The sequence below is a fragment of the Arenimonas sp. genome (assembly GCF_044353605.1).
Classification (GTDB): domain Bacteria; phylum Pseudomonadota; class Gammaproteobacteria; order Xanthomonadales; family Xanthomonadaceae; genus Arenimonas.
On the sequence record NZ_JBILBO010000007.1, the window covers coordinates 1 to 57,671 of the forward strand.

The 57,671-nt window shown below is 60.8% G+C and carries 44 protein-coding genes (1 of these 44 running past the window's edge); 23 read left to right on the forward strand and 21 right to left on the reverse strand.

Going from position 1 to position 57,671, the window contains the following annotated elements; translation table 11 throughout:
* Positions 1 to 30: 30 nt before the first annotated feature.
* Both edd and eda read left to right on the forward strand, forming a co-directional pair.
* Positions 31 to 1,854, forward strand: a complete 1,824-nt coding sequence (gene edd, locus ACIQ1A_RS05765) for a phosphogluconate dehydratase (RefSeq protein ID WP_395770117.1) — start codon at positions 31 to 33, stop codon at positions 1,852 to 1,854.
* The gene (eda, locus tag ACIQ1A_RS05770; protein WP_395770118.1) at positions 1,851 to 2,477 is read left to right on the forward strand and encodes a bifunctional 4-hydroxy-2-oxoglutarate aldolase/2-dehydro-3-deoxy-phosphogluconate aldolase; all 627 of its coding nucleotides are present in this window, start codon (positions 1,851 to 1,853) and stop codon (positions 2,475 to 2,477) included. The genes edd and eda overlap by 4 nt, the downstream gene beginning before the upstream one ends.
* Here eda and ACIQ1A_RS05775 read toward each other — a convergent pair.
* Positions 2,452 to 3,390, reverse strand: a complete 939-nt coding sequence (locus ACIQ1A_RS05775; protein WP_395770119.1) for a hypothetical protein — start codon at positions 3,388 to 3,390, stop codon at positions 2,452 to 2,454. The two genes, eda and ACIQ1A_RS05775, sit on opposite strands and share 26 nt — an antisense overlap.
* A gap of 77 nt (positions 3,391 to 3,467) precedes the next feature.
* Between ACIQ1A_RS05775 and glyQ the strand changes: the two genes are divergently transcribed.
* Together glyQ and glyS are read left to right on the forward strand one after the other, a co-directional pair.
* A complete protein-coding gene (gene glyQ, locus ACIQ1A_RS05780) occupies positions 3,468 to 4,367 on the forward strand; it encodes a glycine--tRNA ligase subunit alpha (protein ID WP_395770120.1) in 900 nt (299 codons plus the stop codon).
* A complete protein-coding gene (gene glyS, locus ACIQ1A_RS05785) occupies positions 4,364 to 6,529 on the forward strand; it encodes a glycine--tRNA ligase subunit beta (RefSeq protein WP_395770121.1) in 2,166 nt (721 codons plus the stop codon). Before glyQ ends, glyS begins: the two co-directional genes overlap by 4 nt.
* Before the next feature lie 195 nt (positions 6,530 to 6,724).
* On the opposite strand, the gene ACIQ1A_RS05790 is transcribed toward glyS, so the two are convergent.
* Together ACIQ1A_RS05790 and ACIQ1A_RS05795 are read right to left on the reverse strand one after the other, a co-directional pair.
* Entirely contained in the window at positions 6,725 to 7,966 is a 1,242-nt protein-coding gene (locus tag ACIQ1A_RS05790) for a cation:proton antiporter (protein WP_395770122.1), read from the reverse strand.
* A 16-nt stretch (positions 7,967 to 7,982) separates the two neighbouring features.
* The gene (locus tag ACIQ1A_RS05795) at positions 7,983 to 9,500 is read right to left on the reverse strand and encodes a tryptophan halogenase family protein (protein WP_395770123.1); all 1,518 of its coding nucleotides are present in this window, start codon (positions 9,498 to 9,500) and stop codon (positions 7,983 to 7,985) included.
* Between the two features lie 184 nt (positions 9,501 to 9,684).
* On the opposite strand from ACIQ1A_RS05795, the gene ACIQ1A_RS05800 reads away from it, so the two are divergent.
* On the forward strand, positions 9,685 to 10,638 hold the full coding sequence (locus ACIQ1A_RS05800; RefSeq protein ID WP_395770124.1) for an alpha/beta hydrolase: 954 nt from the start codon (positions 9,685 to 9,687) through the stop codon (positions 10,636 to 10,638).
* Positions 10,639 to 10,641: 3 nt separating this feature from the next.
* The gene (locus ACIQ1A_RS05805) at positions 10,642 to 11,343 is read left to right on the forward strand and encodes a DUF6445 family protein (RefSeq protein WP_395770125.1); all 702 of its coding nucleotides are present in this window, start codon (positions 10,642 to 10,644) and stop codon (positions 11,341 to 11,343) included.
* Here ACIQ1A_RS05805 and ACIQ1A_RS05810 read toward each other — a convergent pair whose 3' ends face one another.
* Positions 11,344 to 13,950, reverse strand: a complete 2,607-nt coding sequence (locus ACIQ1A_RS05810; protein WP_395770126.1) for an alpha-amylase family glycosyl hydrolase — start codon at positions 13,948 to 13,950, stop codon at positions 11,344 to 11,346.
* 229 nt (positions 13,951 to 14,179) lie between these two features.
* Between ACIQ1A_RS05810 and ACIQ1A_RS05815 the strand changes: the two genes are divergently transcribed.
* The 3 genes from ACIQ1A_RS05815 to ACIQ1A_RS05825 all read left to right on the forward strand — a co-directional run bounded on the left by ACIQ1A_RS05815 (position 14,180) and on the right by ACIQ1A_RS05825 (position 19,061).
* Positions 14,180 to 16,915 (forward strand): TonB-dependent receptor, encoded by a 2,736-nt coding sequence (locus tag ACIQ1A_RS05815; RefSeq protein WP_395770127.1) that lies wholly within the window; start codon positions 14,180 to 14,182, stop codon positions 16,913 to 16,915.
* A gap of 72 nt (positions 16,916 to 16,987) precedes the next feature.
* Positions 16,988 to 17,956, forward strand: coding sequence for a glucokinase (glk, locus tag ACIQ1A_RS05820; RefSeq protein ID WP_395770128.1), 969 nt, complete (start codon positions 16,988 to 16,990; stop codon positions 17,954 to 17,956).
* Positions 17,957 to 18,008: 52 nt separating this feature from the next.
* Positions 18,009 to 19,061 (forward strand): LacI family DNA-binding transcriptional regulator, encoded by a 1,053-nt coding sequence (locus ACIQ1A_RS05825; protein WP_395770129.1) that lies wholly within the window; start codon positions 18,009 to 18,011, stop codon positions 19,059 to 19,061.
* Here ACIQ1A_RS05825 and ACIQ1A_RS05830 read toward each other — a convergent pair.
* The 6 genes from ACIQ1A_RS05830 to ACIQ1A_RS05855 form a co-directional block, all read right to left on the reverse strand.
* Complete coding sequence (locus tag ACIQ1A_RS05830) at positions 19,006 to 20,682, reverse strand: alpha-amylase family glycosyl hydrolase (protein ID WP_395770130.1); 1,677 nt, start codon at positions 20,680 to 20,682, stop codon at positions 19,006 to 19,008. The two genes, ACIQ1A_RS05825 and ACIQ1A_RS05830, sit on opposite strands and share 56 nt — an antisense overlap.
* A gap of 1 nt (position 20,683) precedes the next feature.
* Positions 20,684 to 22,066 (reverse strand): MFS transporter, encoded by a 1,383-nt coding sequence (locus ACIQ1A_RS05835; protein ID WP_395770131.1) that lies wholly within the window; start codon positions 22,064 to 22,066, stop codon positions 20,684 to 20,686.
* Between the two features lie 193 nt (positions 22,067 to 22,259).
* Complete coding sequence (locus ACIQ1A_RS05840) at positions 22,260 to 24,146, reverse strand: autotransporter domain-containing protein (protein ID WP_395770132.1); 1,887 nt, start codon at positions 24,144 to 24,146, stop codon at positions 22,260 to 22,262.
* A 150-nt stretch (positions 24,147 to 24,296) separates the two neighbouring features.
* Complete coding sequence (locus ACIQ1A_RS05845; protein ID WP_395770133.1) at positions 24,297 to 24,833, reverse strand: DUF2062 domain-containing protein; 537 nt, start codon at positions 24,831 to 24,833, stop codon at positions 24,297 to 24,299.
* Complete coding sequence (gene mnmG, locus ACIQ1A_RS05850) at positions 24,833 to 26,713, reverse strand: tRNA uridine-5-carboxymethylaminomethyl(34) synthesis enzyme MnmG (protein ID WP_395770134.1); 1,881 nt, start codon at positions 26,711 to 26,713, stop codon at positions 24,833 to 24,835. Before mnmG ends, ACIQ1A_RS05845 begins: the two co-directional genes overlap by 1 nt.
* Before the next feature lie 57 nt (positions 26,714 to 26,770).
* A complete protein-coding gene (locus ACIQ1A_RS05855) occupies positions 26,771 to 27,541 on the reverse strand; it encodes a hypothetical protein (RefSeq protein WP_395770135.1) in 771 nt (256 codons plus the stop codon).
* 104 nt (positions 27,542 to 27,645) lie between these two features.
* Here ACIQ1A_RS05855 and ACIQ1A_RS05860 point away from each other — a divergent pair, with 104 nt between their 5' ends.
* The 6 genes from ACIQ1A_RS05860 to ACIQ1A_RS05885 all read left to right on the forward strand — a co-directional run bounded on the left by ACIQ1A_RS05860 (position 27,646) and on the right by ACIQ1A_RS05885 (position 32,825).
* Positions 27,646 to 28,581, forward strand: a complete 936-nt coding sequence (locus ACIQ1A_RS05860; protein ID WP_395770136.1) for a DMT family transporter — start codon at positions 27,646 to 27,648, stop codon at positions 28,579 to 28,581.
* On the forward strand, positions 28,578 to 29,489 hold the full coding sequence (locus tag ACIQ1A_RS05865; protein ID WP_395770137.1) for a threonine/serine dehydratase: 912 nt from the start codon (positions 28,578 to 28,580) through the stop codon (positions 29,487 to 29,489). Before ACIQ1A_RS05860 ends, ACIQ1A_RS05865 begins: the two co-directional genes overlap by 4 nt.
* A gap of 94 nt (positions 29,490 to 29,583) precedes the next feature.
* On the forward strand, positions 29,584 to 30,129 hold the full coding sequence (locus tag ACIQ1A_RS05870; protein ID WP_395770138.1) for a hypothetical protein: 546 nt from the start codon (positions 29,584 to 29,586) through the stop codon (positions 30,127 to 30,129).
* Between the two features lie 32 nt (positions 30,130 to 30,161).
* Positions 30,162 to 30,623 (forward strand): DUF2846 domain-containing protein, encoded by a 462-nt coding sequence (locus tag ACIQ1A_RS05875; protein WP_395770139.1) that lies wholly within the window; start codon positions 30,162 to 30,164, stop codon positions 30,621 to 30,623.
* A 150-nt stretch (positions 30,624 to 30,773) separates the two neighbouring features.
* Positions 30,774 to 31,976, forward strand: a complete 1,203-nt coding sequence (gene fabV, locus ACIQ1A_RS05880) for an enoyl-ACP reductase FabV (RefSeq protein ID WP_395770140.1) — start codon at positions 30,774 to 30,776, stop codon at positions 31,974 to 31,976.
* A 3-nt stretch (positions 31,977 to 31,979) separates the two neighbouring features.
* Positions 31,980 to 32,825 carry an alpha/beta fold hydrolase gene (locus ACIQ1A_RS05885; RefSeq protein WP_395770141.1) on the forward strand — a complete coding sequence of 282 codons (846 nt, stop codon included), beginning with the start codon at positions 31,980 to 31,982 and terminating at the stop codon, positions 32,823 to 32,825.
* A gap of 105 nt (positions 32,826 to 32,930) precedes the next feature.
* On the opposite strand, the gene ACIQ1A_RS05890 is transcribed toward ACIQ1A_RS05885, so the two are convergent.
* Together ACIQ1A_RS05890 and ACIQ1A_RS05895 are read right to left on the reverse strand one after the other, a co-directional pair.
* Complete coding sequence (locus tag ACIQ1A_RS05890) at positions 32,931 to 35,423, reverse strand: ABC transporter permease (protein WP_395770142.1); 2,493 nt, start codon at positions 35,421 to 35,423, stop codon at positions 32,931 to 32,933.
* Positions 35,420 to 36,109 carry an ABC transporter ATP-binding protein gene (locus ACIQ1A_RS05895; protein ID WP_395770143.1) on the reverse strand — a complete coding sequence of 230 codons (690 nt, stop codon included), beginning with the start codon at positions 36,107 to 36,109 and terminating at the stop codon, positions 35,420 to 35,422. The genes ACIQ1A_RS05890 and ACIQ1A_RS05895 overlap by 4 nt, the downstream gene beginning before the upstream one ends.
* Between ACIQ1A_RS05895 and ACIQ1A_RS05900 the strand changes: the two genes are divergently transcribed.
* Complete coding sequence (locus ACIQ1A_RS05900) at positions 36,108 to 36,761, forward strand: arylesterase (protein ID WP_395770144.1); 654 nt, start codon at positions 36,108 to 36,110, stop codon at positions 36,759 to 36,761. The genes ACIQ1A_RS05895 and ACIQ1A_RS05900 overlap by 2 nt on opposite strands.
* On the opposite strand, the gene ACIQ1A_RS05905 is transcribed toward ACIQ1A_RS05900, so the two are convergent.
* Genes ACIQ1A_RS05905 through bioB form a run of 6 tightly spaced genes read right to left on the reverse strand, consistent with a single transcriptional unit; the run spans position 36,756 to position 41,689 of the window.
* Positions 36,756 to 37,139 (reverse strand): GFA family protein, encoded by a 384-nt coding sequence (locus tag ACIQ1A_RS05905; RefSeq protein WP_395770145.1) that lies wholly within the window; start codon positions 37,137 to 37,139, stop codon positions 36,756 to 36,758. The two genes, ACIQ1A_RS05900 and ACIQ1A_RS05905, sit on opposite strands and share 6 nt — an antisense overlap.
* 1 nt (position 37,140) lies before the next feature.
* Positions 37,141 to 37,881, reverse strand: coding sequence for a hypothetical protein (locus ACIQ1A_RS05910; protein ID WP_395770146.1), 741 nt, complete (start codon positions 37,879 to 37,881; stop codon positions 37,141 to 37,143).
* On the reverse strand, positions 37,878 to 38,747 hold the full coding sequence (bioC, locus tag ACIQ1A_RS05915; protein ID WP_395770147.1) for a malonyl-ACP O-methyltransferase BioC: 870 nt from the start codon (positions 38,745 to 38,747) through the stop codon (positions 37,878 to 37,880). Before bioC ends, ACIQ1A_RS05910 begins: the two co-directional genes overlap by 4 nt.
* Positions 38,740 to 39,510: a pimeloyl-ACP methyl ester esterase BioH gene (gene bioH / locus ACIQ1A_RS05920; protein ID WP_395770148.1), complete on the reverse strand. Its 771-nt coding sequence runs from the start codon at positions 39,508 to 39,510 to the stop codon at positions 38,740 to 38,742. The genes bioC and bioH overlap by 8 nt, the downstream gene beginning before the upstream one ends.
* Positions 39,497 to 40,675, reverse strand: a complete 1,179-nt coding sequence (bioF, locus tag ACIQ1A_RS05925; protein ID WP_395770149.1) for an 8-amino-7-oxononanoate synthase — start codon at positions 40,673 to 40,675, stop codon at positions 39,497 to 39,499. Before bioF ends, bioH begins: the two co-directional genes overlap by 14 nt.
* Positions 40,676 to 40,678: 3 nt before the next feature.
* Positions 40,679 to 41,689 carry a biotin synthase BioB gene (gene bioB, locus ACIQ1A_RS05930; RefSeq protein WP_395770150.1) on the reverse strand — a complete coding sequence of 337 codons (1,011 nt, stop codon included), beginning with the start codon at positions 41,687 to 41,689 and terminating at the stop codon, positions 40,679 to 40,681.
* A 76-nt stretch (positions 41,690 to 41,765) separates the two neighbouring features.
* Between bioB and ACIQ1A_RS05935 the strand changes: the two genes are divergently transcribed.
* On the forward strand, positions 41,766 to 42,398 hold the full coding sequence (locus tag ACIQ1A_RS05935; RefSeq protein ID WP_395770151.1) for a ComF family protein: 633 nt from the start codon (positions 41,766 to 41,768) through the stop codon (positions 42,396 to 42,398).
* Here the strand turns inward: ACIQ1A_RS05935 and ubiA are convergent.
* On the reverse strand, positions 42,395 to 43,267 hold the full coding sequence (ubiA, locus tag ACIQ1A_RS05940) for a 4-hydroxybenzoate octaprenyltransferase (protein ID WP_395770152.1): 873 nt from the start codon (positions 43,265 to 43,267) through the stop codon (positions 42,395 to 42,397). The genes ACIQ1A_RS05935 and ubiA overlap by 4 nt on opposite strands.
* A gap of 68 nt (positions 43,268 to 43,335) precedes the next feature.
* Here ubiA and ACIQ1A_RS05945 point away from each other — a divergent pair, with 68 nt between their 5' ends.
* From ACIQ1A_RS05945 to ACIQ1A_RS05970, 6 genes are all read left to right on the forward strand, one after another.
* Positions 43,336 to 44,517, forward strand: coding sequence for a hypothetical protein (locus ACIQ1A_RS05945; RefSeq protein ID WP_395770153.1), 1,182 nt, complete (start codon positions 43,336 to 43,338; stop codon positions 44,515 to 44,517).
* Positions 44,514 to 45,695: a hypothetical protein gene (locus tag ACIQ1A_RS05950; RefSeq protein ID WP_395770154.1), complete on the forward strand. Its 1,182-nt coding sequence runs from the start codon at positions 44,514 to 44,516 to the stop codon at positions 45,693 to 45,695. The genes ACIQ1A_RS05945 and ACIQ1A_RS05950 overlap by 4 nt, the downstream gene beginning before the upstream one ends.
* Positions 45,692 to 46,561 (forward strand): class I SAM-dependent methyltransferase, encoded by an 870-nt coding sequence (locus ACIQ1A_RS05955; protein WP_395770155.1) that lies wholly within the window; start codon positions 45,692 to 45,694, stop codon positions 46,559 to 46,561. The genes ACIQ1A_RS05950 and ACIQ1A_RS05955 overlap by 4 nt, the downstream gene beginning before the upstream one ends.
* Before the next feature lie 364 nt (positions 46,562 to 46,925).
* Positions 46,926 to 54,083, forward strand: coding sequence for a hypothetical protein (locus ACIQ1A_RS05960; RefSeq protein WP_395770156.1), 7,158 nt, complete (start codon positions 46,926 to 46,928; stop codon positions 54,081 to 54,083).
* A 120-nt stretch (positions 54,084 to 54,203) separates the two neighbouring features.
* Positions 54,204 to 55,433 (forward strand): TIGR03032 family protein, encoded by a 1,230-nt coding sequence (locus ACIQ1A_RS05965; RefSeq protein ID WP_395770157.1) that lies wholly within the window; start codon positions 54,204 to 54,206, stop codon positions 55,431 to 55,433.
* Entirely contained in the window at positions 55,430 to 55,882 is a 453-nt protein-coding gene (locus ACIQ1A_RS05970; RefSeq protein ID WP_395770158.1) for an EF-hand domain-containing protein, read from the forward strand. Before ACIQ1A_RS05965 ends, ACIQ1A_RS05970 begins: the two co-directional genes overlap by 4 nt.
* A 56-nt stretch (positions 55,883 to 55,938) precedes the next feature.
* Here ACIQ1A_RS05970 and ACIQ1A_RS05975 read toward each other — a convergent pair whose 3' ends face one another.
* On the reverse strand, positions 55,939 to 56,505 hold the full coding sequence (locus tag ACIQ1A_RS05975) for a hypothetical protein (protein ID WP_395770159.1): 567 nt from the start codon (positions 56,503 to 56,505) through the stop codon (positions 55,939 to 55,941).
* Positions 56,506 to 56,580: 75 nt separating this feature from the next.
* Positions 56,581 to 57,671, reverse strand: partial view of a sialidase family protein gene (locus ACIQ1A_RS05980; RefSeq protein WP_395770160.1) — the 3' portion only. Its footprint extends 121 nt past the window's final position; the window shows 1,091 of its 1,212 coding nt (coding positions 122-1,212); its start codon lies off the right edge, out of view; it ends in the stop codon at positions 56,581 to 56,583.

The following is a 57,671-nucleotide window of genomic DNA, read 5'->3' on the forward strand; positions in this document are numbered from 1 at the left end:
TAGTCCGGTCGACATTTTCTGGAGTCCCGCATGAGCATCCATCCGGTCATCGCGCAGGTTACCGCGCGCATCGAACAGCGCAGCCGCGAACTGCGTGCCGATTACACCGCACGTATGCAGGCGCAGAAGCGTAGCACGCCGGCGCGCAGACGCCTGTCGTGCTCTAACCTCGCGCACGTGATGGCGGCCAGCGGCGATGACAAACCGGCGCTGGGTTTCGGCGGCTATCCGAACATCGGCATTGTCACCGCCTACAACGACATGCTGTCGGCGCACCAACCCTATGAAAGCTATCCGCCGAAGATCCGTGACTGGGCGCGTGCGTGCAAGGCCACGGCGCAGGTCGCCGGTGGCGTGCCGGCCATGTGCGACGGTGTCACCCAAGGCCAACCCGGCATGGAGCTGTCCCTGTTCAGCCGTGATGTGATCGCGCTGGCCACCGCCGTGGCGTTCAGCCACGATGCCTTCGATGCCGGCCTGATGCTTGGCGTGTGCGACAAAATCGTACCCGGCCTGTTCATGGGCGCCGCCGCCTTCGGTCATCTGCCGATCGTGTTCGTGCCGGCCGGACCAATGCCATCGGGCGTGGCCAATGCCGAGAAAGCGAAAGTGCGCCAACGTTATGCTGATGGCCTGGCCTCGCGCGAGGAACTGTTGGCAGTCGAAGCAGGTTCCTATCACGCGCCCGGCACCTGCACGTTCTACGGCACCGCCAATTCGAACCAGCTGTTGATGGAAATGATGGGTCTGCACATTCCCGGCAGCGCCTTCGTGCCGCCGAGTACCGGCCTTCGCGAGGTCCTCACCGAATATGCCGTGCAAACGGCCGCCGCCCACAGCGCGCTCGGCGAGGCGTATCTGCCCTTCCATGAAGTCATCGACGCGCGCTCGCTGGTCAACGGCGTGGTCGGCCTGATGGCTACCGGCGGCTCCACCAACCTGATGATCCATATTCTGGCCATGGCCCGTGCGGTCGGTTATGTGATGACGCTGGACGATCTGTCTGAAATATCCGCCGCCACGCCGCTGCTGGCACGCATCTATCCGAACGGGGCCGCCGACGTCAATCAATTCCACGCGGCCGGCGGCATGGCCTTCGTCATCCGCGAACTGCTGTCGGCCGGATTGCTGCATGCCGATGCCCGCAGCGTCATCGGCCAGCCGATCAGTGCCTACGCGCAGGAGCCGGTGCTGTCGCACGGTCATCTGCACTGGCAGGATCCGCCGGCGCAATCCGGCGATGACAGCATTCTGCGGCCGGCGGCCAATCCGTTTTCGGCTCAGGGCGGTCTGTGCAAACTGGTCGGCAATCTCGGTCAGGCGGTCATTAAAATTTCCGCGCTCGATGAATCCAAGTGGACGGTCACCGCGCCGGCACGGGTGTTCGACAGTCAGACGGCGATGGCACGTGCCCATAAGGCCGGTGAACTGACCGGTGATCTGGTGGCGGTCGTGCGTTACCAGGGCGCGCGTGCCAACGGCATGCCGGAGCTGCATCAACTCATGCCCTTGCTGGCGAATCTGCAGGACAAAGGTCACAAGGTGGCGCTGGTCACCGACGGCCGACTGTCCGGCGCGTCGGGCAAGGTGCCGGCCGCCATCCACCTCAGCCCCTCCGCTGATGACGGTGGACTGATTGCGAAAATACGCGATGGCGATATGATCCGCATCGATGCCGTGACCGGCGAACTGCAATTGTTGGTCGACAGCGATGAGCTGGACAAGCGTCCGGCCGTCGCCTGCACCGAATCCGGTCATCAGCATGGCCTTGGCCGTGAATACTTCCAGCTGTTCCGCGATCACGTTTCAAGCACCGGGACCGGCGCCAGCATTTTGTTCGGAGAAAAACCATGAGTGAGGCCATTCGGCGTTTCTTCGGCAATCCGGTGATTCCGGTGGTGGTCATTGATGACGCCGCGCAGGCCGTACCTTTGGCGGAAACCCTGCTCGATGCCGGCATCAGCGCCATCGAAATCACCCTGCGTACGCCGCAGGCGCTGGCGGCCATGGAAGCCATCGCCAAACAGGTTCCGGCCATGCAGCTGACCGCCGGCACTGCCTTGAACCGCCATCATCTGCAACAGGTCAAGGACGCTGGCGCGGAGCTGGTGGTGTCGCCGGGTATCAGTACGGAACTGCTCGAGGGTGCCCGCGAATTGGGTCTGGCGCTGTTGCCGGGCATCGCCACGGCGTCCGAGCTCATGCTCGGACTGAATGCCGGACTGACCCATTTCAAACTGTTTCCGGCCAGCGCCATCAACGGCATTGCCTTGGCCAAGGCCTTTGCCGGCCCGTTTCCCGAGGCCCGCTTCTGCTGCACCGGCGGCATTACCGAAGCCGAGCTGCCGGTGTATCTGGCCGAAGCCAACATCCCGAGCGTGGGGGTGTCCTGGCTGGCCGCGCGCCCGGCCATTGCGGCCGGACGCTGGGACGAAATCCGCGCCGCGGCGCTTAGATCAAAACTTCCGAATCGCTGACGGCTGCAGATTTGCCGCCGCCGCCGAGGACATCGCGCCAGAACAGATACTGGAACGAGAACATCAGCGGGTAGATGAACAGCAGCAACAGGAGGTACAGCACCACACCCAGTGCCAGAGCGATGTTGCTATTGAGCATGCTCAGGGCGGCGATGAGCAGCCCCGCGAGTAGACCGATGACCAGTACCGTTGCAAGCACGACCAACAGCATCGATAGCATGAACAGCACCAGGCTGCCGAGATTCTTCAGCGTCGCGGCAAAGCCGTCCTTCACCGCATCAACGGCGCCGGCATCGGTCAGCGCGGCTTGGCAGAAGCCGAGCATGAACGCGGTCTGCAGTACCGAGCCGATCAGGATGATGCCGCAATAAGCCATCCAGAAGCCGGCGGACAATCCGGCCATGGCTTCCGGATCATTGCTCAGCTGGGCCGTCATGAACTGGCCGATGTCGTCACTGCCGATCCCGAGGGCCATGCAGATCAGGATGTAACCACCCTGCACCGCGATGTTCAGTACGGCGCCGATGAAGCCGAAGGCGATCAGTTTCTTCCAGCGGGCAGCGTCACCGTATCCGGAGAACAGATCACCGACCGAGGCCGTTTGGCCATCGGCCAATTTGCCGGTGAGTACGAACCAGCCGGCGATGAACGGCGGCACCAGAATCAGAGCCACCAGCAGGATCGCGGCATAGATCAATGCGATTTTCTGCCAATCGATGCTGTTGACATCGCCCATGGCGGCACCGGCCGCACCCAGGCCAATGACCAGACCAGCAGCAAAAGCCAGCAGAAAGATGGCGGCCAGGCTGACCAGCGCGGCCAGCAGGAAGGTACCCCAGTGCTTGCCGACCAATTTGAAGCTACCGATAAGCCAGCCGAACATATCGGAAACGCTTGCCTTTCTGATTTCCATAAAACCTCTCTGTAAGTGCCTGACCGCGGCGAACAGCCTTTATAATAGCCACATTCACCGAAAAGAGCGAAACCGCCATGTCGGCTCCGAGTTTCCAAGACATCATCCTGCGCCTGAACCAGTACTGGGCCGCCCAGGGCTGTGTGCTGATCCAACCCTTCGACATCGAAGTCGGTGCCGGCACCTTCCATCCGGCCACCTTCCTGCGCGCGCTTGGCCCGGAGCCGTGGAACGCGGCCTATGTGCAGCCGAGCCGGCGCCCGACCGACGGCCGTTACGGCGACAATCCGAACCGCTTGCAACGCTACTACCAATATCAGGTGGTGTTGAAGCCGAACCCCGACAACATCCTCGAGCTGTATCTGGATTCGCTGAAGGCGCTCGGCATCGATCCGCTGGTACACGATCTGCGTTTCGTCGAAGACAACTGGGAGTCACCGACGCTCGGCGCCTGGGGTTTAGGCTGGGAAGTCTGGCTCAACGGCATGGAAGTCACCCAGTTCACTTACTTCCAACAGGCCGGCGGCCTCGAATGCAAGCCGGTGACCGGTGAAATCACCTATGGTCTCGAACGTCTGGCCATGTATCTGCAGAATGTCGACAACGTGTACGATCTGGTCTGGACCACCGGTCCGCAGGGCGTGGTCAAATACGGTGATGTCTACCATCAGAATGAAGTCGAGCAGAGTGCCTACAATTTCGAACATGCCGATGTCGCCGAATTGTTCCACCGTTTCGATGCCTGCGAGAAGGAAGCGCTGAAGCTGGTCGAACTCGGTCTGCCGCTGCCGGCCTATGAACAGGTCTGCAAGGCCTCGCACAGTTTCAATCTGCTCGACGCACGCCGCGCTATTTCGGTGACCGAACGCCAGCGTTACATCCTGCGCGTGCGCACCCTGTCGCGCGCGGTGGCCGAGGCCTATTACGCCCAGCGCGAAAAGCTGGGCTTCCCGAATCTGAAAACGGTGTCCGCATGAACACGCAAGCCCTGTTGATCGAGCTCGGCACCGAAGAGCTGCCGCCGAAAGCGCTGCCGGAGCTGGCCAAGGCCTTCGCCGACGGCATCGCGGACGGTCTGCTCAAACGCGGCCTGAGCATCGGCGAGGTACACACCCTGTATTCGCCACGCCGTCTTGCGGTACGTATCGACGACGTGCAGAGCGAGCAGCCGGCACAGCATTCGGAGGTGTTCGGCCCTTACGCCAATATCGCACTTGATGCCGCCGGCCAGCCGACACCGGCCTTGCAGGCCTTTGCGCAGAAAAACGGTCTATCCATCGACCAGCTCGGCCGCATCAGCGATGCCAAAGGCGAGCGCTTCGTCGCCCGGAGTTCGCGCGCAGGCAGCTTGACCCTCGAATTGTTGCCGGAGATCGTCAACGAAGCGGTGAAAGCCATGCCGATTCCGAAACCGATGCGTTGGGGCAGCCGCGACACCCAATTCGTGCGTCCGGTGCATTGGCTGGTGGCCTTGTACGGCAATGCCGTGGTGCCGATGTCGGTGCTGGGCCTGAAGGCCGGGCGTGCCTCGTGTGGCCATCGCTTCCACGCGCCGGAGGCGGTCGATATCGCCCATCCGGAAAACTATGTGGACACCCTGCGCGGGAAACAGGTGTTGGTGGATCCGGCTGAACGCCGTCAGCGCATTTCCGCGCAAATCGCCACCGCCGTGGCGAGCGTCGGCAAACAGGCGGATACTCCCGATGCGCTTCTAACGGAAGTGAATTGCCTGGTCGAGTGGCCGGTCGCCATTCTCTGCCAGTTCGAGCCGGCGTTTCTGCGCGTGCCGCACGAAGCGCTGGTGTCGACTATGCAGGCCAATCAGAAATTCTTCCCCCTGCGCGAAACCGATGGCGCGCTTTCCGAATACTTCATCGGCATCGCCAACATCGATTCGAAAGACCCGGCGCAGATCAAGCAGGGTTACGAGCGCGTCATCCGTCCGCGCTTCGCCGATGCCGCGTTCTTTTACGATGAAGACCTCAAGCAGGGCATCACCGCCATGGCTGAAGGCCTGGCTTCGGTCACCTACCAGCAGAAGCTCGGCAGCTATGCCGACAAGACCGGACGCATCGCGGCCTTGGCGGAAAGCATCGCCCGCGATGCCGGATTGAATTTCGCCCAGGCCCGACGCGCTGCCGAACTGTCCAAGGCCGATCTGCAGTCGCGCATGGTCGGCGAATTTCCGGAACTGCAGGGCATCGCCGGCCGTTACTACGCCAAAGCCGCCGGTGAACCCGAGGCCGTGGCCGATGCCATCGATGAAGCCTACCAGCCGCGTTTCGCCGGCGACGCCATCGCTGCTTCCAAGCTGGGCCAGGTGCTGGCCATGGCTGAACGGCTGGACACCCTAGCCGGTGGTTTCGCCGCCGGTCTGAAACCGACCGGCAACAAGGATCCGTTCGCCCTGCGCCGCAATGCGCTGGGTCTGGCGCGCACGCTGCTGGAAGGTGGCTTCGATCTGCGTTTGGATCAGCTGTTGGGCAAGGCCTATCTGAATGTCTACGAATACTGCATGACCTCGGCCGAACAGCAGACCGCTGCCGAAGTCGTTTCAGACAAGCCCGGCTTCTGGAAAAAATGGCTGACGGAACTGGAAGTGCTGAAAGGCGATGACCATGTTGACCGCTATCTGGAGATCCAGCAGTTCATCCTCGACCGCCTGCGCGGTTATTTCGCGGACAAAGGCTACAGCGAGCGCCATTTCGACGCCGTCAACGCCGTCGCATTGGAATCGCTGCCGGATTTCGCCAAGCGTCTGGCCGCGATTGCCGAGTTCGTCGGCATGCCCGAGGCCGAAGCGCTCGCCGCCGCCAACAAACGCGCCGCCAACATTCTGCGTAAATCCGCTGAAGAGGCCGCCGGGTCGGTGAATCCGGCATTGTTGCAGGAGCCCGCCGAGCAGGAACTGTGGCAGGCCCTGCAAACCGTCGAAGATGCGATTGCGCCGATGCTGAAATCACGTGATTACATCGGGGTGCTGCGCGCTCTGTCCGGTCTGCGCAAGCCGGTGGATGCGTTCTTCGAGGGCGTGATGGTGAATGCCGATGACCGCAATGTGCGCGGCAACCGCCTTGCCCTGTTGCAGGTGCTGACCGATCAGTTCAATGCGGTCGGCGATATTTCGCTGCTGGCCTGACCCCGACGCTTAAGGCACAATCATCCCTACCACCCACTCAGGAGATCGCCATGTCCAAAGGCATGAATCAGAAAAAAGAAACCAAAAAGAAACCGGAAAAAACGCTGAAAGAAAAGCGTGCCGAAAAAGCCGTCAAGAAAGGTAAATAAACCGGTTCCAGGGCGGCCTCTGCGGCCGCCCGCCATCGCGGCGGCATCAGGTGGTACGCAATTCCTTCTTGCCGTAGATGCGCTCGAAGATCGGTGTGGCCATCAAGGTGGTGATTACCGCCATCAATACCATGATGGTGAACAGCGTCGGCTCGATGATGCCGCGTTCCAGGCCGATGTTGAGGATGATCAGCTCCATCAGCCCGCGCGCGTTCATCAGCGTGCCGATGGCCATCGACTCTTTGTGCGATTCGCCGTTCAGGCGCGCCGCCAGATAGCAGGCCACGCCCTTGCCGGCAATCGCCACCAGCAGTACCAATGCGGTAAGCGCCCAAAGCGCCGGCGTGTTCACCAAACCGATTTTGGTGTTGAGGCCGGAATACACGAAGAACACCGGCAACAACAGGGCCACAGTCAAGGGGTACATGGTCCGATGCAGTTCGGTGGCGAACTTGCCGCGCGGCATGGCCACGCCCATGATGAAGGCGCCGAACACGGCGTAGATCTGGATGTAATCGGTGAACCAGGCGCCCAGCATCACCAGCATCAAGGTGAACACCAGCATGTCCGGGCTGATTGCGCCGCTTTTCTCAACGCGTTCGCCCATCGGCTGCAACAGCCGGCGGACCAGGGTCAAGCACACGACAGCGAAGAAAATCCCGCCGCCGATGGCAATGAGAGCGATGCTCCAGTCCGAATTAAAGCTGGCCAACACCACGGCCAGCACGCACCACGCGGCCATATCGTCAATGCTTCCGGCCGCCAAAGCCAGGGTGCCGAGCGAGGTTTTGGTCAGGCCCTGCTCGAAAATGATGCGGGCCAGCATCGGAAAGGCGGTAATGGCCATGGCCGCGCCCATGAACAAGACGGCTTCCAAGCTGGTGGTTTTTTCGGCGAATAATTGCGGATCGTCGGCGATGAAATAGGCCAGCGTGCCGCCCAATAAAAATGGCGCCACAATACCGGCGATGGAAATGCTGGCCGCGCTGCGCACGCGTTTGCGAATGAGGTCCACATCGAACTCGACGCCGATGAGGAACATGTACAGCACCAATCCGAGCTGCGCGACCGAGAACAGGATGGCCTTGGATTCGGCCGGAAACAGATAGGCCGAGAATTCCGGAAACATCCAGCCCATCAGCGAGGGACCCATCAGCACGCCGGCGATCATTTCGCTGACCACCCGCGACTGCCCGATTTTCATGAACGCCCAAGCGGTCGCCCGGCAGACGGCAAGAATGAATGCCATCTGCAGGAAGAACATCACGGAAAGTTCAAAAGGCGTCATCGGGCAATTCGCGACATCACATCGGCATTGGTGGGGCTTTGCAGTGCTTGGCGATGAACTCCTCGTGCGTCGGCATCAGCTCGACCACGCCGTGCATCACCTCTTTCACGTTCTTGATCATCTTCTCGATCAGCTCTTCCGATTTGGCATCGACCAGCGGGTGGTAGCTCTGCGGCGTGATGCCCTGGCCGAACATGACCTGGAACCAGCTGACTTCGGTGAACAGCTCGTTGTTGAGGCGGTAGATGCGGCCGTTGCTGCGGAACATGTCCATCTTCTGCTGGAGGCTGTCCGGTATCGGCATGTTGCGTACGTAGTTCCAGAATGGGGTGTCATCGCGCTTGGTGGCTTTGTAGTGCAGGATGATGAAATCGCGGATCTGCTCGAATTCGACCGTGGCCTGGCGGTTGAATTCATCGATATTGACCTGGTTGAAGCCGGTATCCGGAAAGAACGATACCAGGCGCGAAATGCCCTTCTGGATCAGATGGATGGAGGTCGACTCCAAGGGTTCCATGAAGCCGGACGAAAGGCCGATGGCGACCACGTTCTTGTTCCAGAACTTCTTGCGCTTGCCGGTCACGAAGCGTAGCGGGCGCGGGCTGCCCAGGGCTTTGCCGTCGAGGTTGGCCAGCAGCACCGAGGCCGCTTCATCGTCACTGATGTATTCGCTGCAGTACACGTGGCCGTTGCCGGTGCGGTGCTGCAGCGGAATCCGCCACTGCCAGCCGGCACCGTGCGCGGTCGAGCGCGTGTAGGGCGTCAGCGGCGATACCGACTCGCAGGGCACGGCCAGGGCACGGTTCATCGGCAGCCAGTGGCTCCAGTCGTCGTAGCCGGTTTTCAGGGTTTCCTCGATCAGCAGGCCGCGCCATCCCGAGCAGTCGATGAACAGATCGCCGGCGTGCACGGAGCCGCTTTCGAGCGTGACCGAGGTGATGAATCCGGTTTCCGGATGCTGCTGGACCGAAGCGATTTTGCCTTCGGTGCGCATCACGCCTTTGTTTTCGGCATAGCCGCGCAGGAATTTGGCGTACAGGCCGGCATCGAAGTGGAACGCGTGCCCGAGGTCTTTCAGCGGCGAATTCGGAATGTCGTGCTGGGCACGCAGGAACTTGTTGTGTTCGCAGGCCAGCAGGTTCAGCGAATAGTCCTCGATGCGGTCGGCCTTGCCGGCCTGATGCATCTTCAGCCAGTAATGGTGGAAGTCGATCATGCCGGTGCTCTGGCCCATACCGCCGAAGCCGTGGATATAACGTTCGCCCAGACCGCCCCAGTTGCGGAACTCGATGCCGAGCTTGAAGCTGGCCTGGGTGGCCTTGATGAAATCGGTTTCATCGATGCCCAGTGCCGAATTGAAATTGATGATCGGCGGAATGGTGGCTTCGCCGACGCCGACCGTGCCGATGTCGTCGGACTCGATCAGTTCGATGGCGAATTTGCCGTTCAGGGCCTGGGAGAGGAAGGAGGCGGCCATCCAGCCGGCGGTGCCGCCGCCGACGATGATGACTTTCCGGATGCCGGGGTGGCTCATGATGTGTTCCGTTGTTCGGTTGAAAAACGCTACCATCTTAGCATTGCCCTCGGCTGCCGATGTTGGGTCCGCCGTGAAATCCGCGGCTTTGTCATTGCCCTGCATTTATCCCGCCGACCTGGAAACGGATGTTGCCGGACTTCCGGTGTTGGGCGTACCCTGTGCATTCCAAGGAGCCATCACCATGACCATCCTGAAAGTCGCGGCCTATGCCCTGTCCGCGCTATTGTTGGCTGCGACAGGCCACGCCGGCGCCGAAGCGGCCGCTTCGCCGGTGCCCGTGGCCTCCACCGGCGGCATCCAGCGCTTGGCCGCGTTTCCTTCCAAAAACGTTCCGGCACGCGATGTCGATGTCTGGCTGCCGCCGGGCTATTCCGACAAAAAGAAATATGCCGTGCTGTACATGCAGGACGGCCAGATGCTGTTCGATGCCGGAATCACCTGGAACAAGCAGGAATGGCGGGCCGATGAAACCGCCGCCAGGCTGATGGCCGAAGGCAAAACCCGGCCCTTCCTCATCGTCGGCATCCACAATGGCGGCAAGCGCCGCCATGTCGAGTATTTCCCGCAAAAGCCGTTTGAGGCCTTGCCGGAAGATTTCCGCGGCCAACTGCTCGGCATGAACCGCAATCCGCAGCAGGTTTTGTTCGATGGCAGCGTGGACTCCGATGCTTATCTGAAGTTTGTGGTGGAAGAACTCAAACCCTATATCGACAGCCATTTCAGCGTCGCCACGGGTCCCGAGCACACCGCCGTAATGGGATCCAGCATGGGCGGTCTGATTTCCATGTACGCCATTTCCGAATATCCGCAGGTGTTCGGTGCGGCCGCATGTGTTTCCACGCACTGGCCCGGAATCTTCACGGTGGACAACAATCCCATTCCGCAGGTGTTCTTCGACTACATGCGCACGGCGTTGCCGGATCCGGCAAGGCATCGGATGTACTTCGACTACGGCACCGGCACCCTCGATGCCCTGTATCCGACGCTGCAGGCGCGGGCCGACGCCGTCATGCGCGAACGCGGGTATACCGACGCCGGCTGGCAGACACGCCGCTTCGAAGGCGCCGAGCACAGCGAGCAGGCCTGGGCGGCACGTCTGGATATTCCCCTGCAATTCCTGTTTCCGCCGGACTGAGCGATGTTCCGTCCCGATATCGTTCCGCAGGTATTGCCGATTCCCGGCGGCGGGGTGTGTCTGGTTTTCGATGACATCCTGTTGGAGCCCGATCGTTGGCGAAGCCGTGCCGCCGAGTTCGGAGAACAATTCGAACCGCCGAAGCACAACGCCTATCCCGGACGCGAGCTGAGGCTGCCCGATACGGTCACGGCGGCGCTGCTGGGCACGGTATCGCCCTGGCTACGTCGTCATTTCGGCATTGCCCGCATCGTCGACGGGTACACCCGCTTGTCCATGGTGACGCTGGCACCGGAGCAATTGACGCCGGCGCAATCGCTTTGCCATCGCGATCGTCTTCAGGCCAAGCCCGGCATGCTTCCCCTGGCTTCGGTGCTCTATCTTTTCGACGACCCGTCGCTCGGTGGGACCCATTTTTTCCGGCCGCTGGTGGATGATGCGAACCTGACTCGGCTACTCGTGGATTCCAACCGCACGGAGGCCGAGCCGTTTTTCCGGCAATATGGCATCGCGCGCGGCTACATGACCGATTCGAATGCCTATTTCGATAAAGTCCTCACCGTTCCCGCGCGTCGGAACCGGATGATTGTCTATCCGGGCATGAAGTTCCACAGCGGCGACATCGGCCGGCCCGAGGCGCTCACCGACGATCCGCTGACCGGACGCCTCACCTTCAATGGCTTTTTTACCGGTGCAATGGCCTGATCAAGGAAGCACCATCACCTCGGTTTCATCCAGCACCTTGATGCCGTCGGCGCGGTCGCCACCGAAGACCATGCCACTGCCTTCGGGTGACAGGGCGCGGTAGCCGCCATCGTAATCCCAGGTGTTCAGATACAGTTTGATGCCGGATAGTGAGGCGGGATTGCCCAGCGCTTTGGCCGGGATGGTAAAGCTCAGTGTGCGCGCTTGCGCATCGGCGACCATCTGCGCGCCCGGGCTGAGCACTGTGCCCTCATTATCCACCGTTGCGCCTTCGGCACCGAACCAGGCATTTGACCAGCCGTGGGTGCGTAGTCGGTAGTGCCAACGCATGCCGTCAGGCAGGTGGCCATTCTGCTGCGGCATCAGTGCACTTCCGCCATCACGCCCTGGGATTTGCAGGAACACGGTGACCGCGACATGATCGAAGCCGTTTGGCGGATTCCAGAACTGAGTCATGCCGCGCAGCCGCAGTACGATGCGCAGGGTGCTTCCTGCACGCTGAACGCTGACATTTTCGATATCGCCCTGATGGTGTTCACCCCAGCTGGTATCGCTGGGGTAGCGCAGATTGCCGCGGCGTCCGTGGTCGTCACCGCGCGGATCGGTCCGTTCCAGCAAGGCCTGCCAATTTCGCTGCACGATGAAAGAGTGCGGCGCGGAGGCACTGGCCGTGCTGTCCTGCCAGGCCAGAACCTGATGCGGTTCGCGGGATTCGGCGAGTGCGGCAATCGGCAGCTTCGCCTGCCAGCGGCCATCGGCCGAGGGTATCACCGTCACCGCCTCGGCCAGGTCCCCGTTCAATGCCAGACGGAACGGTTCGGTGTTGCTGTTGCGGCCACGCACATCCAAGGAGTCGCCATAAACCGTTGCGGGCAGGGCATCAATCTGCAAGGTGGCCGGCTGCTTCGCCGTTACCGACGCGCCGGTTTCGGGCAGCAGGACGATACCGGCACGGGGCGGCAGTACGATGGATACCCGGCCATTGGCGTCCGCACTGAGCATTGCCGGGAATGAGGTCAGTGAAAATGCGGTCCGCCAGCGGTGTGCATTCGGCCGGCCGGTATCGAGATTGTCGAGCACATGCGGGCTGTCCGCGGTGTTGAACAGCACCAGCGCATCGGCATCGCCATGGCGCATGCGGTAGGCGAATACCCCGGCCCCGGTGGCGTTGTCTTTGAGCACTGTCGGATTGCCGTGGGTGAACACCGGGTTTGATTTGCGCAAAGCCGTCATCGTCTGCAATGTCCGGTACAGCAGCGCGCTTTCATCGAAGCGGTCTTTGCCGCCTGAGCCGAAGCCGGCCTTGAACATGGCGCCGCGCTGCTCGGTGAAGCCCTGTTCGGTGCCGTAATAGATGACCGGAATACCGGGCAGGGTCATGATCAGCAGCAGGTTCTGCTGCAATGCCGATGCGCTGCCATTGGCCAGAAAGCGGTCAACGTCATGGTTGTCAACGAAGCTGGGCATCAGGTGCGGGCTTTCATGCACGCGCATCATGGTCTCGATGCGGTGGCGCATTTCCCGGGTCGGATGGCCTTTGGCGAAAATGTCGATACCGGTGCCATACAGCGGAAAGTTGATCATCGCCGGCATCAGTGGCTGGCCATGGGCGGTGCGTACGAAGGATTCGATCTTCCGGCTCTGTGTCTCTTCAAAGGGTTTGTCGATGCCGAAGCCTTCGCCGAACACATGGAAGTTGTTGCGTCCGGTGGCTTCGGCCACGCGCAGGATGCCCGGCTGCACCGGGTCGTCGGCATGCAGGAAATCGCGGAAGTACTCCGGCGGTACGTAAAACGCGGTATCGACCCGGAACGCATCCACGCCGGCTTCGCGGATCCAATGACCATAGCTGCGGCGCAGCGCTTCGCGCACCTGCGGATTCTCGGTATTGATATCGTCCAGTCCGGCCATCTGCCAGTCGTGTTCCTGCGCCGGATCGGTGAAATCGCGGATATCCGGCGTCCAGTGGTAAATGGCATCACGCGCCTGGTCCGGGTCGCGGGCATCGTTGCGGTTGAATGGCGCCTGAGAGGGCGTTTGCCCCTGCGCGGTGGCCGGTTCACGGCGGTAGCCCAAGGCCGGATTCTGCGCATTCCACTGTTTGGGGTCGTACGCGAAGAAATTGCCCATGTGGTTGACCACGATATCCTGGACCAGATACATGCCCTCGCCGTGCAGTCGGCGGCTCAGGTTCTGCATATCGCTCAGCTGGCCGTAGTGGCTGTCCACCGCCATCAGATTCTCGGCCCAGTAGCCGTGGTAACCGCCGTATCGCGCCGTTGGGCTCCACCACTGGTTCGCCACCGGCGGGGTTATCCAGACGGCCGTGGCCCCCAAGTTCTTGATGTAATTGACTTTATTGGTGAGCCCGGGCAAGTCGCCGCCGGAATAGTGGCTGTTCCGTCCGGGATCATATTCGCCCACGCCCTGATTATTGTTTGAGGTGTCGCCGTCATTGAAGCGGTCCAGCATGACGAAGTAGATGATTTGCTCGCGCCAATCCGGCGAGGGAACATGCAATTCGCCGGAAGTCTGCGCATTCACATTGCTGAGGTTGGCCGACAGGACAAGAGCGACGATTTTCGTGCGCAAAGAAACTCGCTTCATGAAGAATTCCGCTAATGATTCAAATAGTTAGATAGGAAAGAATGGCATGCAACGGCGGGCTAGCGAAGCTGAATATGCAATGAATACGTATGTATTTAGTGTTAATACTTTATAAAGTCTGCAATCATTTTAACCGTTCGTTAATAAAAAGCGGGTATGCCGTCCGGCGTTTACCGTAACGATTGCCGCAACACATTCAACCACATTAGCTGTTATATGGAGAGGGATAATGGTACTTAAGCGCAACATGCTCAGCGTTGCATTGATGTCGGCCACCATGCTGTTGGTGGGAACCGCGAATGCCCAGGATGCGACCGATGCTGAAAAAGCAGAAGCCGCCAAGAAAGCGGCCGATGCCGAAACCATCGACAAGGTGACCGTCAAAGGCATCCGCCGCGGTATCGAAGACGCCATCGACACCAAACAGACTGCAACGGGTATCGTTGAATCGATCTCGGCCGAAGACATCGGCAAGTTGCCGGATTCCTCGATTGCCGAATCGATTGCGCGTTTGCCCGGCCTGACCGCTCAACGCGAGCGTGGCCGCGCGACCCAAATCAACATCCGCGGTTTCGCAGGTGATTTCGCCGGCACCACCCTCAACGGCCGCGAACAGGTCAGCCTCGGCGATAACCGCGGCGTCGAGTTCGATCAATACCCGTCCGAGCTGCTCAGTGCCGTGACCGTGTATAAAACCCCGGATGCCTCCTTGGTCGGTCAGGGTCTGTCCGGCACCGTCGATCTGCAGACCGTCAAGCCCTTGAGCTTCGGTGAGCAGGTCGTGGCCTTGAACTACCGCTTTGATCAGAACAAAGTCGCTGGCCAGACCGAAAACGGCGGCCGCTACAGCTTCTCCTATATCGACCAGTTCATGGACAACACCCTCGGTATCGCGATCGGCTATGCCCATCTCGACAGCCCGAGCCCGGGTTACCAGAATGAAGCTTGGGGTTATGCCGATGGTCCGAACGGCACCAAAGTCATGGGCGGCGGTAAAATCTACAAATTCGACAACAACCTGAAACGCGATGGCCTGATGGCGACCGTGCAGTTCAAGCCGACCGAATTCTACGAAACTACCCTGGATCTGTTCTACTCCACGTTCGATAAGACCGAAGTCAAGACTGGTCTGGAATTCGGCACCGCCTGGGGTCAGGGCGTGCTGCAGCCGGGTTACACCGTCAACAGCAATGGCACCATCACCGAGAGCTCCTGGACCAATGTGAAGCCGGTGCTGCGCATGGACAGCAACCCGATTGAGGACACCCTGTTCTCGCTCGGCTGGAACAACAAATTCAAAATCAATGACAACTGGTCGGTTGCCGCCGATTTCTCGGTGTCGAGTGCGACCCGCAATTTCGATGTGCTGGAAACCTATGCCGGCCTGAAAGGCAATGGCACCACCACCCTCGATCTTTCGCTGGATTCCAGCGGTCTTTACAACAATCTGACTTTCGGCACCGATTTGAACGATCCGAACAATCTGCAGCTGATCGATGCCGGCAACTGGGGCCAGGACGGTTACTACAAGGCTTTCCAGATCAAGGATGATATCCAGGCCTTCCGTTTGGATGCCACCCGCACCTTCGATGAAGGCTTCCTGAGCAGCGTCGAATTCGGTTACAACTACGCCGATCGTACCAAGCAGAAGAGCGCGGATGAGTACAAACTCTGCATCAAGGACTGCACTTATCCGGGCGGCGTGAAAGATACTGCACCGTTCCCGGGCACGACCGGCAGCTTCAGCTTCGGCGGCATTGACGGTCTGGCCATCTTCGACGCCAGCGCTCTGCTGAACTCCGGTTTCTACAATCTGGTCCGCAAGGACGACAAGGACATCACCCGTAAGAACTGGGAAGTCAACGAGCAGGTGCAGACCTTCTTCGTGCAGGCCAACATCGACACCGATATCGGCGACAACATGAGTCTGCGCGGCAACGTCGGCTTCCAGTACGTCAGTGTTGACCAGAGCTCGACCGCCATCACCATCATCAACGGCGCCCCAACCGGCGAATTGGCCACCAACGGCGACAGCTACAGTGATTTCCTGCCGAGCCTGAACCTCAGTCTGGGTCTGCCTGCCGATCAGTATGTCCGTTTCGCCGCAGCCCGCCAGATGGCCCGTCCGCGTATGGACGACATGCGTGCCAGCCTCGATATCGGCATCTGTCAGACCAGCTGCAACACCCTCACCGGGCCGGTCTGGTCCGGCGGTGGCGGCAACCCAAAACTGAAGCCTTGGTTGGCCAATGCCTTCGATCTATCGTATGAAAAATACTTCACCACCGATGCCGGTAACAAAGGCTACGTCAGTGCTGCGTACTTCTACAAAGATCTGTTGTCCTACATCTACAATCAGCCGATTCTGTGGGATTACGCCGGCTATCCGCTGCCGCCTCCGGGCCCGGGTCAGACCGTCGGCGTCAATTATCCGAGCAGCACCAACGGCATCCTGAGCGCGCCCGCCAACGGCGAGGGCGGCACCCTGAAGGGACTTGAATTGGCCGTGTCGGTTCCGCTTGATGTGCTGTGGGCGCCGCTGGAAGGCTTCGGCATCCAGGCCAGCTACTCCGACACCAAGAGCGAAATCAGCCCGAACGGTCCGAACAGCTCCGAACCCCTGCCGGGCCTTTCGAAGTATGTGTCCAACGTGACCGCCTACTACGAAAACCACGGCTTCTCAATCCGGTTCAGCCAACGTCACCGTTCGGGGTTCCGTGCTGAAACCCGCGGCTTCGGCGCCGACCTGACCTACATCAACATCAATGCCGAAACCGTGCAGGATGCCCAGATCAACTACAGCTTCGGCGAAGGTGCTTTCGAGAACCTGACCCTGTTCCTGCAGATGAGCAACATCGGTGACGAACCGTTCACCACCTCCGATGGCGGTGATCCGGGTTCCCGTCCGGTGCAGTACTTCGAGTACGGCCGTACCACCCTGATTGGCTTCAGCTACAAGTTCTAAGCCCGAAACCTGTTGTACACTGCCTTTGCCGGTGCAAGCCGGCAGAGGCTTTTTTTTGCACGGAATCCCCGCATGACCGACCCCCGCAGCAACGCCCTTGTCGCCGATATCGGCGGCACCAACGCCCGCTTCGCCCTGGCTGATATCCGGGGTCCTCAACCTGTACTCCGCGACGCAAAAACGCTGCCTACCGTTGCTTATGCCACCCTGCAGCATGCAGTGGAGAGCTATCTGGCGGATGTCGGCGTTCAGCCCGAAATCGCTTCGTTCGCGGTGGCCTGTCCGGTGACCGGCGATGACATCCGGCTGACCAATCGGGCCTGGGCCTTCAGCCAATCCGAGCTGCAGTCGGTGCTCGGCTTCCGGGAGCAGGTGGTCATCAACGATTTTGGCGCCGCCGCGCTGGCCACTTTGGCCATGGCCGAGGATGACCGCGTCGTCCTGCACGGCAGCCCGGATCAGCAACGCCGTGGCCCCATGACCGTCATCGGTCCGGGCACCGGACTGGGTGTCGCACTGCTGGTAGGTGATGATGCCCGTGGCTGGCAGGTGGTTGAAACCGAAGGCGGCCATGTCAGCTTCGCACCGCAGGTGGAGGAAGAACAGCGCATTGCCGATTGGGTCGCCGCCCGTCACCATGGCCGCTGTTCCAATGAACGTCTGCTTTCGGGCACCGGCCTGTCCTACATCGATGCTGTGCTCGGCAACCGCGAGCATCTGCGGGATCCAGCGGATATCGTGGCGGCGGCGATGGAAGGCCATGACGTCATCGCGCGTCGCACCTTGGCGCGTTTCTGTTCCATTTTCGGCAGCGTGGTCGGCGACGCCGCCCTGATCCACGGCGCCAAAACCGTCGCCATCGCCGGCGGCATCATTCCACGCTTCATTCCCTATCTGCGTGCCAGCGCGTTCCGCGAACGCTTCCTGGCCAAGGGCCGCTTCGCGACCTATCTGGAATCCGTGGCCATGCACGTCATCACCCATGACGCGCCGGGACTGATCGGCGCGGCCACCGCCCTGCGCCAGCGCCTGGAAGACTGAACACGGACGGCGATGGGCTATACTGGAAACCGTTGACCGGGCCTTGTGCTGCATGAAATCCAAAACCACTTCCTTCGACATCGCCTACCGCGCCGGAGTCTCCCAATCCACGGTGTCGCGCGCTTTGCGCAACAGCCCGTTGGTCAACGAGGAAACCCGCAAGCGCATCCAGGCCATCGCCAAGGAAATGCACTATACGGTCGACAAGAACGCTTCCAACCTGCGCTCCCAGCATTCCGACACCCTGGCGGTGCTGCTGTTCGAGGATCCGACCTCCGACGATTCGCAGATCAATCCGTTCTTCCTGTCGATGATCGGTTCGATCACCCGCGCCTGTTCGCAATACGGCTACGACTTGCTGATTTCCTTCCAGCAGGCCTCCAACGACTGGCACGCCGATTTCGAGGACAGCCGCAAAGCCGACGGCATCATCCTGCTCGGTTACGGCGATTATCTGGATTACGCCCACCGGCTGAACAAGCTGGTCGAGCAGGGTACCCATTTCGTGCGCTGGGGGCCGGTGCTGCCGGTCCAGCCGGGCATCACCATCGGTTGCGACAACTACCTGGCCGGCCGCGAGATGACCGAGCATCTGCTGCTGCAGGGCCACCGCCGCATCGCCTTCCTCGGCCATGCGTCCGAGCGTTATCCGGAGTTCTTCGAGCGCTACCGCGGTTATGTGGCGGCGCTGACGCAGGCCGGCATCGTGCCCGATCCGGCATTGCAGATCGACGCCATCACCACCGAGCAGGCCGGCCATGCGGCCATGCAGGCATTGCTCGCGCAGGGCGGGGATGTGGATGCCGTATTCGGCGCCAGCGATCTGATCGCCATCGGTGCCATGCGCGCCATCCAGGAGCGCGGCCAGAAAGTGCCGGAGGACATCGCCGTGGCCGGCTTCGACAATATTCCGATGGCCAATTTCGTGTCACCGGGGCTGACTACCGTGCTGCAGGACACCAAGCAGGCCGGCGAGCTACTGGTGAAAACCTTGATTCATCAGATCAACAACGAACCGGTGACCAGCAGCATGCTGCCGGCCAAACTGGTCATCCGCCGGTCGTGCGGCGCGCTTTCCCAGCCTGAAGCCGGTCCAGCGCCGTAATCAGCTCCGGTGCCGTGATGGCGCCCTCGAAAAGCAGGACCTCCACGCCGTGTGCCGGCACTTCGGTTTTCAGCCGCGGCCTGCCGGCATCGATGCGCACGCTTTTGCCGTTGATGGCGGAACGCCATTCGCCGCCTTGCAGCTGGTGTTTGAGATCGAAGCGTGCGGGCTTGTCGCCTTTGTTCAACAGCACCAGCGCGGTCTGGGCGACCTCGCCGTGCTGGAAGACGCGCAGGAATGCGGCGCGGTCGTCTTTGAGCAGAAGATTGAGCTGCAATCCCTGTTGCAGTGCCGGTGATTCACGGCGGACCTGGGCGATGCGGCGCAGGCCTTGGTAGATTGGATGGCTCAGGCCCGCATCGATGCGCGCCTGCCCGTAGTAATTGCGGTTGCCTTCGTGCTCGGCTTTTCCGCGCATGAAACCGGTTTCCGATCCGTAGTAGATCACCGGAATGCCGCGGGCAGTGAACAGCCAGTTATGCGCATCGATGAAGCCGCTGTCCTTGGCATCCAGTCGCGGCATGTCATGGTTGTCATAGAAGGTCATCAACTCATACGGGTTCTGGTAAAGGCCGCTGTCCAGATGCAGCGCATCGGCCAGTGTCTCGAAGCCCGCCTGTCGGTGGCCGAATGCATCGGCCAGTTTCGCTTTCAGCGGAAAATCCAGCACGCTGATGCCGCCGTTCTCGGCCCAGGAGAACGGCGCGATCTTTCCGGCGTCGTAGTCGAAGGCTTCGGCGAACAGGAAGAAGTCCGGATGCTTGGCGCGGATGCGCCGGCTGAACTCGGCCCAGAACGACAGCGGCATGTGCTTGATGGTATCGATGCGGAAGGCGTCGGCGCCTTGATCGATCCATTGCAGATAGGCGCCAGTCAGATAATCCATGACCGCCGGATTGTTTTCATTCAGATCCGACAGCTGCACCATCTCGGTTTTGGTGTTGAAGAAGCGGTGCAGCGGATTGCCGGCGGGGTCGAGTTTCGCCGCCGGAAGGTTCTGGTGATCGGCAACCAGTGTGCCGTTCTTGTCGAAGATCTGCCCGTATTTCGGCTGCGGCGACGGCATGCTGAAAGCCGGTGAACCGTGATTGGCCACGATGTCGAGCACGGTATGGATGCCGCGTTCGGACAGTTCGTGGTTGAGCGTGCCGAAATCGAGATCTTCGCTCGGCAGGTGTTCATCGACGGTATAGAAATTGCTGCCCCAGTAACCGTGGTAACCGGTCTTGCCTTTGTCCTGGAACATGCCTTTCCACTGCACGGTATCGCCGCCGGTGAAGGCTTCGTCGGGGTTGTCGACGATCGGCGTCAGCCAGATGGCATCGAAGCCCATTTCCTTGATGTAATCGGCGTTGTTTTCTATGCCTTTGAAGTCGCCGCCCAGATAACCGATGTTGTCGCTCTCGCCGGCCGGTGCGCCGGCCACCGGCCGGTCGAAGGTTTTGTTGGCGCCGCCCTGTTGCCGCTGATCGTTGCTTTGATCGCCGTTGACGAAGCGGTCGGTCATCAGGAAATACACCGCGCGTTTGGCGAACGGATCCAAGGTGCCGTAGTAATCGGCCGCCGAGGCATGGCCGGCCAGAGTCAGCAGCAACGCGGTGGCGAGCAGGTGACGCCGCATATCAGTTCCCGCCGACCTGGATGGCCTGGGTTTCGCTCCGGTTGTCCTGCACGAAATAGACCAGCAGGCCGCCGATCAGCAGCGACAGACCGGCCACGGTCATCGCGTTGATGGTCTGCGGTCCGATCAGGCGGTAAGCGGCGTTGACGCCGCCGAGTGCGGCCGCGATCTGCGGCAGCACGATGAACATGTTGAACAGTCCCATCATGACGCCCATCTTCTTGGGATCGACCGCGCTCGACAGCAGCGCGTACGGCATCGAAAGGATGCTGGCCCAGGCCACGCCGATCAGTGCGAACGACCATTTCAATTGCGACGGATCGGTGATGTAGAACATGGACAGGAAACCGATTCCGCCGAGCGTCAGCGACAGGAAATGCACCAGCCGGCAGTTGAGCCGGAAGCGCGCCGCGTAGAAGCTCAGCAGCAGGGCGACCGCCATCGAAGACAGTCCGTACACGCCCATGGCCGAGCCGACTTGGTCGGCGGCGTTCTGGAAGGCGGCATTGGCGCTCTGGAAGGCCTGAGCCTGGGCGGCCACGGCCATGTCGAAGGCCGCCGGATCCGGTGCGGGCGCTTTGAAAACGTGTTCGGTCAGGGCAGGCGTCGCCATCGACCACATGGTGAAAAAGGCAAACCAGCTGAAAAACTGCACGATACCGATTTTCAGCATCTGTGGCGGCATGTGGCGGATATAGTGCAGGATATCGCCGAAAATATTGCCCTTGGACGATTCATCGCGGAAGCGCGCCATATCCTCCGGCGGGTATTCATCCGTAGTGAACACGGTAATCAAGATACTGACCAAGAATACAAAGGCACCGATGGCGAAGGCGATTTTGACCGAATCAGGCACCACGCCCGGCCCGGCTTCATTGGAAACGCCCATCTGGTTCACCAGCCAAGGCAGATTGCTGGCGACCCAGGTGCCGATGCCGATGATCAATGTCTGCAGGACGAATCCGTAGGAGCGTTGCTGTTCCGGCAGCTTGTCGGCAACCAAGGCGCGGAACGGCTCCATGCTGATGTTGATCGATGCGTCCAGAATCCACAAAAAGCCTGCGGCCATCCACAGCGTAGAGGAATACGGCATGAAGAACAGCGCGATGGAACTGAGCACTGCGCCGATCAGGAAATAGGGGCGGCGGCGTCCGAAGCGCGGGTGCCAGGTGCGGTCACTCATATAGCCGATGATCGGCTGCACCAGGAGTCCGGTCAGCGGAGCTGCAATCCACAGCAAGGGCAATGCATCTTTATCGGCACCCAGGGTCTGGAAGATGCGCGACATGAAGCCGCCCTGCAGTGCGAAACCGAACTGGATGCCGAGGAAGCCGAACGACATGTTCCAGATCTGCCAAAACGATAAACGCGGTTGTGCGCCCATGCCACCCTCTCTCTGTGTATTTTTATGGTTGTTGCAATCGTACTTGCATTCGACTGTTTTTCATACCCTACCCGAAGCGCATGCGGGCATTGGATTGCCGGACGTCTGAATACGTATGCACGTACTTCAATTCGCACAGGCAATGAAAAACCCCGCCGGAGCGGGGTTGTTCAACGGTGTTGCCGGTGAATGATCAGAACGTTTTGCGGATGCCGATGCTGATGCTGTCGTTATCCTGCACATCGTTGCCGGTACGGGCACGGTAGCTGATGTAGCCGTCGAAGCCTTCACCGAAACTCATGCTGGCACCGACATTCCAGTCGAGGTAGCTGTCGTCGCCCGGGGCGAAACCCGGCAGGCTGAAGTTGGCCGGCAGGTTGGCAGTACCGCCGCGGACGAACACTTGGTCGGTATTGCTTTCATTGACCCAGGCCACGCGGGCGAACGGCTTGAAGCTGTCGAACGCGCCGGAGAACTGGTAACCGACGGAGGTCAGGTTGCTGTCGCGGCTGAAGGAATCGAAACGCATGGCAGTGCTGCTGGAGCCTTCGACATATCCTTCGACATCGGACTGCGTGGTTTCAAGGCCGGCGAACGGGCCGTGGGTGAAGCTGTCGCCTTTGAACACATAGCCCACTTCCAAGGTGCCGGACTGCTGGCTGATGGCGGTGCTGCCGGTTTCCTTGCGCACGCTGGACAGCAGGTCGATATTGCGGGTGATGTCCATGTCGGTGCTGCCGCCGCTGAGGCCGATGCGGCCGTACAGGCCGTTCACTTCGTATTGGCCGAAAACACCGAACAGGATGCCGCTGCCATCGAAGGATCCGAGGCTTCCGGCATTGGCCGAGCTGTTACCGATGGTGGCGGCGACACCGAAGGTGGCGTTCTCGCTCATGCGATAGGTGGCGCCGACGTTCAGGCTGGTCGAATCAGCGTCGAGGGCGGGCGTAAAGTCCGAGCCATCGATGTTCTGCTGGCCGAACTGCACCGAGGTGAAGCCGCGCACTTTGCCGACTTCGCTACCGGCGGCCCATTCCGAATCCAGGGCGTCGCTGATGGCGGTGTTGTGTGCGAAAGCGGACTGCATGGCCACTTCCGGTGCCAGCGAAACCACGCCCGGGGCGCTGATGGTGGCGTACACGATGTTGCCGAGCAGGGCATGCGCGCGGCCGCCCGGGTGGATGCCGTCGGCGAACAGGTAGGTGCTGCTGATCGGTTGCGTCGGATAGCCCGAAGCAGCCGGGCCGCAAGCCAGCGATGAGGCCGGGCAGGCGACGCCGGTGGTGTTGGTGAAACCGAACGCCGCAGGATTGGCCAGCACTTCGTTGATGATGGCGTAGGTATCAATCGCGACGATGCCGTCCTGCAGGGTGGCGAGTCCGCCATTGAAGTTCAGGTTATAAATTGTTGCGAGCGCCGAGGCGCCTGCGGATTGCGAGGGGGAAACCAGATTGGCCGGGGTCTTGCCCAGGTCCGGCAGGTTGAATACCACGATGGTATTGGCGCCGGCGGCTTGCAGTGCCGCAATCTGACCGATGGCGGTTTGACCGGCTTGGGTCGCATAGGCTTGGGCGATCAAAGGGTTCGAGTAAAGCGTGGACAGTCCGGCGCCGGTCAGCAGGTCATTGGCGCCGGCCCAGTAGGTGTAAAGCGCATTCGGATCGGCAACGCCACCGTTGGCGGCCAGATGCGTACCGATCTGCGTGCTGAGTGAGAAGTTGCCCGGAGAATTGCCGCACACGAAGGTGCCGATCAAACCGGAAACCGCGGTGGCGCTGCCGTTGCTGATGGCGCAGGCGCCGCCGTAGGCGTAGTTGCTGTTGCCGCTGGTGCCCGGAATCAGGGGCGAGTTGTTGCTCTGCGCGCCGATACCCAGCAGCACCGAGAGGTTCTGCGAGTAGGTGCCGTCCGGATTGGTGGTGAAGCTGCTGCCGGCAGGCAGACCGCTGATGGTGCCAACATTGCCGGCATCGGTCAGGCTGTCGCCGAAGCTGACGATTTTGCTGAACTGTTGGGCTTGGGCGGCACCGCTGGTGGTGATGGCGAGGGCGAGCGCAACGGAAAGATGGGATAAACGCATGGAGTGTCTCTCTCTATATTGAAGTGTGTTCCAGTGTGACCCGCGTTGGCTGATGACAATCAGGCTGGCACGGCCCATACCCGTGCGCATTGACGCCGGGCAGTGAGCCTACATTAATACAATATTTACATCATGGCTAGTGTAAAAGCCCTAATTTTCGGCTTTTGGCCGCATGGCGCGGGTCAGTCGGTGCCGCCGGAAGCGCCGGGCTTCGTAACGGCCGAACAGCCACAGGCCGTGAAGACAGACGGCAGTCAGCAATCCCAAGGTCAAACCCCCGAGCACCAGCGCTACGGCGCCATCGAAAATGGCTTGCCGGGGCGGCAGTTGCAGCAGCCGAACCAGTCCGGTTCCGATGCCGTAGGCGGCCAGATAGATCGGCCCGGCCGTCAAGGGATTGGTGATCATCTGCAGCCCGATCATCAGGGTGAGGTTGGCGCGTCCGAACCATGCGGCGATGAAGGCGATTACGATCTGGGCACCATAGGTCGGCAGATAGGCCAACAGGCTGCCGAGATAGATGGCGCGCACCACCGGTGCATCCTTGAATGACCAAAGATAGGGCCGGCGACGGGCAAAATCCGCGAAGCGGCTCAGTATCGGATAACGATGGATGGTGGCACGGCGCGGCAGCGGTTTCAGCCAGCGGCGGATGCGGCGTCGGCGTTGGCGCCAACGCTGTTCCATCAGGCGGCGCGTTGGCGTTTCTTGAGCTGGATCAGCAACAAGGAAATCGCGGCGGGGGTCATGCCGGGGATGCGCTGGGCTTGGCCGATGGTTTCCGGTTTGACCTGGGTGAGCTTGCTCTGCAATTCATTGGATAGACCCGGAATGCCGGTGAAGCGGAAATCAGCCGGAAATGCAGTGTTTTCCTGGTCTTTCTGGCGGGCGATATCGTCGTTTTGGCGGCTCAGATAACCGGCGTACTTGACCGAAATCTCGACCTGCTCCGCCACTTTCGCCGATGCCGACGGCGGCCCGAATTCCGGGATGGCGGTCAGGCCGGCATAAGTCACTTCCGGGCGTTTGAGCAAATCACGGGCGGAGCCCTCGCGCGTCAGTGCGTTGCCGGTCGCCTGTTCAAAGGCTTTGGCCAGCGCATGCCCGGGTGCGACCCACAGGTTCTGCAGGCGTGCGCTCTCCGTTTCAACCGCATCCATTTTGTTGCTGAAGATCTGCCAGCGGCGCTCATCGACCAGACCGAGCTCGCGCCCGGCCGGCGTCAAACGCGCATCGGCGTTGTCCTCGCGCAGCTGCAGACGATATTCGGCGCGCGAGGTGAACATGCGGTAGGGTTCGGTGGTGCCGTGGGTGATCAGGTCGTCGATCAGTACCCCGATGTAGGCTTCATCCCGGCGCGGTGACCAGCCCGCCAGTCCGGCGGCTGAACGCGCGGCATTGAGCCCGGCAATGAGTCCCTGTGCGGCGGCTTCTTCGTAGCCGGTGGTGCCGTTGATCTGGCCGGCGAAAAATAGACCGGCTACGGCTTTGGTTTCCAGGGATGCGCCGAGGCCGCGCGGATCGAAGTAATCGTATTCGATGGCGTAACCGGGCCGGGTGATGTGGGCGTTTTCGAAGCCGCGGATCGAGTGCACCAGTGCCAGCTGGACATCGAAGGGCAGCGAAGTGGAAATGCCGTTCGGATAGATTTCGTGGGTTTCCAGACCTTCCGGCTCGATGAAAATCTGATGTGAGGATTTATCGGCGAAGCGCACGATCTTGTCTTCGATCGATGGGCAATAGCGCGGACCGATGCCCTCGATGACGCCCGAATACATCGGCGAACGGTCAAGGCCGCCGCGGATGATGTCGTGCGTGCGTTCATTGGTATGGGTGATCCAGCAGCTGACCTGCGTCGGGTGTTCGTGCCCGCTGGCCAGATAGCTGAACGAAGGAATCGGTTGATCGCCGGCTTGCTCTTCGAAAACCGAATAGTCCAGGCTGCGGCCGTCGATGCGCGGCGGGGTGCCGGTTTTCAGACGATCGACCCGGAACGGGCCTTCACGCAGGCGTTCGGCCAATCGACTGGCCGGCGGATCGCCGGCCCGTCCGCCGGCATGGTTGGTGAGCCCGACATGGATTTTACCGGCGAGAAAGGTCCCGGCGGTCAGGACAATGGCGCGCGCATCGAAACGCAGACCGCTTTGGGTAATCACCGCCACGGCGCGGCCGTTTTCGATGACGATGTCGTCGACCGCCTGTTGGAACAATTGCAGATTCGGCTGCGATTCAACGGTCTTGCGGATGAAGGCTTTGTACAGCGCACGATCGGCCTGAGCGCGCGTGGCGCGCACCGCCGGACCTTTGGAGGCATTGAGCGTGCGCCAGTGGATGCCGGCATGATCGGCGGCGATGGCCATGATGCCGCCGAGCGCGTCGATTTCCTTGACCAGATGGCCTTTGCCGATGCCACCGATGGCCGGATTGCAGCTCATCGCGCCGACGGTTTCGATGTTGTGGGTCAGCAGCAAGGTACGCGCACCGGCGCGCGCCGACGCCAAGGCGGCCTCGGTGCCGGCGTGGCCGCCGCCGATCACAATCACATCAAAGGCTTGCGCGCTGTTCATAGGTCGCTATTTTCACCGATTTCCGCAAAAACACCAAACCCGCGGCGTTTCGCGTGCTCAGGGATCCCGGTCGTCGTTCTTGCTGGCACGCTCCTGGCGGGCCGGACGTGGTGCCGGTTCCGGTCGTGAGCGGGCCTCAGACTGAGGACGGGTTGCCCGTGTCGGCGCGGCTTGGTTGCTTGCACGCGCCTGCGGTTCGCGTGCAAGTCGTTGGCTGCGCGGGTTTTGCAGTGGCAAAGCCTCCGCATCGGTCCGAGGGCTTTGATCCGAAATCTGCGCCCGCCGTGGGCGATCGGTGTTGCTGAGGGTGCCGGCTTGTACCGGATTCTGAGCAACAGTGGTCATGGCTGCTACCGGTACCGCGACCGTTGCCGTCCGTCGCACGCGCGGCTGCCAGCCCGGTCCAGGTCGCACCGGACCATCGCGGTCCACAATCGGATCTCCCGGTTTCGGTGGCTTGGGCGGTTTCGGTCCGTTATCGTTTTTCGGCGGTTTCGGATGATACGGGCGGTGTCCACCGTGATACGGGTAGTACCCGTAACAGTTGGAATACCAGCAACTGCCGTAGGGCGAGTAGCCGTAGTAATAGGGGCTACCGAAAAAGAAATTGAAGCTGAAATTGATCGTCGGCCGGTACGGGCTGTAGTAGTACTGGCCGTAATCACTGTAATAGGTGTTGTCACTGCTGAAGTAGCCGTTGTCGCCGCCACCGCTGTAGCCGTTGTTGGGCGATGAGAAATAGCCTTCATCGGCATACTGCTCGGTCACAGTGACGCAGCCGCTCAGCGTCAGGGCGGCCACGGCAAGCATCGGAAGGCGAAGGTTCATGCGGTCAATCTCCACGGTTCAGTCCAGTTTAGGCCAGTGCTGTGAATAAATGCTGAATTCAAGGACAATGGCTCAGGAATTTTCCGTGGATGTTCGGAGTGGACATGTTGCATCAGGCCTCAGGGCGTTGGAAACTCGGTTTGCTGTTGGCGCTGGTCACCGCGGCCTGCTGGGCGACGCTGCCGGTGGCCCTGAAGGTGAGTCTGAGCGTACTCGATCCGATGACCCTGACCTGGTTCCGCTTCGCGTTCGCCGCGGTGTTCATGGGCTTGTGGTTATTGGGCAAGCGCCGGATGGCGGTCTTCGGGAGCTTGCAGCCCAAACAATGGCGTTGGTTGCTGCTGGCCACGGTGTTGCTGATCGGCAATTACATCGGCTATCTGCTCGGGGTGAAATACACCTCGCCTGGCAATGCCCAGCTGCTGATTCAGCTGGCGCCGCTGTTGATGGCGCTCGGCGGGGTGTTCATCTTCCGCGAGCGTTTCGTGTGGGGACAATGGCTGGGGCTGCTGATCATCGTGCTGGGTCTGGGCCTGTTCTTCCGTGATCAGTTCGCCGGCGGCCTGGTCACCGGCCACAACTATCTGCTCGGTTCCGCCATCGTCGGTGCCGCCGCGCTGTCGTGGGCGGCCTACGCATTGATGCAGAAACAACTTCTGTTGAAGCTGTCTTCGCAGCATATCCTCGCGGTAATCTATCTGTTTTCGGCGCTGCTGCTCTGGCCGTTTGCTCATCCGTCGATGCTGGCCAATCTCGATGCCCTGCATTGGGCGCTGCTGCTGTTCTGCGCTTTGAACACTCTGGTGGCCTATGGCGCCTTCGCCGAAGCCTTGGAACATTGGCAGGCCTCGCGGGTGTCTGCGGTATTGGCGACCACGCCGATGCTGTGTCTGGGCGTAGTGGCGCTGGTGCATGCGCTCTGGCCTGAGGCGGTGGCTTCCGAGCATGTCGGCCTGCTTGGCTTCATCGGTGCCGCGCTGGTGGTGATTGGCTCGGCACTGAGCAGTCTGCTCGGTCAGAAACCGGAGGAAAAAACATGATTGCCCATGACGACATCCTTGCCGCCGCATCGCGCATCGCGCCTTATGCGCTGCATACGCCGGTGAAATCATCCGCGGCGCTGGATGCCTTGTCGGGCGCATCGCTGTTTTTTAAATGCGAGAACCTGCAGATCGGCGGCGCGTTTAAATTCCGCGGTGCGGTCAATGCGGTGTTCGCTCTGGACCAGGCCGCCGCTGAACGCGGGGTGATTACGCACTCTTCCGGCAATCATGGCGCGGCGCTGGCGCGTGCCGCGAAGCTGCGCGGTATCGTCGCGCATGTGGTGGTGCCCGAAGGGGCGGTGCCCTCGAAACTGGACGCCATGCGTGCTGCCGGCGCCATCGTGCACCGCTGCGCACCCACCCAGGCCGCGCGCGAAGCGATGACCCGCAATCTCATCGCCGAAACCGGCGCCACGCTGGTGCATCCGTATGAAGACCCGCAGGTGATGGCCGGACAAGGCACCGCGACCTTGGAACTGCTGGATGAAGTGCCCGCTTTGGAGGCGGTCATCGCACCGATCGGCGGCGGCGGTTTGATTGCTGGAACCGCCATTGCACTGGATCCGGTGGATATTCCTTTGTATGGCGTGGAGCCGGAAGGCGCAGCCGACACACTCGCTTCGCTTTTGGCCGCAGAGCGCATCACCCACTTGGTGCCGGACACCATCTGCGACGGCTTGCGCGCGGTGGTCGGTGTGCCCAACTTCGCCATCATTGCCGAACACGTGCTGCAGGTGTTGACCGTGTCCGATATGCAATGCCGCGCGGCACAGGCTTTGGCCGCCGAGCATCTGGGCATGGTCATCGAGCCCAGCAGCGCAACGGTGTTGGCGGCGGTGCTGGCCAGTCCCGAGTTGTTTGCCGGCAAGCGCGTCGGCCTTATTTTGACCGGCGGGAACGTCTGATCAGTTTTTCAGCACTTGCGCCGCGCGATCTGGAATTGAATTGACACTGACGGAGCAGCCCTGAATAATTGCCCGAATGCTCAGGGAAAAAAGCATGTTTCGAGGAATTCTGTTCGCAGTGCTGTCGGCGCTTGCTATGCCGGGCTTCGCCCAGCAGGACGCACCGGCAAGCACGCCATCGCCGGTGATGCTGTTGCCGGCCAAAACGCCCTTGATTCTTGCGTTTGCCGACGAGGTCTCCTCCAAGACAGCGGTCAAAAACGGCGAAATCCGCTTCAAACTGGCGGAAGATTTGCTGATTGGCGATGCCGTGATCATTCCCAAAGACACGCCGGCAATGGGTGAAGTCGTGCATGTGCAGAAGTCCGGTTTCGGCGGTCGAGGAGGAGAACTCATCCTTGCCGCACGTTACATCACTTACCACGACCAACGCATCGCATTGCGTTCGCTGAAACCACTGGCAGGGCCGTATGCCGGAAAAAACAATTCCGATGCAGCTCTGGCGGTCAGCATGATTCCCTATGCCGGGCTGGTTTCGCTGTTCATTACCGGCGGCGAAATCGTCATTCCGGCCGGCACGCGCGCGCTGGCTCTGATCACTAACGATACGTCAATCCCTGCTGTCCCCGAATCCCACTAATCCACCCCTAACCCCAACCCCACGAGAACATCATGAAATCATTCAATATCGCTCTTATGCTCGCTGCTTCCGCGTTCATGGCTCCGGTTTCCGCTCAAGAAGCCGCGCCGGCCGCCGTGACCGCTCCGGATGCTGTCAGCGTCGCCATCGGCGCTCCGGAGGCCGGTAAGGCACTGGTCGTATTCTTCCGTCCAAGCGCATTCAAGGGTGCCGCCATCGGCTTCATCGTCCGTGAGGGTGAAACCGAACTCGGCAAGCTCCGTAACGGCAATTTCTTTACCTTGCAGGTTGCTCCGGGCAAACACGATTACACCGTGCATTCGGAAGCCAAGGATGTCACCACCATTGAAGCCGAAGAAGGTGAAACCTATTTCCTGTCCGGTGAAATCAACATGGGCTTCATGGCCGGTCGGCCGAATCTGTCACCCTCCGATCTGGAAGGGTTCAAGGCAGCCTTTCCGAAGCTGAAGAAATCCAAACCGCTGGAAGACTGAGCGGCAAATGCACGCAACAGAACGGACCCGCATTGGCGGGTCCGTTTTTTTATGGAGAGGATCAGGAATTCAAACACCTGTTGGCTGATGCGCGTTTTATAATGAATTCCCGACGTTCACGGTCACTTCCGGCCGAATCAGGACAAAGCCATGATCATCACCCCGAAAACCCGCGGCTTCATCTGCACCACCACCCACCCGACCGGTTGCGCCGTGCATGTCGCCGAACAGATTGCGGTGGTCAAGGAAAACGGCGTCATCGATGGCGGTCCGAAGAAGGTGTTGGTCATCGGCGCTTCCACCGGCTACGGTCTGGCCTCGCGTATTACCGCCGCCTTCGGTTCCGGTGCCGCCACGCTCGGTGTGTTTCTGGAAAAGCCGGCCAGTGAATCCAAGCCGGGCAGCGCCGGCTGGTACAACTCGGCGGCGTTCGAGCAGGCCGCGCATGCTGAAGGTTTGTATGCCAAGAGCGTAAACGGCGATGCCTTTTCGCATGAGATGCGCGCCAAGGTCATCGACATCATCAAAGCCGATCTCGGCCAGATCGACATGGTGGTCTATTCGCTGGCCTCGCCGGTGCGCAGACTGCCGGACAGCGGCGAGCTGGTGCGTTCGGCGCTGAAGCCGATCGGCGCGCCGTATCAATCGACCGCCATCGACACCAGCAAGGATGTCATCATCCATGCCGAAGTGGAGCCGGCTACCGAGGAAGAAATCGCCAATACCGTCACCGTCATGGGCGGCGAGGATTGGGAATTGTGGATGGATGCCCTGCAAGCCGCCGGCGTCTTGGCCGATGGCGTGAAAACAGTTTCGTACAGTTATATCGGCACTGAAATCACCTGGCCGATTTACTGGCACGGTGCGCTGGGCAAGGCCAAGGAAGACATGGACCGTGCCGCCGCCGCACTGCGAGCGAAACTTGCGCCGGTCAAGGGCAGCGCCAATGTCGCTGTGCTGAAATCGGTGGTGACCCAGGCCTCAGCCGCGATTCCGGTAATGCCGCTGTACATCTCCATCTGCTTCCGGGTGATGAAACAGCTCGGTCTGCATGAAGGCCCTATCGAGCAGATCGACCGCATGTTCCGCACCGAACTTTACGGTGTCGGCAACGACCGCGACGACCAGCAGCGCATCCGTATGGACGACTGGGAGCTGCGCGAGGAAGTACAGCACGCCGTGAAACTGATCTGGCCGACGGTGACCACCGCCAATTTGTTCGAACACACCGATTACGCCAGCTACAAGGCCGAGTTCCTGAAACTGTTCGGCTTCGGCATCTCCGGCGTCGATTACGCGGCCGATGTCGATCCGGTAGTGCCATTTGCGGTCGTGGATCTGGCCGGCCATTAAAGCGTGAATCCGTCCGACTGGCAGCAGGGCGGGACGGCATTCGATTGGCAGGGCTTCCGCCTGTTCGTGCGCCGTGGCGGCGCAGGAAAGCCCTTATTGCTGATTCACGGTTTTCCCACGTCCAGCTTTGACTGGGCCGCGATGTGGCCGGCGCTGAGTGCAGCTTATTCATTGCACGCCCTGGATATGCTGGGCTTTGGTCTGTCGGATAAGCCGGAAGCATTTCCCTACAGTCTTTCAGCTTCGGCGGATCAATGGCAGGACTATGTACTTTCGCAAGGTCTGCGCGAAGTGGACGTCGTGGCGCATGACTATGGCGATACGGTGCTGCAGGAATTGCTGGCGCGCCAGAATGAAGGCAGAATGCCGTTCCGCATTCAGCGCGCCACCTTCTTGAATGGCGGCTTGTTTCCGGAAGCGACATTTCCCATTTTGATGCAGAAACTGTTGCTCGGACCGCTCGGACCAGTGGTTGCGCGATTGTCGAGTTTCAGCCGTTTCCGTGCCAGCATGCGGTCCATCGCGGGCGCACCCTTGGCGGAACAGGAGCTGCAATGGCACTGGCAATTGCTTTCGCGGGCGAATGGCCGTGCAGTGATGCCGAAAATCATTCAATACATCCGTGAACGCCAACGTCATCGCGAGCGTTGGACCGGCGCTCTGCAGCAGGCGGGCATTCCTCTGCACTTGATTGTCGGTGAACGCGACCCGATTTCGGGTAAGACCATCGCCGAGCGCTGGCAGACCTTGCTACCGAATTCGCCGATAACACGGCTTGAACCTGTGGGCCATTACCCGCAATGGGAAGCGCCCGAGCGTGTGCTTGCCGCGATGGATACGACAGCGTGATTCAAAGCGGTGGCAGCCCCTTGGCTTTGGCCCAGTAAAACGATACCCGGAAACTGGCACAGCAGGCACCGCAATGAACACAGGGACTGTCCCTGTCCGATGCAGTCACAGCGTCCGCAGCGTCTCGTTCGGCGGCGCTTCGGTCACCCGGCGTGTGGCCCACAGCCCGGTCACCAGTGCCAGCAGGGTGCCGCCGATGATGCCGTAAAGCAACAAGCTGGTTTCGAAACGCCAGGGCAGATTGAACACCTGCACGGTGATCAGTCCGGCGATGGTACTGGCCGCCAGTGCCGCCACCGTGCCGGCCAGCAAACCGAGGCTGCCGAATTCCGTGGCCTGCGCCAGACGCAGCTGTTTCTTGGACGCTCCCAGAACGCGCATCACGCTGGCTTCCTGCAGGCGTTCATCCTGCGAGGCCTGTACGGACGCGATCAGCACCAGCAGCCCCGCCAGCAGTGAAAAATAAAAGACCGATTCGACCACGCGGCTGACCTGGGCGACGGTGCTTCGGACCTGATTGAGCACGGCATCGATGTCGATGACCGACAGATTCGGATATTCACGCACCAAGGCATCGATTGCCGGCAGTTTTTGTTTCGGTACATGTAGTGCCGAAATGTAGCTGGCCGAAAAACCATCGAGAGCGCCCGGCGAAACGACCACGAAGAAGTTCGGTTTGAAACTTTCCCACTCCACTTTGCGCAGGCTGGTGATGCGCGCCTCCAGAGGCGTACCGGCCACATCGAAGCGGACGCGGTCGCCGATTTTCCAGTTCAGGGTTTCGGCGAACTCCTCCTCCACCGATAACTGCAGCGGACCGCGGTAGTCCGCTTTCCAGTAGGTGCCGGCGGTGCGTTGGTTGTCGGCGCCGAAGCTGGCTGCAGATGAGAGATTGAATTCGCGCTCGGCCATCCGTCGTGCGCGTTCACCTTTGCCGGCATAATCGGCCGCCGTGACCGGTTTGCCATTCACCGCCTGCAGACGTGCCCGCACCATCGGATACAGCATCGGCTCGGCCAGCCCCTGCGTTTTGGCAAAGGCACGAACGCCATCGACCTGTTCGGACTGGACATTGATGACGAAGCGGTTCGGTGCATCGGCCGGCAGGGTCTGCTGCCAGCGGCTGAGCAGATCGGTACGCACAAACAGCAGCAGCAACAGCGCCATCAGTCCCAATCCGAGCGCGGACACCTGCGTGAGCGTCATGCCCTGATGTCGGCTGAGATTGGCCAGGCCGTAACGCCATGGGCCATGCAAGCGGCCGCGCACCCGCTTCAGCCAGTGCAACAGCAACCAGGCAATCCCGGCCAGCAGCGCTGCGGTGCCGGCAATGCCGCCAAGAATAATGCTGCCGAGTTCTGCCGAGCCGGCCTTCCACCACAACAAGGCGGCCAATCCGGCGATGCCCAACAGGCCAACCGTCCATGCACTGGGTTCATTGACCGGCACATCGCGGCGCAGAACGCGCAGCGCCGGCACTTTGCGCAAGGCCAGCACCGGCGGCACGGCAAAAGCGATCAACACGGTGAAGCCCACCGCATAACCGGACAGCACCGAGCCCCAGCCGGCGGCCGGTAGCACCACGCCCATGGCATCGGCCAGCCACGCACCCACAGCCCACTGCAGCAGCCAAGCCAGGAACACACCGGCGCTTGCACCGAGCAGTCCGATGAAGGCCAATTCGCCCAACTGCAGACTGGCGATGCGGCCTTGGCTTGCGCCCAGACAGCGCATGACCGCACTGGCATCCAGATGGCGTGCACTGTGCCGGCGAGCGGCAAGCGCGATGGCAACGGCTGCAAGAATCAACGACACCAAGGCCGCCAGTGATAAAAAACGGTTGGCGCGATCGAGCGCCGAACGGACTTCCGGTCGCGCATCCTCGCGGCTTTCCAGGCGTTGCCCACGTTTCAGTTGCTTGCGTTGCAGTGTGGTGAACCGGTTGACTGCGCCGGCATCGCCGGCGACCACCATCCGGTATTGAATACGGCTGCCATCCTGTACCAAGCCGCTGGCGGCCAGATCGGTATAGGCAATCAAGGCTTTCGGCGCGACATTGAAGTAATCGAGCGCGGCATCCGGCTCCTTGATCAGCGTTGCGGCATAACGCAACTGCAGATTGCCGACACCGATAAGCTCCCCGATGCGCACATTCAATTTGCGCGCAGCATCGCTTGACAGCCAAAGCGTTCCGGCAGCAGGGCCACCTTGTTGCACCGTGTTGTTGCCATCGGCATCACGCAGTTCGAATTCGCCGCGCAAGGGAAAGTGGCTGTCCACCGCACGGATGTCGGCGAGCGCCACTGCGTCGGTGGTCTGCACCATGCTCGGAAAGCTCGCAGTCTGCGCAACCTGTAGGCCGAGTGATTCGGCGCGCTGCGGAATGGCGCTGGCAATCGGCGTGTCGGCACGCAATGCGGCATCTCCGCCGAGCAGGCGATTGGCTTCCTGCTGCAGTCCGGCTTCGGCACGGTCAGTAATCATGCCGACCGCAGTGACCGCCATAACCGCCAGAACCAGTGCCATCAGCATTAGCCGTATTTCACCGGCGGCCAGATCGCGCCGGGTCTGCCGCCAAGCCAGTTTCAGAACGCTCATGCCACAAGGCGCCCGGCGTTCAGGCGCAGCTGACGCTGGCAACGGGCGGCCAGGCGCTCATCATGGGTTACCAGCACCAGGGTGGTGCCGCGGTTGGCGTTGAGTTCAAACAGCAGATCGGCGATGGCGCGACCGGTATCGGTATCGAGGTTGCCGGTCGGCTCATCGGCAAACAACACCGCCGGATCGACCACGAACGCGCGCGCAATGGCGACACGTTGCTGTTCGCCGCCGGAGAGCTGGCGCGGATAGTGCTGCAGGCGCTCGGCCAGTCCGACCTTGCCGAGGATGTCGCGGGCCGCGCTTTCCGGATCGGCATGGCCGCTCAATTCCAGCGGCAGCATCACATTCTCAAGCGCCGTCAGCGCCGGTAGCAGTTGAAAGTTCTGGAACACGAAGCCGACCGACGCACCACGCAGTTTGGCGCGGCCGTCCTCATCGAGTGCATTCAGGGCGGTGCCGAGAATATCGACGTCGCCTTCACTGGGCGTATCCAATCCTGCCATCAGCGAAAGCAGGGTGCTTTTGCCGGAGCCGGAGGCGCCGACGATGGCCGCGGTTTCGCCGCGGTTCAGGCTGAAGCTGACATCCTCGAGGATGCACAGTTCCGATTCCGGCAGTTCCACGCGCTTGCCGAGCTTTGTTACCCTGATGGCTGTACTCACTGATTGCTCCCGGAGATCCATGCGAAATCGCATCCGCTGTTTACTACATGCAGTCTGGCACAGCCAATATCAAGGTTTTGTGTGTCTGGCGCTTGTGCTGATGGTAATGGCCGGACCGGTTTCGGCCAAACAGACCCTGTTGGTGATGGGTGATTCGCTGTCGGCGGCCTATAACCTGCCGTCCGAACAGGGCTGGGTGGCATTGACCGCCGCGCGCATGAAATCCACTCATCCCGCTTGGCAGGTGGTCAATGCCAGTGTGTCCGGGGAAACCTCGGCCGGCGGCAAATCACGGCTGCCGGCGGCCTTGAAAACCCACAAACCGGCGCTGGTCATCATCGAACTGGGTGCCAATGATGGCCTACGCGGGCTGCCGCTGACACAGACACGCGCCAATCTGCAGGCGATGATCCGGCAGGCCAAAGTCGGCGGCGCAAAAGTGCTTCTGATCGGCATTCAGATGCCGCCGAATTACGGCAAGGTGTATACCGACGGCTTCGCGGCGATTTACACCGATCTGGCCAAACAGGAAAAAACGGCCTTGCTGCCCTTCCTGCTGGCGCCGATTGCGATGGACCGGTCGTATTTCCTGCCGGATCAATTGCACCCGAATGCGAAAGGCCAGATCAAGCTGCGCGATCACGTCTGGCCGGCACTCAAGCCTTTATTATGATGCCCGGCTCTTGTGCGCCAGCGTGTCTGCATGCGCTTCCCAGTTGCGGCCGTCGAAGGGCGTAATCCGCATGCCCTCCGGCGGATTGTCCAGACAACGCACATTGACGTCGACGCCGTCCGGGTTCGAGCGCGGAATGTAAAACGGCTTGATGCCGCAGATGCGGCAGAAGTAGTGTTTGGCAACGCCGGTGTTGAATGTGTAAAGGTTCAATGCCACTTCACCCTGCAACAGCCGGAACGCCGCAACTGGCACAATGAGATGCAGAAAGCCACTCATCCTGCAGATCGAGCAGTTGCAGTCCTCCACCTCCGGCCTGTCGGGCACATCGACCTCGAAACGCACCGCACCGCAATGGCAGCCCCCGGCATGGATCATGTCATTGTCCGAAATAGATGCGCATCAGCTGCGCGCGCAGTTCCGGCGGCTGTTCGGCGATCACTTCCAGCAGACGTGAAACGCCACGACAGCGCTGCGTCGGGGCGGTGTTGTCGTTCTGCATGCGCTCGAGATCATCCAGGCCTTCGCGGCCGTAGCGCTCACCGATGCGCACAGCAATGCGCTGGGTGAATTGCTGGTTCTGCGCATCCGGAAGCGTCCGCGCTGGCTTGTCCTGGGCACTGGTCACGATGTGGAACAGGGCCGACTCCAGATCCGGCTGCAATGCGCGGTAGGGTTTGCGCAGCAACCACGGGGTATGGCCGTTTTCATCCAGGCGCGCGGTGGTGGTGTTGAGCAGAATGCCGCACAGCCGGGCATCGGTCTGCGCCATCGCCATAAGGCGCCGTTGCTGTACCAGCAGGGCATCGATGGCTGCGTCATCACTGCGCGTCAGATAGGCGGTGCTGGCATTCAGGCCCAATGCCGTGGCGATGGCGCGGCTGGCGTTCTGGGTGTTGCGGCTGCCGTTGACGGCCATGAATTGACGGACCTGTTCGCGCCAGTTCACCAGAAAGCCGGACTGTTGTTCGGCCAGCAAGGCATACACCGGTTGTCGCTTCCGGATTTCGGTCACGGCGGCTTCGGCCTGCTTTTGCAAAACTACCGGGTCCGGATCGGTGACCGCACTGCCGATGGAGGGTATTAGAAGCAGAAGCGATAAAAACAGTCGGCGCATCATGAACGCACCCGTCGGGGTATCTGGCTGGCATCGATACGCGCCACAATCCCGTCTTCACGGGGCTCGGGGTCCTGCCCAGGCCGGAAGGCCATGGCGCTGATCACTTCCCAGCTGCTGGCGATGCCATCGCCCTGTTTTGGATAGGCGGCATGCAAGGCCTGCCAACGGCTTTTTCCGGCCAGGCCACGTGGCCGCTGCGGGCGGGCATCGGTGGCGCCGATGGCCTGCAGCTCCTGCATCAGCGCGCGCAGATCCGGATACTGCATGGTGAACAGTTCGCGTTCCAGCACGCTGTTGCGGAAGCCCGCGCCCTGCATGGCATCGCCGACCTGCTGGATGGCCGCGAACGGCGATACCGGCGGTTCTTCGCCGATGCCGGCATAGGCCTCGCGCAGTTCCATCAAGGTGTCCGGACCGAAACTGGAGAAGGCGAACAGGCCGCCGGGCGTCAGCACGCGGCGGATCTCACGCAGTGCATCCGGCAGCGGATGTACCCACTGCAGGCAGAGGCTCGAGAAAATGAAATCGAAGCTGCGGTCACGGAACGGCAGTTGCAGCGCATCGGCGCATACGCGTTTGACCGGACGCCAGAACCGCGTCTGCCGCGGCACTTGGCGCAGCATCGGCAGTGCGATGTCCATGGCGATGACTTCCGCTTTCGGCCAGCGCTTTTTCATAATACCCGCCGCACGGCCGGGCCCGGAGCCGAGATCGAGAATGCGTTTCGGGGGCGATTCCAGATAATCGGCCTGTTCCAGAAGACGCGCTTCCACTTCCTTCTGCAATGCTGCCGCCGCCAGATAGGAGTCGGCTGCCCGTGCGAAATGGCGCTTGATGCCGCGGCGGTCGAACAGATTCTCAGGCATGCACATCCTCCGCAAAAGTCCGGATGGCATCGGCGATCGCCGCGGGGTGGGTCAGGAATGGGGCGTGTCCGCCGTGATCGTCGCAGTGGAAATCACCGCCGGCCATTTCCGCCGCCGCCTGCATGGCCGCCGGATTCACCAAGCGGTCGCGGCGTCCGGCCAGCCACAGGCTCGGCATCTGCAGTTGCGGCAGCAGCGCGCGCAGATCGGTGCTTTCGAGCAGATACAGACCCTGGCGCAACACCTGCGGGTCCGGTCGTCCGAACTCGAAAGCGTTGGCTTGCAAACGGCGCAGGTCGGCACGCAGATGTTCCGAGCCCTGCGCTTCCAACATGAAGAAACGATGCAGCGTGCCGTCGTAATCCTGCGCAAGATCTGCGGCGAATTGATGGAATACCGTTGCCGGCATGCCTTCCGGCCAGTCGGTGCGGGCCACGAAGCTCGGGCTTGCGTTCATCAGAATCAGGCCGCGGAAGTGTTCCGGAAAACGCAATGCACCATGCAGTGCAAACAGACCGCCGAGCGACCAGCCGAGCACATAGATCGGGCCATCCAGTGTTGGCAGCAGGCGTTGCCAGAACGGCGAAAATTCCAGCGGCAGGCTGCTGTCGCGTTGACTGCCGTGTCCGGGAAGATCGATGCAGCGCACATTGAAATGCGCTTGCAGGTGCGGCATCAGCGGTGCGAAGATGCCGCCGTGCATCGCCCAGCCGTGCAGCAAAATCAGATGCGGTTTGGCTTCCACAGAGTCAACCGTGCCCATCGCGGCCTCCGGTGATTTCTGCCAGCGCCTGTACCAGCGCATCAATCTGCGCTTTGGTATGCAATGCCGTCAGGGTAATGCGCAACCGCGATTTGCCCTGCGGTACGGTCGGAGGCCGGATGGCGCTCACCCAGAAACCGGCATGACGTAGTTGCTCGCTCCAGCGCAAGGCACTTTCGTTGTCGCCGGCCATCAGCGGTTGGATGGCCGTGTGCGAGTCCAGCATCGGCAGTCCGGCAGCTTCGGCACGGATCCGGAAATGCCGGATGTTTTCCTGCAGTCTCGCATGGTGCTGCGGCTGCGTTTCCAGCAAGTGCAGCGAGGCCGAGAGTGCCGCCGCCATCGCCGGTGCCGGCGCGGTACTGAATAGATACGGGCGCGCGGTTTCCAGAAGGTGCTGGATGATGTCGCGCTTCGCAAGAATCAGAGCGCCTTGTCCACCCAGCGCTTTGCCGGCCGGCACCACCAGAATCGGCACATCGTCGGCTTGCAGACCGGCCGCCTGCAGACTTCCGAGTCCGCCCGCACCGAGCACGCCGACGCCATGGGCGTCATCAATCATCAGTGTTGCGCGGTGGCGTTGCGCGATGGCGTGCAGGGACTGCAGATCGGCGGCATCGCCATCCATGCTGAACACGCCGTCACTGACCAGAAACAGGGTATCGGTTTTGGCTTCCGCGCAGCGCGCTTCGGCCTGAACCATATCGGCATGCGGAAAGCGTTTCAGGGCGGCGCCGGAGAAACGGGCGCCATCGAGCAGGCAGGCATGGTTGTATTTATCCTGCACGCACACGGCATCTTCATCCAGCAAGGACTGCAGAATGCCGAGATTGGCCAGGTAGCCGCTGCCGGTGAACAAGGCCGCTTCATAGCCGAACAGCGCCGCCGCCTGCAGTTCCAGTTCCCGATGCGTGGCGAAATGACCGGTGACCAGCGCCGAGCCGGCGCTGCCGACACCGTCGCGTTCCGCGGATTTCCGGAATGCCGCGATGACATCGGGATGCTGCGCAAAGCCGAGATAGTCATTGCTGGAGAAGTTGATCAGGTTTTTCCCGTCGCACGCCGTCAGCATGCCGCTGCGTTGCGACTGCACGTGTCGGCTGCGCCGTGTATGCGCCGCGTCACGCTGCGCGGCGCGCTGGCGCAGGCGTTCGATCAGGGTCATGGTTCAGGCGGCGCAGCTGTCCGGGCGCAGCACATCGGCATGTACGGTCGTGCTTTCTTGCATCACCGCCATGCCTTCAACCCCGAGTTTGGCGAACAGGGCCTGATCGGCCTCCACATCCGGATTGCCGGTGGTCAGCAGTTTTTCACCGTAGAAAATGGAATTGGCGCCGGCGAGGAAACACAGGGACTGCAGCTCCTCGCTCATTTCCGCGCGTCCGGCCGACAGACGCACTACCGATTGCGGCATCAGGATGCGGGCGGCGGCGATGGTGCGGACGAACTCGAAGGGATCCAGCAGGGCGGTGCCGTGCAGCGGCGTGCCTTCCACCTGCACCAAGCGGTTGATCGGCACCGAGCCCGGATGTTCCGGCAGGTTGGCCAGAGTCTGCAACAGGGCGGCGCGCTGTTCGCGCGATTCGCCCATACCGACGATGCCGCCGCAGCAGGTTTTCAGACCGGCTTCCCGCACGTTTTCAAGGGTATCCAACCGGTCCTGGTAGTCGCGGGTTTTGATGATGTCGGCGTACTCATCCGGACCGGTATCGAGGTTGTGATTGTAGTAGTCCAGCCCGGCCTCTTTCAGGCGCTTGGCCTGATCGGCATTGAGCATGCCGAGCGTGGCGCAGGCCTCCAGACCCATCGCCCGGACTCCTTCAACCATGGCGGCTACATTTTCCAGATCGCGGTCTTTCGGACTGCGCCAGGCGGCGCCCATGCAGAAGCGGGTGGCGCCGGCGGCTTTGGCCTGCGCGGCCTTGGCCAACACTTCGTCCACGTCCATCAGTTTGTGGGCTTTCAGACCGGTGTTGTAGCGTGCTGCCTGCGGGCAATACGCGCAGTCTTCGGGGCAGCCGCCGGTTTTGATCGAAAGCAGCGTGGACACCTGCACCTGATTCGGATTGAAATGCGCGCGGTGCACGCTGCCGGCACGGTACATCAATTCGGCGAACGGCAAGCTCATCAGGTCGAGCACTTCGGCGCGGGTGTAGTCATGTCGGATGACAGCGGTCATGGGAAGTTTCCGATAGTAGCGGTGGGCAGGGTGCGAGAACCTGTACAGGATACCCCAGCCCGTCAACCCTGCGCCAATGAATCTTGTTGACCGAATCTGCAAGCACCTGAATTACGGGATTTTTCCTCCGGTCTGCCGACTGTGCGGCAATCCCGGTCTGCCGGAGTGGGACCTGTGCCTGCTCTGCCATCGGGCCTTGCCCTGCCGGCCGCCACCCAAGCTGTTCGGGGAAGGCCTGGTGCTGGCGGGTTTCGATTACGGCAATCCAGTCGATGGCCTGATCCGGCATTTCAAATTCCATGGCCAGCTCGGCTCCGGCCGATTGTTGGCACGCCTGTGCGAGCCGGCCTTCGAAGACAGCCGGCCGATGGCGTTGGTGCCGGTGCCCTTGCATATCCGTCGGCTGCGCCATCGCGGATTCAATCAGTCGCTGGAGTTGGCCCGATATTGGGGTCGCCGGCGCGGCCTGCCGGTGCTGCCGGCAGCGCTGATTCGCCATCGCGAAACCGCGGTGCAGTCCGCATTGAACTCTGCCGAGCGCGAGCCCAATGTGCAGGGTGCTTTCCGGGCTGAAATGCCATTGCCACCGCATGTGGCCTTGGTCGATGATGTGTTCACCACCGGTGCCACATGTCGCGCGGCCCGTGAGGCACTGTTGGCTGCGGGGGTGCAGCGCGTGGACGTCTGGTGTTTGGCACGGGTGACTTAAATCAGCGTCAACACGAAACCGATGAACACCAGCAGGCCGACCCATTGATTGCTCAGGAACGCACGGAAGCAGTCTTCCCGGTGGCGCAGGGCGGCGATTTTGAATTGCCACAGAATCACCACGCCGGCCATCGCGACACAGATGAAATACGGCAGGCCGAAATGGTACTGCTGGCCGAGCAGTGCCAGGCTGGTCAAAAAGCCCGCCTGCATCAGGCCGATGGCGAGCAGATCCATGTCACCGAGGAAAATCGCCAGTGATTTGGCGCCGGCTTTCAAGTCATCCTCGCGGTCGACCATGGCATACCAGGTGTCGTAGGCCGTGGTCCATAGCAGGTTGGCCAGAAACAGCAGCCAGGCACCTTGCGGAATCCGACCCTGCACCGCCGCGAAGGCCATTGGAATGCCCCAGCCGAAGGCGATACCCAGATACACCTGCGGAAAATAGGTGTGCCGCTTCAAATACGGGTAAGTTGCGGCCAGTACTGCGCCGACTAGACTGAGCCCAATGGTGAGTTTATTGGTCAACAGCACCAGTCCAAATGCGACCAACATCATCAGCACAAACGCCGTCAGTGCCTCACGGCCGCTCAGTGCGCCGCGCGCCAAGGGTCGCTGACGGGTCCGCTCGACCTGTGGATCGAGCCAGCGGTCGGCATAGTCATTGATGATGCAGCCGGCAGAGCGCGTAAGCCAGACGCCGGCGACGAAGATCAGCAGCAGTTCCGGCGGCGGAAACCCTTCAGCAGCTAGCCACAGCGCCCATAATGTCGGCCACAGGAGCAGTAGCGTACCGACCGGACGGTCGCCGCGGATCAATTGCCAATAGGCGCTGGCTTTCGTGGTGCGCTCAGGGGCGTTCCGAATCATCTGGATATTGTAGCGGATGCCCCGCTTGCTTTTGCCGGCGCCATTGCAGATGATGGAATAAATTCCTGATGGCCGCCATGTCCGACCTCGACATTCCCGAATCTTTCCGCGGCCGACCCTATGCCGAACGCCATTTCCGGCAAATCGCGCAATGGGCCCGCGTGCATTCGCCGTTTTACCGGCATTTCCATGCCGAGGGCGGTGTGCCGCCGCTGCTGACCCGCGAAATCCTGCAAGCCCACAACGATGAGCTGCTGAACGGCCAGGCGGTCACCGGCAAAACCTCCGGCGCGACCTCGGTTCCGGTACGCGTGCATTGGGGTGCGCCGCGCAGCCGCCTGGATCACAAGGACAACCTCAGCTATGCCGGCTGGTTCGGCGGCGTGCTGCCACACGCGAAAATCGTGGCCTTGAGTGCGCATGAAAAAAAGGACAACAGTTTCGAAGTCGCCAGTCCGGTAACGCAGCAGCTCGCGTTTTTGAACGAGCGCATCCACCGGTACGGTGCACGGTCCTTGATCAGCTATCCCACCAATCTGGTGCAGCTGGCCGTGCATTTAAAACAGAGTGGACAGACGGTTCCCGGGCTGGAGCGGCTGGTGTGCATGTCGGAGCTGTTCGAGTCGAGCCAGGAAGCCTGCATTGCCGAGGCGTTTCCGAATGCCCGCATCGCCGCCACCTATTCCTGTACCGAGACCGGCATGATTGCCGGCCGCTGTCCGCACAATCCGGACAACTACCACATCATGGCGCACAAGCTCGGCGTCGAATTCCTGAATGCCGACGGCCGGCCCTGCGCCGAGGGCGAAGTCGGCCAGATTGTGATCACCGACTACGTCAACCGTGCGATGCCGTTCATCCGCTACGCCATCGGCGATCTGGCGGCGCCGGTGCGCTGCGATTGCGGCCAAATCGATCTGCCGGCATTGACCCGACTGCTCGGCAAGCAGCGCGGCCTGCTGCGCCATCCCGATGGCCATTATGTGTTCAGTACCGAACTGTCACCGCACATCCGGGATTCCGCCGAGGTCCGCCAGTATCAGGTCATCCAGCAAGCCCCCGCGCGTTTCCTGCTGCGGGTGATTGCCCGTGAGGGTGCCGAAACCACTGCGTTCGAGCGTCACATGCAGGAATTGTTCACCCGGCATTTCGGTGCCACGACCGAACTGGCGTTCGACTGGTGCACCGATATTCCGCGTTTGCCGGGCGGCAAATACATGGAGTTCGTCGGCCTGAAGGATCCGGCATGAGTGCGGTCTGGATTCCGGAAAGCTTCCGCGAACGGCCCTATGCCGCGCGGCATTTCGTGCGTATTGTGCAGTGGGCACATACCCATCACCCGTTTTACCGACGCTTCCATGCCGACATCACCCGGCCGCTGCCAATCATCACCCGGGCCATGGTGCAGGAACACAATGATCTGCTGTTGAATGGCCATCCGGCACGCGGTCATACCTCGGGTTCCACCTCCATGCCGGTGCGGGTGTCCTGGCAGGAGGCGCGGCACCGGATGGAAGCCGAAGACACCCAGCGGCTGATGGACTGGTACGGCGGCCGCCTGGTGCATCTAAAAATCGTGGCCTTGGCCACGCATGCCGCCAACGACCATACGCTGGAGGTTGATTCTCCGCTGGACGACCAGCTCGCTTTCATCAAGGACCAACATGCGCGCCGTGGCGCGGTCTCGCTGATTTCCTACCCGACCAATCTCGAGCGCCTGTGCCGGCATCTGATCGAGCGCGGCGAGTCCCTGCCATTCATCCGCCGGGTCACCGCCATGTCGGAAGCCTACGATGATCATATGGACGATCTGATCCGGCAGGTCTTTCCCAATGCCTTGCCAATCGTCACCTACAGTTCGGTCGAGCTCGGCATGATCGCCGTTCGTTGTCCGCACCGGCCGGACAACTACCACATCATGGCGCACAAGCTCGGGGTCGAGATTCTCGATGCCGAAGGCCGCGCCTGCCCGCCGGGCGTGCCCGGGCAGGTGGTGGTGACCGACTATTTCAACCAACACAGCAGTCTGATCCGCTATGCGCTCGGCGATCTGGCCGAGAACGCGGTGTGCGACTGCGGCCGCATCGGCCTGCCGGCCATCACCCGCATCGCCGGCAAGATGCGCGGTCTGTTGCGCCGTGCCGATGGCAGCCAGATGCTGTTCACCAGTTTGTCGTCCAGCTTCCGGGATTCCCCGGAAATCCGCCAGTTCCAGGTGGTGCAGGAGCAGATCCATCAATTCACCATCCGTGCGGTGCCGCGTGGCGTGCCGGATCTTGCGCCGTTCGAGGCCCGCATCCGCGCGCGCTTCAGTGAAGAATTTGGTCCGGAAACCCGGCTTGCCTTCACTTATATGGACAGCATTCCGCGCTCGCCCGGTGGCAAGTATTTCGCCGCCATTTGCGCCATTCCCGAGGCGGCGCCATGAGCGGGGTCGTTGAATACCCGCGGGAAGCCATTGCTCTGGTCTTGGCGGAAGCGCCAACGCTGTGCGCCGGCAACCCGTTCGGCGACTGCCGTTGGTACCACGCCAGCTGGCCGGTGCTGAAGGGTTTGGGGGTGTTCATCAGCCTGAAATCGGATGACGATTTCCTGCTGCCGCAGCTGCGGGCCGCCATTTCTGGCGGGGCCCGGCGAATTCTGGTGTCCGGAACCGCCGATGCCGGCATGCTGGCGCGCATCGCCGCCTGCCGTGATGCCGCCCCCGACGGCCTGGACATCACCGTGCTCGACTGCTGCCCGACGCCACTGGCGCTGTGCCGCCAATATGCCGAACGCGCCGGCCTGCCGATCCGCACCGTGCAGGCCGATATTCTCAATTATAGAGAAGGGGCTGAGGCCTACGATCTGATCTGCACCCACTCGTTCCTGACCTTTTTCGATGCCGCCCAGCGCTTGCAGCTGGTCCGGCAGTGGCATGCCCTGCTCAAGCCCGGCGGCGCGCTCATTACCGCACAGCGGGTACGGCCGGATGAAACCGCACTGATCACCCGTTATCCCGCGGATGAAGTAGAGGCCTTGCAGGACAAGGCCGAACGTTTGGCCGCGCTGCACGGCGCGGCATTGGGCGTGGATGCAGGGCTCGCGCGGCACAGCGCCTGGCTGTATGGTGCCCACCATCAGACGCATCTGATTGCCGATGCGGACCAACTGCGGGCGCCCTTCGATGCCGCCGGTTTCGTACTCCGGCATTTTTCTCCGCCACCGGCTGATGCGCCGGTGGCCGATGTGCCCGGTGCGCCGGGCAATGCCCAGGCCGTGCGTTGGCGGATTCTTGCGCAAAAATCGGCATAAATGAGACCTAAGTCACATTTTTTTGCAGGGGTTTCGAAAAAAGTTCCACTTATTTTTTGACCTTAATCAAAGCAGAGCCCGGTTGGCCCCGAGTCATTATCCATAAGAAAAACCCTTATTTGACGCGGTTTTTATGGAAATCTGTGAATTAGTTCACAAATATGTTGACGTGGCCATTCATCAAGTGTTCAATGTACGGGCAAAGTACCCGTTCCCCCGTTTATGCGGGGTGGGTGCCGGCAAAATTTCCGTGGTGTTTTTCAGGCATGTCAACGAATTGGTCACAATTCCGCTGTAGTTTCTGAAGCGCACCACACGATTATTCATATTCAACCGAATTCATTTTTTTACCGAGGGATTACCCATGACACGCAAGTCTAAAGCCCGCTTTAACCTGAACCGCACCTATAAAGTCAGCCAGACCGTCAAAGCGCTGCGACGCGCGCTTGCACTGGGCTTGGCCACGGCGGTTGTTGCGCCGGCAGCACAGGCGGGCACCTGCATTAGCGTCATCAACGACGTGTTCTGCTTCGGTGACTTCGGTGATGACACTCTGGATTCCTGGAACGAATTGTCGGTCGATGACACCTTCGATCCGGCCACTGTCGAAATGGATGGCTCCATCTACACCGACAATACCGCGGGCATGGTGGTCTGGAACGATGCCGATTTGGCCTTCGTCAATGATGGCTTCGTGATTGTCAATGACAACGTCTATCAGACTAATAGTTACAACAGGGTCGGCGTTTATGCCGAGTCTTTCCAGGGTGATGTGACGTTTGACAATACCGGCGTGATCGCCGCCGTTGAAAACAGCGGCAACAATTTCTCGAGCTTCACGGTCGGTGCCCGGGTTGAGGCGGCACAGGACATCACCATCACCAACAGCGGCTTCATCGCTTCTGAAAACGACGGCGGCTTCAGCGCCGGTCTGCAGGCCCTTTCCTATAATGACGGCGTCGTCAGCATCACCAATACCCTGACCGGTGACTTCGGCGCCGAAGCCAATTTCAACGGCACTGCCGTAGCCTTGGGCGTCTATGGCGCCGGCACGGTAAATATCACCAACAATGGCGACATCGCCGCCGCATCCGATGACTACAGTGCCTTCGGTATCCGTGTGTTCGGTGGCGACACCACCATTACCACCGGCAGCACCAGCGAAATCAATGTGCAGGCCGACGATCAGGCTTACGGCATGGATGTTCAGGCTTACAACAACCAGACGGTCGATATCACCAATGGTGGCCTGATCGAAACCGACGCCGGCGGTGACGCCTATGGCATCCGCGTGGAGCAGTCCGGCTACGGCGATGTCACCGTCAGCAATTCCGGCACCATCGACAGCTACGCCGTGAATGGTTTCGCATCCGGCATTGCCGTGTATGCCAATGCTGGCGACGTGAGCGTGACCAACAGCCAATACGGCACCCTCCTGAGCGATGGCAATGATGATTCGTTCGGTATTGCCGTGCGTGCTGAAATGGGCGATATCACCGTCAGCAATGCCGGCGATATTTACAGCACCTCCGAAAATGCAGCTGGCATCGGTACTTTCAGCAAATACCTCAACACCGTGGACATCACCAACTCCGGAACCATCGGTGTAATCGCTGAAAACCCGATCTTCGGCTCGAGCGCAGCGGGCGTGTATGCCATCGGTTTCAGCAATGACACCACTGTCACCAACTCCGGCGAAATTTATGCCGTGAACGGCAGCGGTACCAACGCCGGCGTCTTAATCATCGGAGCCGGCAAGTACAGCGAAGGCGGCACCGCCACCGTGACCAATACCGGTGTGATTTCGGCCGGTCGGTACAGCGAAGTCGGCAGCAACAGCCTCGGCGATGCATTCGGTGTCGGTGTCCTTGTCAACGGCGATATCACCGTCACCAATACCGGTACCGAGGATCAATTTGCGGGAATTCTTGCCTACAACGAAGACGGCGGCCAGGTTGTCGGTGTGCAGGCCAGCTCCAATTACGGCAATGTCAGCGTCACCAACAGCAACAAATACTCGGTAATCACTGCCGTCTCGGCCGATAACAGCGGCTACGGCACCAGCTTCTCGACCACCATCGGCATCTATGCCGAAGCCTTCGACGGCAGCGTGAACGTGAACAACGGCGGCATTGTGTTCTCGATTAACGACAACTACGGCGATGCCATCGGCATCCGCGCCGAGGCCAATGAAAACGACATGATGGGTCCGTTGGCTGCGTATGCCGCCGACGGCGACATCACCGTCACCAACACCGGCTTCATTGCGGCAGTTTCCAAGTACGACAACGCCGCTGGCGTGCAGGCGTTCTCGAACTACGGCGACATCACCATCAGCAATACCGGCGGTACAGCCGCTTTGAAATATGCTCTCGAGGGTGTCATTTATGCGATTGCCGAAGACGGCGATGCCGTCGGTATCCAGGCCCAGACCGGCGCAGACGGTACCATCACCGTCAGCAACACCGGCGCCTATGTCATCGCCGAAGGCTATTACGGTGCCACCGGCATTTCTGCCGATACCTACAGCGGCGACATCAGCGTCACCAATGCATCTTCGGCCGATGGCTACGGCGGCGTGGTTGCGGCCAGCGCCTACAATGGCGACGCCACCGGTATCGATGCGTTCTCCGATTACGGCAATATCAGCGTCACCAACAGCGGTTATGTGGTTGCCGAGTCGGCTTACGACTCCGCCTTCGGAATTAATGCCGAAACAGGCAATTACAGTGATGGCACCATCACCGTCACCAACACCGGCTCCGTGATCGCAGAAGGCTACTACAGCAGCATCGGCATCAACGCCAACTCCGATACCGGCGCCATCACCATCAGTAACAACACCGATGCCAACGGTAACGGCGGCGTGATCAATGCCAGTGCTTCCGATTACGGCTATGCCTATGGCATCAATGCCGAAATCAACGATTCCATGTCCACAGCCAACATCACTATCACCAACGGTTACGGCGCCCTGATCACGGCCACCGCCAATTACACCGGCGAAGAAGCTGATTCCTACGGCATCAAGGCCGAGAACAATGGTGACGGCGACATCCTGATCACCAACGCCGGCACCGTCCGCGCCGAATCGTATGACGATGCCCAGGCTATCTATGCCATTGCCGAGGGCGACGGCGACATCAGCATCACCAACACCGCCACCGGCAAGCTGTACGCCGAATCCTCGGACGATGAAGCTTATGGCATCTTCGCCTACGCCGAGGGCAGCGGCAATATCACCGTGACCAATGCTGGTGTCATAAATGCCCAGACCAACGGCAATTCCGGCGATGTTCACGGCATCTATGCCTATGCCGATGGCAGCGGCAATGTCACGGTCACCAACAGCGGCAGCATCACGGCGACGGCAACGGGCGATTACGGCGATGCCTACGGCATTTACGCCGGCACCGAGAACCAAGGCGATATCACGGTTACCAATACTGCCAGCATCATCGCCAGCACCAGCGGCTACAGTGCCGATGCGCAGGGCATTTTCGCCTACAGCGATGACGGCAGTGCCATTACGGTCACCAATGGCCAATACGGCAGCATTACCGTCAATGCCTCCGGCAACCAAAGCTTCGCGGTTGGCATCGAAGTCGAAAACGATGATTCCGATAACTACGGCAGCATCACCGCCATCACCAACAACGGCACCGTGACTGTCGGCACCACCGGGTATAGCAGCAATGCCAACGGCATCTGGACCCACGGCGGCGGCTTACATGACGCCGATGTGACCATCACCAACAACGGCAGCTTCACTGTCACCGCCACCGGTGTCGATTCCGATGCCTGGGGCGTCGAAGTGGATGACATCCGCGGCGACACGCTGGTTTCCGTCACCAACAACGGTGAGATCACCGTGGCCGCCTCTTACGGCTCGGCCTACGGTATCCAAACCGAGACTTACGGTTTCGAAACCAATACCAATATCACCAACAACGGCGATCTGACCGTTACCACCGGTGGCAGCAGTTCCGCCATCGGTATCGGCGCTTATGCTGAAAATGCCGGCTACGGCGACATCACGGTCACCAATACCGCCAACGGCACTATCGAAGTGTCTTCGGCTTACGGTTCCGCAGCGGGTGTCGGCGTGTATGCCGAAATGAGTGGCAATCTTAATGATGGTGGAAGCGTGGAAGTCATCAACGCTGGCCTCATGTTGGTTACGAGTTATGGCACCGCGGCCGGTATTTTCGTGGGAGTGGACGCAGGCAATACTATCGTTGGGGCTCAGCTTGACTACTGCCCGGCGGCAACACCCTGCAATGATGTCTACGGAAACTACATCTATGATGCTTATTACGGTCAAAACTTCGTTAGCGTTGCCAGCTACACCATTCCGGGCCAGGGCAGCATGCCGGTCACGGTCAACAACTCCGGTTCGATCGCCGTCTATTCCTATGCCGAGAGCGCAGTCGGTATCGGCGTCGACATGGGGGATGGCAACTACGGTGAGCTGGCTTCAGTCACCAACAGCGGCAACATTGAAGTACAGACGCAATACGGCCTTTATGCCTCGGGCGTCACGGTCTATAACGAACACGGCGACATCAGCATCAGCAACACCGCTACCGGAAACATTGAGGTAGTTATTGCCGACGAATACCAAGGCTCTGCGGCCGGCATCCTAGCCCGGTCGAAGTACGGCGATATCACCATCAGCAATGCCGGCGATATCCTCGTGGGCAACGCCCCGTTCCGCAGCACCGGCATCGCTGCCTACAACAAATACGGCGATGTCACCGTCAGCAACCTGGCCGGCGGCCTCATCAGCGTCAACAACACCGGCGGCTACGATGCCTACGGGATTGAGGTCGACAACAAGTACGGCGATGTGACCGTCGGTAACGCCGGCGCGATTACCGTCCGCGGCGGTAGCTGGAACAACACCGGCATTGATGTTGATAACATGTACGGCGATACCGTAATCACCACGGCTGCCGGCTCGAGTATCAACGTGATCGGCGGTGGCGATTATGGCACGATCGGCATCAATGCGATCAGCTATTCCGGCAACATCAGCGTCACCAACGCCGGCAGCTTGACGGTTACCGCCGTCAACGATGCCGAAGGCATCCATCTGTACAGCGATTACGGCAATGTCAGCGTCAGTAACTCCGGCGCCGTGACCGTCAGCAGCTCGTCTGGAAACGCGAGTGGCATCTACGCCGAAACCGGCGACGGTACCTCGAGCGTCACCAATAGCGCGGCCATCACCGTTACTGCAGCTGAATATGCAGTCGGCATCTATGCCTACGCCAACGGCGGAAACGCCAGCGTCACCAACAGTGCCGCGGGCCATGTCCGCGCCACCGGCGACAGCGCCACCGGCATCAGCGTGCAGTCGAACAGCTACGGCTACGACGTCACCCTGAACAATGCCGGCAAGATCACCGTGGTCGGTAACGACGGCGATGCTTACGGCGCCTACGTCGAAACCGATGGCGACGGCACCCTGAGCATCACCAGCAGTGGCGATATCACGGTCAGTGCATCGGGCATCGGCAACTATGCGGTCGGCCTGTATGCCCAGCACGAAGGCTACGGCGATATCACCATTGCCAGCAGCAGCACCATCACCGTCAACAGCACCGGCAGCGGCGGCGATGCGGTGGGCATCAGAGCCTATAGCTACTATGGCAGCGACATGAGTGTCAGCAACTCGGGCACCATCCTGGCCAATGCGACCAATGGCGGGCTCTCGGTCGGCATCTACACCCAGAACGACTACGGCACCGAAACCACCATCACCAACTCCGGCAGCGTGAAGGCCACTTCCAATGCTATCGGCGATGCCCATGCCATTTACCATGTCGGTACCGATGTCGACATCATCAACACCACCACCGGCAAGATCTTCGGTGTGGTTTATACCGATTTCGGCAACGACACTTTCACCAACAACGGCAAGTGGTATGCCACCCAGGGTACCAACTACTATTCTGGCTTCTTCAGCGGAAACGACGACATCGTCAACAGCAGCACCGGCAAAATCTATATGGAAGACTCCTTTATCGATTTGGGTTCTGCCACCACCGTCAACAGCTTCCTGAATAACGGCAAGATCTACGTCAACGGTGACGAAAACTACATCGATATGGGCAACGCCACCTCGGTGTTCACCAACAACGGCGCTTCCCTGCACTTCGAAGACGGTGCCGCCAACGATGTTCTGACCATCTTCGGTGACTTCGCCGGTACCGGCCACATCGTGGTCGATGCCAACGGTACCAGCATGCTGGCCGACCGTCTGTACATCGAAGGGGATGTGGTCAGCAGCACCGCCAACGTGATCGATGTCTATCTGAATCAGAACCCGAGCCTGCAGGATATGGTGGACGGCGAGTTGATCGACATCGTCTATGTCTCCGGCACCAGTGCCGCCGCCAACTTCAACCTGGGCATCGTCGATGTCGAAGACGACAGCCTGTATACCGTCGATTATGAATTGGTCAAGCAGATCAACTACAGCGGCACCAACGATCTGTTCTCGCTCGGCTTCGAGATCAGCGGTTTGACCCCGACCGGCGTGGCCATGAGCTCCATCGCCCCGACCGTGCAGAACCTCTGGCACCTGGGCGTGGGCACCGTGTTCCAGCGTGAAGGCACTGTGCGCGACCTCAAGTCCGGCGGCAGCAGCAACAGCCTGATGAATGCCGGCTTCAAGAACGCCACCGGCGGCAACGCCCAGGTGGCCGACTACCAAGGCGCGGCCGGTCTGTGGCTGCGGGCCTTCACCGAAGACGGTGGCCTGAATCCGGATGGTGGCCGTGACAACTTCGGTCTGGGCGGCGCACAAAGCTTCGACATGAAGAACTCGGGTATCGAGTTCGGTGCAGGCTATGCCTTCAACAGCCAATGGACGGCTGGTCTGCTCGGCGGCGTGTCCGACGGTAGCCTGAAACCGACCATCGGCGGCCGCACCAGCATCGATGCGAAAACCATCGGTGGCTACCTGACCTACACCCCGGGTAATGGCTTCTACGCCGACCTGTCTTACCGTTCGATGGACTTCGACGGCAACGGCAACGGCGGCGGCGATGACTTCAGCTTCGACGGCAAGGCCGACGGCTACAGTCTGGAAATGGGCTACGGCTTCAAGACCTCCTCGGGCCTGGTGGTCGAACCGCAGTTCCAGTACAGCAGCATGGACGTCGATCTGGACAGCGTCGATTACAACCAGGGCGGATTCGCTCTGGATGACGGCAAGTCCTCGCAGACCCGTCTGGGCGTCTCGCTGCGCAAGACCATGGATTCCGGCAACGGCAATTCCTGGACGCCTTACGCCTCGCTGAGCTACCTCAACGAAAGCAACGCCAGCAATGACTACACCATCGGCGGCGTGCTGACCGGCAACGTGGACACCAGCGGCAACAGCACCCTGTTCGAAGGCGGCGCGACCGTCAAGTACGGCAACATGCTGTTCAGCGGCGGTCTGAACTGGAAAGACGGCGGCGCGTATGAAAGCGTGTTCGGCGGCCAGGTCAGCGTCCGTTTCAGCTGGTAAGTCCTGCAACAACGAAAAAAGCCGGCGCAAGCCGGCTTTTTTTTACGCGAAGGGACCGCAGCTGTTAGAATGAAATTGAGTCGGCATACACCGGCAAATCTATGGAAGATGGAGAAGGACTTGAGCAAGAAGAAGACCCCGAAAAACGAATCCGACACACCCGATCAGGCTGCGACGCCCGCCGAAGAAACCCTGCAGAATAGCGAATCACCGGCGGCGCAGCCGCAGATCCAGACCGTGGCCGAAAGCGCCGATGGTGCTGCCGAACCGGCGAAACCGAAAGACATCACCAAGCTGAAGGTCGAGAAAAGCTGCTCGCGCGGTTTCGGTGCTTGGCTGGCCAGTCATTCCATTTCCCTGGCAGTCACTTCCTATCAGACCGGCCGTCTGTATCTGATCGGCAGCGATCCGAACGGCCGGGTGTCCTTCTTTGAACGCATCTTCGAGCGCGCCATGGGCGTGGTCGGCAACCGCCAGCGCATCTATCTCGGCGGACTCTACCAGCTCTGGCGCTTCGAGAACGTGCTGCGCAAGAACCAGGTCATCCATAAGGTGTTCGACCGCTGCTATGTGCCGCGCAATGCGCAGACCATCGGTGATCTCGACATCCACGAGCTCGGCATCCGCAACAACGGCAAGGTCGTGTTCGTCAACACCAAGTATTCCTGTCTTGCCGAGCTTGACCTGGTGCACAGCTTCCGCGCCATCTGGAAGCCGTCGTTCATCAGCAAGCTGGCGCCGGAAGACCGCTGCCACCTCAATGGTCTGGCCATGAAGGACGGCGAACCCAAGTACGTTACCGCGGTCTGCAAGAGCGATTCCGTGGACGGCTGGCGCGACCGCCGCCGTGACGGCGGCGTGGTCATCGATATCGAAACCGACGAAATCGTCTGTGAGGGTCTGTCGATGCCGCATTCACCGCGCTGGCACAACGGCAAGCTGTGGGTGCTGAACGCCGGTACCGGCTATCTGGGTTGGGTCGATTTCGAGACCAAATCCTTTGTGCCGTTTACTTTCTGTCCGGGCTTCCTGCGCGGGCTGTCGATGATCGGGAACGTGGCCGCGGTCGGCTTGTCCAAGCCTCGCAACGGCCGGTTTTCGGGTCTCGACCTCGATGACGAACTGAAGAAGCGCGATGCCGAACCCTGGTGCGGCGTGCAGATCGTCTCGCTCACCAGCGGCGATGTCCTGCAATGGGTCCGCTTCGACGGCGATATCAGCGAGATTTTCGATATCAGCTTCCTGCCGGGTGTCCGCAATCCGATGATGGTCGGTCTGCGCACCGGCGAAATACGCGAACTCATCACGTTTGAATCCGATATTCCAGCTACGGAGAATGCCACACCATGAAAAATACACTGAAAGCGTTTGTGATGCTGTCCGTTCTCGGCTTCGCCGCGGCGAATGCCCAGACCAAGCCTGCGCCCGCAAAACCGGCCGCCAGCAAGCCGGCCGCCGGAACCGGCGGCAACATCGAGCAGGGCATCGACAAGATGTTCGCCGCGCTCGACAAGGATAACAACAAGCAGCTCAGCTACGACGAGTTCAAGTACGGCGTGGTTGCCCAGCGCCAGCAGGAAATACTGATGCGACGATTGCGCCAAATTTTCCAGGAAGCCGACAAGAACGGCAACAAGACCCTGGAGCTGGTCGAGTTCAATGCCCTGCCGGGCGTGAAGGCGGCCAAGGATCCGAAACCGAAGTTCGGCGATTACGACAAGAACAAGGACCAGAAAATAGATTTCCCTGAGTATGTGGAGTTCGTCTTGAAGATGAACCAACAGGCTTCAAAGAAATAAGGTTTCCACCGCCATGAAAAACCCCCGCCGAAGCGGGGGTTTTTCATAATGGCAAATCAGTTCGTTCGGCGTCGCGGTCTGCCTGCCGGCGCAGCGCCTGCGGCACGTCCCTGTGCTCGTGCGATGCGCACTGGCGGTTGCAGCTTGAAATCGGTGAAATAATGCACCCGTACCGGCAGGCCGCGCGGCGAGTAGCCGATGAAGCTGAACATGGTGGCAGGCCAGAATGCTTCCGGATAGCGCTGGTTGATGTAGGTGCTTTCGATTTCGACGATGATGCCGATGGCTTCCGGCTTCGGCAGACCGAGGTTGTAGTCGCGCAGGGCCGTCTGGGTGGCCTGCATGATCGGGATGCTGGTGTTGTTGCGGCGGTGCTTCTCGGCGCAGAAGGTGCGGTAGTAATACAGAACCTGGCGCAGACGCGGGACCACGCGGGCGATGACCGAGCTCACTGCCACGATGCTGCCGTCGGCATCATCGCGCATGACGATCACCACCTGTTCGGCGCGCCGGGCGGGTTGTGCGCCTTTCGGCAGGGCGTTTTCGCGGACCCAGAAATCGGTCAGCTCGGTGATCAGTTCCGGGGTGATTTGTTTCCAGACGGTCTGGTATTGGTAGGCCACGGGCGACTCCTGTCGTTGGCTGCGGTGAATGCCTCTACCATAGCGCGATGGCGTCCGGAATTCAATCCGGAACCCTTATTTGACGCGTGCACCACGCAGCACGGGCTTGCCATCGATGACATCGGTCCAGACCACATACAGCCCATGCGCGGTCTGTTGCATGCGTGCAAAGCCGGTGCCGCGCCCACGACCTTTGAGTGTCGCTAGCAGTATCGGATTTCCGACGGGGCTGGCACTTCTTGCAAGCCGATTCAACCAGAGGGTCTGTGCGGCGCTTTCCTCGGACCACAGCAGCCAGGCGCCGCCGGCATCCGCCGCCAGATCGACGCGTCCCAGCACGGCGGGTCCTGTGCGGATGGTTCGCGCCGGCAGGAATGCGCCGCCACTGTTGCCGGAGTAGGCCAGACGGATTTTCGGTGTATTGCCGCTGCCCGTGTACCATGCCGCCCACAGTGATGAACCGTGTGCGGCAATGGCCGGGCCGTTCACCGGACAGGCGGGCATCAACCACTGATCGGCGGCGACGGGCTTCGGCGTCTGCCATCGGCCATCGACATGGCGCGTCACATAGATATCGCGGATTTCCTGCGGGTCGCGGTCTCGGTAGATGATCACCGGACCTTTTGCGGTCACCGCGGCATCGGTCTGGCAGCAGTCGCAGGTGCTTGCATCGAGCGGCCATTCGGCGGTTTTACGGCCCTTGCCGTCGTAGACCGCCGCGCGCAGCGTCATCATATTTCCAGCGGTATCGCCATGTCCGGCATGCGCGTCATGGGACTGTGCCGCGCCGGTATTGCGGCCATCCAGCCAGGCGATGGCCAATTCATTTTTCGACCACGGCCAAAGGGCGGCGAAGCCGTGCTCGGTCGGGGTGCCGTCGTCATTGACGCGGATCGGTGCCGACCACGTGATGCCGCCGTCGGTTGAGCGGTACAGCACGACATCGTAGGCATAAGTGCCTTTGGCGGATTTCACCAGATTGTGGGCCCACAGCGTGCCGTCCGGCAATTGCGTCGTGCTCGGAAAGTCGGCCCAGTTCACGAACCAGTTGTCGCCTTCGGCAATGGTGCGTGTTGCGGACCAACGGGCATTGGCAAAACGTGCGAATTTAAGCCGATGGCCGTTGCCGCTGCGCTCGATCCAGCTCAGATTCACGGCCCCATTCG

Coding starts and splice junctions, on each gene's coding strand:
- edd (WP_395770117.1), top strand. CDS start 31: ATGAGCATCCATCCGGTCATCGCGCAGGTTACCGCGCGCATCGAACAG.
- eda (WP_395770118.1), top strand. CDS start 1,851: ATGAGTGAGGCCATTCGGCGTTTCTTCGGCAATCCGGTGATTCCGGTG.
- ACIQ1A_RS05775 (WP_395770119.1), bottom strand. CDS start 3,390: ATGGAAATCAGAAAGGCAAGCGTTTCCGATATGTTCGGCTGGCTTATC.
- glyQ (WP_395770120.1), top strand. CDS start 3,468: ATGTCGGCTCCGAGTTTCCAAGACATCATCCTGCGCCTGAACCAGTAC.
- glyS (WP_395770121.1), top strand. CDS start 4,364: ATGAACACGCAAGCCCTGTTGATCGAGCTCGGCACCGAAGAGCTGCCG.
- ACIQ1A_RS05790 (WP_395770122.1), bottom strand. CDS start 7,966: ATGACGCCTTTTGAACTTTCCGTGATGTTCTTCCTGCAGATGGCATTC.
- ACIQ1A_RS05795 (WP_395770123.1), bottom strand. CDS start 9,500: ATGAGCCACCCCGGCATCCGGAAAGTCATCATCGTCGGCGGCGGCACC.
- ACIQ1A_RS05800 (WP_395770124.1), top strand. CDS start 9,685: ATGACCATCCTGAAAGTCGCGGCCTATGCCCTGTCCGCGCTATTGTTG.
- ACIQ1A_RS05805 (WP_395770125.1), top strand. CDS start 10,642: ATGTTCCGTCCCGATATCGTTCCGCAGGTATTGCCGATTCCCGGCGGC.
- ACIQ1A_RS05810 (WP_395770126.1), bottom strand. CDS start 13,950: ATGAAGCGAGTTTCTTTGCGCACGAAAATCGTCGCTCTTGTCCTGTCG.
- ACIQ1A_RS05815 (WP_395770127.1), top strand. CDS start 14,180: ATGGTACTTAAGCGCAACATGCTCAGCGTTGCATTGATGTCGGCCACC.
- glk (WP_395770128.1), top strand. CDS start 16,988: ATGACCGACCCCCGCAGCAACGCCCTTGTCGCCGATATCGGCGGCACC.
- ACIQ1A_RS05825 (WP_395770129.1), top strand. CDS start 18,009: ATGAAATCCAAAACCACTTCCTTCGACATCGCCTACCGCGCCGGAGTC.
- ACIQ1A_RS05830 (WP_395770130.1), bottom strand. CDS start 20,682: ATGCGGCGTCACCTGCTCGCCACCGCGTTGCTGCTGACTCTGGCCGGC.
- ACIQ1A_RS05835 (WP_395770131.1), bottom strand. CDS start 22,066: ATGGGCGCACAACCGCGTTTATCGTTTTGGCAGATCTGGAACATGTCG.
- ACIQ1A_RS05840 (WP_395770132.1), bottom strand. CDS start 24,146: ATGCGTTTATCCCATCTTTCCGTTGCGCTCGCCCTCGCCATCACCACC.
- ACIQ1A_RS05845 (WP_395770133.1), bottom strand. CDS start 24,833: ATGGAACAGCGTTGGCGCCAACGCCGACGCCGCATCCGCCGCTGGCTG.
- mnmG (WP_395770134.1), bottom strand. CDS start 26,713: ATGAACAGCGCGCAAGCCTTTGATGTGATTGTGATCGGCGGCGGCCAC.
- ACIQ1A_RS05855 (WP_395770135.1), bottom strand. CDS start 27,541: ATGAACCTTCGCCTTCCGATGCTTGCCGTGGCCGCCCTGACGCTGAGC.
- ACIQ1A_RS05860 (WP_395770136.1), top strand. CDS start 27,646: ATGTTGCATCAGGCCTCAGGGCGTTGGAAACTCGGTTTGCTGTTGGCG.
- ACIQ1A_RS05865 (WP_395770137.1), top strand. CDS start 28,578: ATGATTGCCCATGACGACATCCTTGCCGCCGCATCGCGCATCGCGCCT.
- ACIQ1A_RS05870 (WP_395770138.1), top strand. CDS start 29,584: ATGTTTCGAGGAATTCTGTTCGCAGTGCTGTCGGCGCTTGCTATGCCG.
- ACIQ1A_RS05875 (WP_395770139.1), top strand. CDS start 30,162: ATGAAATCATTCAATATCGCTCTTATGCTCGCTGCTTCCGCGTTCATG.
- fabV (WP_395770140.1), top strand. CDS start 30,774: ATGATCATCACCCCGAAAACCCGCGGCTTCATCTGCACCACCACCCAC.
- ACIQ1A_RS05890 (WP_395770142.1), bottom strand. CDS start 35,423: ATGAGCGTTCTGAAACTGGCTTGGCGGCAGACCCGGCGCGATCTGGCC.
- ACIQ1A_RS05900 (WP_395770144.1), top strand. CDS start 36,108: ATGCGAAATCGCATCCGCTGTTTACTACATGCAGTCTGGCACAGCCAA.
- ACIQ1A_RS05895 (WP_395770143.1), bottom strand. CDS start 36,109: ATGGATCTCCGGGAGCAATCAGTGAGTACAGCCATCAGGGTAACAAAG.
- ACIQ1A_RS05905 (WP_395770145.1), bottom strand. CDS start 37,139: ATGATCCATGCCGGGGGCTGCCATTGCGGTGCGGTGCGTTTCGAGGTC.
- ACIQ1A_RS05910 (WP_395770146.1), bottom strand. CDS start 37,881: ATGATGCGCCGACTGTTTTTATCGCTTCTGCTTCTAATACCCTCCATC.
- bioC (WP_395770147.1), bottom strand. CDS start 38,747: ATGCCTGAGAATCTGTTCGACCGCCGCGGCATCAAGCGCCATTTCGCA.
- bioH (WP_395770148.1), bottom strand. CDS start 39,510: ATGGGCACGGTTGACTCTGTGGAAGCCAAACCGCATCTGATTTTGCTG.
- bioF (WP_395770149.1), bottom strand. CDS start 40,675: ATGACCCTGATCGAACGCCTGCGCCAGCGCGCCGCGCAGCGTGACGCG.
- bioB (WP_395770150.1), bottom strand. CDS start 41,689: ATGACCGCTGTCATCCGACATGACTACACCCGCGCCGAAGTGCTCGAC.
- ACIQ1A_RS05935 (WP_395770151.1), top strand. CDS start 41,766: ATGAATCTTGTTGACCGAATCTGCAAGCACCTGAATTACGGGATTTTT.
- ubiA (WP_395770152.1), bottom strand. CDS start 43,267: ATGATTCGGAACGCCCCTGAGCGCACCACGAAAGCCAGCGCCTATTGG.
- ACIQ1A_RS05945 (WP_395770153.1), top strand. CDS start 43,336: ATGGCCGCCATGTCCGACCTCGACATTCCCGAATCTTTCCGCGGCCGA.
- ACIQ1A_RS05950 (WP_395770154.1), top strand. CDS start 44,514: ATGAGTGCGGTCTGGATTCCGGAAAGCTTCCGCGAACGGCCCTATGCC.
- ACIQ1A_RS05955 (WP_395770155.1), top strand. CDS start 45,692: ATGAGCGGGGTCGTTGAATACCCGCGGGAAGCCATTGCTCTGGTCTTG.
- ACIQ1A_RS05960 (WP_395770156.1), top strand. CDS start 46,926: ATGACACGCAAGTCTAAAGCCCGCTTTAACCTGAACCGCACCTATAAA.
- ACIQ1A_RS05970 (WP_395770158.1), top strand. CDS start 55,430: ATGAAAAATACACTGAAAGCGTTTGTGATGCTGTCCGTTCTCGGCTTC.